Annotated in this window: 60 protein-coding genes and 2 tRNA genes (1 of these 62 only partly in view); 19 read left to right on the top strand and 43 right to left on the bottom strand. The window is 44.7% G+C overall.

Annotation, left to right across the window (positions count from 1 at the left end; all coding sequences use genetic code 11):
* Positions 1 to 79 precede the first annotated feature (79 nt).
* From thrC to ACSSU7_RS01545, 3 genes are read right to left on the bottom strand one after another with little or no spacing between them, the layout of a single operon-like run.
* Positions 80 to 1,507: a threonine synthase gene (thrC, locus tag ACSSU7_RS01555; protein ID WP_492516992.1), complete on the bottom strand. Its 1,428-nt coding sequence runs from the start codon at positions 1,505 to 1,507 to the stop codon at positions 80 to 82.
* A 54-nt stretch (positions 1,508 to 1,561) separates the two neighbouring features.
* On the bottom strand, positions 1,562 to 2,872 hold the full coding sequence (locus ACSSU7_RS01550; protein ID WP_492516991.1) for a homoserine dehydrogenase: 1,311 nt from the start codon (positions 2,870 to 2,872) through the stop codon (positions 1,562 to 1,564).
* Positions 2,869 to 4,116, bottom strand: coding sequence for a pyridoxal phosphate-dependent aminotransferase (locus ACSSU7_RS01545; RefSeq protein WP_492516990.1), 1,248 nt, complete (start codon positions 4,114 to 4,116; stop codon positions 2,869 to 2,871). The genes ACSSU7_RS01550 and ACSSU7_RS01545 overlap by 4 nt, the downstream gene beginning before the upstream one ends.
* Before the next feature lie 108 nt (positions 4,117 to 4,224).
* Between ACSSU7_RS01545 and ACSSU7_RS01540 the strand changes: the two genes are divergently transcribed.
* Positions 4,225 to 4,593, top strand: a complete 369-nt coding sequence (locus ACSSU7_RS01540; protein WP_492516989.1) for an Mth938-like domain-containing protein — start codon at positions 4,225 to 4,227, stop codon at positions 4,591 to 4,593.
* Positions 4,594 to 4,718: 125 nt separating this feature from the next.
* Here the strand turns inward: ACSSU7_RS01540 and ACSSU7_RS01535 are convergent, their stop codons facing one another.
* The 3 genes from ACSSU7_RS01535 to ACSSU7_RS01525 all read right to left on the bottom strand — a co-directional run bounded on the left by ACSSU7_RS01535 (position 4,719) and on the right by ACSSU7_RS01525 (position 8,445).
* A complete protein-coding gene (locus ACSSU7_RS01535) occupies positions 4,719 to 5,414 on the bottom strand; it encodes a PepSY-associated TM helix domain-containing protein (protein WP_492516988.1) in 696 nt (231 codons plus the stop codon).
* Between the two features lie 43 nt (positions 5,415 to 5,457).
* A complete protein-coding gene (locus ACSSU7_RS01530) occupies positions 5,458 to 7,605 on the bottom strand; it encodes a TonB-dependent receptor (protein WP_492516987.1) in 2,148 nt (715 codons plus the stop codon).
* Between the two features lie 528 nt (positions 7,606 to 8,133).
* Positions 8,134 to 8,445, bottom strand: a complete 312-nt coding sequence (locus ACSSU7_RS01525) for an ArsR/SmtB family transcription factor (protein WP_492516986.1) — start codon at positions 8,443 to 8,445, stop codon at positions 8,134 to 8,136.
* A 93-nt stretch (positions 8,446 to 8,538) separates the two neighbouring features.
* Between ACSSU7_RS01525 and ACSSU7_RS01520 the strand changes: the two genes are divergently transcribed.
* Positions 8,539 to 9,645: an NADH:flavin oxidoreductase/NADH oxidase gene (locus ACSSU7_RS01520; protein WP_492516985.1), complete on the top strand. Its 1,107-nt coding sequence runs from the start codon at positions 8,539 to 8,541 to the stop codon at positions 9,643 to 9,645.
* Between the two features lie 103 nt (positions 9,646 to 9,748).
* Here the strand turns inward: ACSSU7_RS01520 and ACSSU7_RS01515 are convergent, their stop codons facing one another.
* The 3 genes from ACSSU7_RS01515 to fabA form a co-directional block, all read right to left on the bottom strand.
* On the bottom strand, positions 9,749 to 10,297 hold the full coding sequence (locus ACSSU7_RS01515; protein WP_492516984.1) for a DUF1439 domain-containing protein: 549 nt from the start codon (positions 10,295 to 10,297) through the stop codon (positions 9,749 to 9,751).
* Between the two features lie 32 nt (positions 10,298 to 10,329).
* Complete coding sequence (fabB, locus tag ACSSU7_RS01510; RefSeq protein ID WP_492516983.1) at positions 10,330 to 11,562, bottom strand: beta-ketoacyl-ACP synthase I; 1,233 nt, start codon at positions 11,560 to 11,562, stop codon at positions 10,330 to 10,332.
* A 78-nt stretch (positions 11,563 to 11,640) separates the two neighbouring features.
* Positions 11,641 to 12,156 carry a 3-hydroxyacyl-[acyl-carrier-protein] dehydratase FabA gene (gene fabA, locus ACSSU7_RS01505; protein ID WP_015832479.1) on the bottom strand — a complete coding sequence of 172 codons (516 nt, stop codon included), beginning with the start codon at positions 12,154 to 12,156 and terminating at the stop codon, positions 11,641 to 11,643.
* Between the two features lie 285 nt (positions 12,157 to 12,441).
* Between fabA and ACSSU7_RS01500 the strand changes: the two genes are divergently transcribed.
* From ACSSU7_RS01500 to ACSSU7_RS01475, 6 genes are all read left to right on the top strand, one after another.
* Complete coding sequence (locus tag ACSSU7_RS01500) at positions 12,442 to 13,458, top strand: AAA family ATPase (protein ID WP_135278235.1); 1,017 nt, start codon at positions 12,442 to 12,444, stop codon at positions 13,456 to 13,458.
* A gap of 333 nt (positions 13,459 to 13,791) precedes the next feature.
* Entirely contained in the window at positions 13,792 to 14,652 is an 861-nt protein-coding gene (locus ACSSU7_RS01495) for a DUF58 domain-containing protein (protein WP_492516982.1), read from the top strand.
* A 17-nt stretch (positions 14,653 to 14,669) separates the two neighbouring features.
* Positions 14,670 to 15,662, top strand: a complete 993-nt coding sequence (locus ACSSU7_RS01490; RefSeq protein WP_492516981.1) for a hypothetical protein — start codon at positions 14,670 to 14,672, stop codon at positions 15,660 to 15,662.
* Positions 15,663 to 15,665: 3 nt separating this feature from the next.
* The gene (locus ACSSU7_RS01485) at positions 15,666 to 16,655 is read left to right on the top strand and encodes a vWA domain-containing protein (RefSeq protein ID WP_492516980.1); all 990 of its coding nucleotides are present in this window, start codon (positions 15,666 to 15,668) and stop codon (positions 16,653 to 16,655) included.
* Positions 16,646 to 17,239, top strand: a complete 594-nt coding sequence (locus ACSSU7_RS01480) for a hypothetical protein (protein ID WP_492516979.1) — start codon at positions 16,646 to 16,648, stop codon at positions 17,237 to 17,239. The genes ACSSU7_RS01485 and ACSSU7_RS01480 overlap by 10 nt, the downstream gene beginning before the upstream one ends.
* A 38-nt stretch (positions 17,240 to 17,277) precedes the next feature.
* Positions 17,278 to 18,276: a VWA domain-containing protein gene (locus ACSSU7_RS01475; RefSeq protein WP_492516978.1), complete on the top strand. Its 999-nt coding sequence runs from the start codon at positions 17,278 to 17,280 to the stop codon at positions 18,274 to 18,276.
* 31 nt (positions 18,277 to 18,307) lie between these two features.
* Here the strand turns inward: ACSSU7_RS01475 and ACSSU7_RS01470 are convergent, their stop codons facing one another.
* Complete coding sequence (locus ACSSU7_RS01470; RefSeq protein ID WP_492516977.1) at positions 18,308 to 18,829, bottom strand: hypothetical protein; 522 nt, start codon at positions 18,827 to 18,829, stop codon at positions 18,308 to 18,310.
* Between ACSSU7_RS01470 and ygfZ the strand changes: the two genes are divergently transcribed.
* Positions 18,828 to 19,832: a CAF17-like 4Fe-4S cluster assembly/insertion protein YgfZ gene (gene ygfZ, locus ACSSU7_RS01465; RefSeq protein WP_492516976.1), complete on the top strand. Its 1,005-nt coding sequence runs from the start codon at positions 18,828 to 18,830 to the stop codon at positions 19,830 to 19,832. The genes ACSSU7_RS01470 and ygfZ overlap by 2 nt on opposite strands.
* A gap of 180 nt (positions 19,833 to 20,012) precedes the next feature.
* Here ygfZ and ftsB read toward each other — a convergent pair whose 3' ends face one another.
* From ftsB to pyrG, 4 genes are all read right to left on the bottom strand, one after another.
* Positions 20,013 to 20,342: a cell division protein FtsB gene (gene ftsB, locus ACSSU7_RS01460; RefSeq protein WP_492516975.1), complete on the bottom strand. Its 330-nt coding sequence runs from the start codon at positions 20,340 to 20,342 to the stop codon at positions 20,013 to 20,015.
* A 27-nt stretch (positions 20,343 to 20,369) separates the two neighbouring features.
* Complete coding sequence (gene eno / locus ACSSU7_RS01455; RefSeq protein ID WP_492516974.1) at positions 20,370 to 21,656, bottom strand: phosphopyruvate hydratase; 1,287 nt, start codon at positions 21,654 to 21,656, stop codon at positions 20,370 to 20,372.
* Between the two features lie 113 nt (positions 21,657 to 21,769).
* On the bottom strand, positions 21,770 to 22,609 hold the full coding sequence (kdsA, locus tag ACSSU7_RS01450; RefSeq protein ID WP_492516973.1) for a 3-deoxy-8-phosphooctulonate synthase: 840 nt from the start codon (positions 22,607 to 22,609) through the stop codon (positions 21,770 to 21,772).
* Between the two features lie 116 nt (positions 22,610 to 22,725).
* A complete protein-coding gene (pyrG, locus tag ACSSU7_RS01445) occupies positions 22,726 to 24,351 on the bottom strand; it encodes a CTP synthase (protein ID WP_492516972.1) in 1,626 nt (541 codons plus the stop codon).
* A gap of 262 nt (positions 24,352 to 24,613) precedes the next feature.
* Between pyrG and ACSSU7_RS01440 the strand changes: the two genes are divergently transcribed.
* Positions 24,614 to 24,739, top strand: coding sequence for a DUF3149 domain-containing protein (locus tag ACSSU7_RS01440; protein ID WP_492516971.1), 126 nt, complete (start codon positions 24,614 to 24,616; stop codon positions 24,737 to 24,739).
* A gap of 40 nt (positions 24,740 to 24,779) precedes the next feature.
* Here the strand turns inward: ACSSU7_RS01440 and ACSSU7_RS01435 are convergent, their stop codons facing one another.
* The 6 genes from ACSSU7_RS01435 to glyA form a co-directional block, all read right to left on the bottom strand.
* Positions 24,780 to 25,448 (bottom strand): class II aldolase/adducin family protein, encoded by a 669-nt coding sequence (locus tag ACSSU7_RS01435; protein ID WP_492516970.1) that lies wholly within the window; start codon positions 25,446 to 25,448, stop codon positions 24,780 to 24,782.
* Between the two features lie 16 nt (positions 25,449 to 25,464).
* On the bottom strand, positions 25,465 to 26,559 hold the full coding sequence (gene mtnA / locus ACSSU7_RS01430; RefSeq protein WP_492516969.1) for an S-methyl-5-thioribose-1-phosphate isomerase: 1,095 nt from the start codon (positions 26,557 to 26,559) through the stop codon (positions 25,465 to 25,467).
* A gap of 254 nt (positions 26,560 to 26,813) precedes the next feature.
* Positions 26,814 to 27,626 (bottom strand): TatD family hydrolase, encoded by an 813-nt coding sequence (locus ACSSU7_RS01425; RefSeq protein WP_492516968.1) that lies wholly within the window; start codon positions 27,624 to 27,626, stop codon positions 26,814 to 26,816.
* Between the two features lie 129 nt (positions 27,627 to 27,755).
* Complete coding sequence (ribD, locus tag ACSSU7_RS01420; RefSeq protein WP_492516967.1) at positions 27,756 to 28,841, bottom strand: bifunctional diaminohydroxyphosphoribosylaminopyrimidine deaminase/5-amino-6-(5-phosphoribosylamino)uracil reductase RibD; 1,086 nt, start codon at positions 28,839 to 28,841, stop codon at positions 27,756 to 27,758.
* Between the two features lie 80 nt (positions 28,842 to 28,921).
* Positions 28,922 to 29,407 (bottom strand): transcriptional regulator NrdR, encoded by a 486-nt coding sequence (nrdR, locus tag ACSSU7_RS01415; protein WP_492516966.1) that lies wholly within the window; start codon positions 29,405 to 29,407, stop codon positions 28,922 to 28,924.
* 2 nt (positions 29,408 to 29,409) lie between these two features.
* Entirely contained in the window at positions 29,410 to 30,669 is a 1,260-nt protein-coding gene (gene glyA, locus ACSSU7_RS01410) for a serine hydroxymethyltransferase (protein WP_492516965.1), read from the bottom strand.
* A 382-nt stretch (positions 30,670 to 31,051) separates the two neighbouring features.
* Here glyA and iscX point away from each other — a divergent pair, with 382 nt between their 5' ends.
* The 3 genes from iscX to ACSSU7_RS01395 all read left to right on the top strand — a co-directional run bounded on the left by iscX (position 31,052) and on the right by ACSSU7_RS01395 (position 32,096).
* Positions 31,052 to 31,246: a Fe-S cluster assembly protein IscX gene (gene iscX / locus ACSSU7_RS01405; RefSeq protein WP_135278253.1), complete on the top strand. Its 195-nt coding sequence runs from the start codon at positions 31,052 to 31,054 to the stop codon at positions 31,244 to 31,246.
* Positions 31,247 to 31,323: 77 nt separating this feature from the next.
* Positions 31,324 to 31,617, top strand: a complete 294-nt coding sequence (locus ACSSU7_RS01400; protein ID WP_492516964.1) for a DUF3307 domain-containing protein — start codon at positions 31,324 to 31,326, stop codon at positions 31,615 to 31,617.
* A gap of 5 nt (positions 31,618 to 31,622) precedes the next feature.
* Entirely contained in the window at positions 31,623 to 32,096 is a 474-nt protein-coding gene (locus ACSSU7_RS01395) for a retropepsin-like aspartic protease family protein (protein ID WP_492516963.1), read from the top strand.
* Positions 32,097 to 32,157: 61 nt separating this feature from the next.
* Here ACSSU7_RS01395 and ACSSU7_RS01390 read toward each other — a convergent pair whose 3' ends face one another.
* Complete coding sequence (locus ACSSU7_RS01390; protein WP_492516962.1) at positions 32,158 to 33,810, bottom strand: alpha-D-glucose phosphate-specific phosphoglucomutase; 1,653 nt, start codon at positions 33,808 to 33,810, stop codon at positions 32,158 to 32,160.
* Between the two features lie 224 nt (positions 33,811 to 34,034).
* Here ACSSU7_RS01390 and ACSSU7_RS01385 point away from each other — a divergent pair, with 224 nt between their 5' ends.
* Positions 34,035 to 35,249 (top strand): EAL and HDOD domain-containing protein, encoded by a 1,215-nt coding sequence (locus ACSSU7_RS01385; protein WP_492516961.1) that lies wholly within the window; start codon positions 34,035 to 34,037, stop codon positions 35,247 to 35,249.
* Between the two features lie 134 nt (positions 35,250 to 35,383).
* Here ACSSU7_RS01385 and ACSSU7_RS01380 read toward each other — a convergent pair whose 3' ends face one another.
* On the bottom strand, positions 35,384 to 36,145 hold the full coding sequence (locus ACSSU7_RS01380; protein WP_492516960.1) for a flagellar brake protein: 762 nt from the start codon (positions 36,143 to 36,145) through the stop codon (positions 35,384 to 35,386).
* Positions 36,146 to 36,487: 342 nt separating this feature from the next.
* On the bottom strand, positions 36,488 to 37,300 hold the full coding sequence (locus tag ACSSU7_RS01375) for a TorF family putative porin (RefSeq protein WP_492516959.1): 813 nt from the start codon (positions 37,298 to 37,300) through the stop codon (positions 36,488 to 36,490).
* Between the two features lie 307 nt (positions 37,301 to 37,607).
* Here ACSSU7_RS01375 and ACSSU7_RS01370 point away from each other — a divergent pair, with 307 nt between their 5' ends.
* Entirely contained in the window at positions 37,608 to 37,991 is a 384-nt protein-coding gene (locus ACSSU7_RS01370) for a c-type cytochrome (protein WP_492516958.1), read from the top strand.
* A 201-nt stretch (positions 37,992 to 38,192) separates the two neighbouring features.
* Here ACSSU7_RS01370 and napH read toward each other — a convergent pair whose 3' ends face one another.
* The 9 genes from napH to ACSSU7_RS01325 form a co-directional block, all read right to left on the bottom strand.
* Entirely contained in the window at positions 38,193 to 39,056 is an 864-nt protein-coding gene (napH, locus tag ACSSU7_RS01365) for a quinol dehydrogenase ferredoxin subunit NapH (protein WP_492516957.1), read from the bottom strand.
* The gene (gene napG / locus ACSSU7_RS01360) at positions 39,056 to 39,754 is read right to left on the bottom strand and encodes a ferredoxin-type protein NapG (protein ID WP_492516956.1); all 699 of its coding nucleotides are present in this window, start codon (positions 39,752 to 39,754) and stop codon (positions 39,056 to 39,058) included. The genes napH and napG overlap by 1 nt, the downstream gene beginning before the upstream one ends.
* Before the next feature lie 64 nt (positions 39,755 to 39,818).
* Positions 39,819 to 40,388 carry a cupredoxin domain-containing protein gene (locus ACSSU7_RS01355; protein WP_492516955.1) on the bottom strand — a complete coding sequence of 190 codons (570 nt, stop codon included), beginning with the start codon at positions 40,386 to 40,388 and terminating at the stop codon, positions 39,819 to 39,821.
* A 2-nt stretch (positions 40,389 to 40,390) separates the two neighbouring features.
* Complete coding sequence (mauG, locus tag ACSSU7_RS01350) at positions 40,391 to 41,413, bottom strand: tryptophan tryptophylquinone biosynthesis enzyme MauG (protein ID WP_492516954.1); 1,023 nt, start codon at positions 41,411 to 41,413, stop codon at positions 40,391 to 40,393.
* Position 41,414: 1 nt separating this feature from the next.
* Positions 41,415 to 41,984: a methylamine dehydrogenase (amicyanin) small subunit gene (gene mauA / locus ACSSU7_RS01345; protein WP_135278263.1), complete on the bottom strand. Its 570-nt coding sequence runs from the start codon at positions 41,982 to 41,984 to the stop codon at positions 41,415 to 41,417.
* Between the two features lie 41 nt (positions 41,985 to 42,025).
* Positions 42,026 to 42,658: a methylamine dehydrogenase accessory protein MauD gene (gene mauD, locus ACSSU7_RS01340; protein WP_492516953.1), complete on the bottom strand. Its 633-nt coding sequence runs from the start codon at positions 42,656 to 42,658 to the stop codon at positions 42,026 to 42,028.
* Positions 42,659 to 42,679: 21 nt separating this feature from the next.
* Complete coding sequence (locus tag ACSSU7_RS01335; RefSeq protein ID WP_492516952.1) at positions 42,680 to 43,165, bottom strand: MauE/DoxX family redox-associated membrane protein; 486 nt, start codon at positions 43,163 to 43,165, stop codon at positions 42,680 to 42,682.
* Positions 43,166 to 43,235: 70 nt separating this feature from the next.
* Positions 43,236 to 44,462 (bottom strand): methylamine dehydrogenase (amicyanin) large subunit, encoded by a 1,227-nt coding sequence (gene mauB, locus ACSSU7_RS01330; protein ID WP_492516951.1) that lies wholly within the window; start codon positions 44,460 to 44,462, stop codon positions 43,236 to 43,238.
* Positions 44,463 to 44,520: 58 nt separating this feature from the next.
* Complete coding sequence (locus ACSSU7_RS01325; RefSeq protein ID WP_492516950.1) at positions 44,521 to 45,375, bottom strand: methylamine utilization protein MauF; 855 nt, start codon at positions 45,373 to 45,375, stop codon at positions 44,521 to 44,523.
* Positions 45,376 to 46,327: 952 nt separating this feature from the next.
* Between ACSSU7_RS01325 and ACSSU7_RS01320 the strand changes: the two genes are divergently transcribed.
* From ACSSU7_RS01320 to tatC, 4 genes are all read left to right on the top strand, one after another.
* Positions 46,328 to 47,344, top strand: coding sequence for a helix-turn-helix domain-containing protein (locus ACSSU7_RS01320; RefSeq protein WP_492516949.1), 1,017 nt, complete (start codon positions 46,328 to 46,330; stop codon positions 47,342 to 47,344).
* Positions 47,345 to 47,471: 127 nt separating this feature from the next.
* On the top strand, positions 47,472 to 47,693 hold the full coding sequence (tatA, locus tag ACSSU7_RS01315) for a Sec-independent protein translocase subunit TatA (protein WP_492516948.1): 222 nt from the start codon (positions 47,472 to 47,474) through the stop codon (positions 47,691 to 47,693).
* Between the two features lie 23 nt (positions 47,694 to 47,716).
* Positions 47,717 to 48,178, top strand: coding sequence for a Sec-independent protein translocase protein TatB (gene tatB, locus ACSSU7_RS01310; RefSeq protein WP_492516947.1), 462 nt, complete (start codon positions 47,717 to 47,719; stop codon positions 48,176 to 48,178).
* 5 nt (positions 48,179 to 48,183) lie between these two features.
* On the top strand, positions 48,184 to 48,948 hold the full coding sequence (tatC, locus tag ACSSU7_RS01305) for a twin-arginine translocase subunit TatC (RefSeq protein ID WP_492516946.1): 765 nt from the start codon (positions 48,184 to 48,186) through the stop codon (positions 48,946 to 48,948).
* 91 nt (positions 48,949 to 49,039) lie between these two features.
* Here the strand turns inward: tatC and ACSSU7_RS01300 are convergent.
* The 11 genes from ACSSU7_RS01300 to ACSSU7_RS01250 all read right to left on the bottom strand — a co-directional run.
* A tRNA-Pro gene (locus tag ACSSU7_RS01300) sits at positions 49,040 to 49,116 on the bottom strand.
* A gap of 82 nt (positions 49,117 to 49,198) precedes the next feature.
* Entirely contained in the window at positions 49,199 to 49,675 is a 477-nt protein-coding gene (locus ACSSU7_RS01295; RefSeq protein ID WP_492517804.1) for a MerR family transcriptional regulator, read from the bottom strand.
* A 129-nt stretch (positions 49,676 to 49,804) separates the two neighbouring features.
* The gene (locus ACSSU7_RS01290) at positions 49,805 to 50,098 is read right to left on the bottom strand and encodes an integration host factor subunit alpha (protein WP_492516945.1); all 294 of its coding nucleotides are present in this window, start codon (positions 50,096 to 50,098) and stop codon (positions 49,805 to 49,807) included.
* Between the two features lie 97 nt (positions 50,099 to 50,195).
* A complete protein-coding gene (gene pheT / locus ACSSU7_RS01285) occupies positions 50,196 to 52,565 on the bottom strand; it encodes a phenylalanine--tRNA ligase subunit beta (protein ID WP_492516944.1) in 2,370 nt (789 codons plus the stop codon).
* 70 nt (positions 52,566 to 52,635) lie between these two features.
* Entirely contained in the window at positions 52,636 to 53,634 is a 999-nt protein-coding gene (gene pheS / locus ACSSU7_RS01280) for a phenylalanine--tRNA ligase subunit alpha (RefSeq protein ID WP_135278275.1), read from the bottom strand.
* A 214-nt stretch (positions 53,635 to 53,848) separates the two neighbouring features.
* Complete coding sequence (gene rplT / locus ACSSU7_RS01275; RefSeq protein ID WP_015832524.1) at positions 53,849 to 54,208, bottom strand: 50S ribosomal protein L20; 360 nt, start codon at positions 54,206 to 54,208, stop codon at positions 53,849 to 53,851.
* Between the two features lie 9 nt (positions 54,209 to 54,217).
* Positions 54,218 to 54,415, bottom strand: coding sequence for a 50S ribosomal protein L35 (gene rpmI / locus ACSSU7_RS01270; RefSeq protein ID WP_019897898.1), 198 nt, complete (start codon positions 54,413 to 54,415; stop codon positions 54,218 to 54,220).
* A gap of 110 nt (positions 54,416 to 54,525) precedes the next feature.
* Positions 54,526 to 54,990: a translation initiation factor IF-3 gene (infC, locus tag ACSSU7_RS01265; protein WP_492516943.1), complete on the bottom strand. Its 465-nt coding sequence runs from the start codon at positions 54,988 to 54,990 to the stop codon at positions 54,526 to 54,528.
* Positions 54,991 to 55,089: 99 nt separating this feature from the next.
* Positions 55,090 to 56,997: a threonine--tRNA ligase gene (gene thrS, locus ACSSU7_RS01260; protein WP_492516942.1), complete on the bottom strand. Its 1,908-nt coding sequence runs from the start codon at positions 56,995 to 56,997 to the stop codon at positions 55,090 to 55,092.
* 201 nt (positions 56,998 to 57,198) lie between these two features.
* Positions 57,199 to 57,275, bottom strand: a tRNA-Val gene (locus ACSSU7_RS01255).
* Between the two features lie 211 nt (positions 57,276 to 57,486).
* On the bottom strand, positions 57,487 to 57,671 hold the final stretch of the coding sequence (locus tag ACSSU7_RS01250; protein WP_492516941.1) for a lytic murein transglycosylase. 1,135 nt of this gene lie beyond the right edge of the window; only the last 185 of its 1,320 coding nucleotides appear in the window; its start codon lies beyond the right edge, outside the window; its stop codon occupies positions 57,487 to 57,489.

The following is a 57,671-nucleotide window of genomic DNA, read 5'->3' as shown; positions in this document are numbered from 1 at the left end:
CCACAGCCGCACGGCGATTTAAGGCATTAGCCCATTAAACAAGCAGCCACATTCATACATGCTGAATGTGGCCATTTATTTAAGTGTTGTTAGCGATAAAGGTTTTGATGTCTGCTGCACTAGCATCCATTACAGTAAATTTTTGTGGTAAAGACTCAATACCATTCAACGCAGCTGGGCGCTGCGGCGCTTGGCCTAAAGCTTCCACGATAGCGTCTTCAAATTTGGCTGGCAATGCAGTCTCTAACACCACCATTGGTGTGTTTGTATCTAAATGCTCTAATGCAACTTTTAAGCCGTCTGCAGTGTGCGTATCAATTACCACATCGTATTTAGCTTTAGTTTCACGGATGGTTTGCATACGGTGCGCATGATTGCTACTGCCAGATACAAAACCATAATCCGCGATTTTTGCAAAATAGCCGTCCGCGTTCAAATCAAAGCTGTTACCAGCATCCACTTTAGCCCAAAGTGCGCGTGTTTTATCGCTGTCACGTCCAACTAAGTCAAACACAAAGCGCTCAAAGTTAGAGGCCTTGCTGATGTCCATAGACGGGCTGGAGGTATGGTAGGTGTTAGCTGAACCGCGTGGGCTATATACGCCAGTTTTGAAGAACTCGTCTAACACATCGTTCTCATTGGTTGCAACCACCAGCTTATCAACTGGCAAACCCATCATGCGTGCAATGTGGCCGGCACATACGTTACCAAAGTTACCTGACGGTACTGAGAAGCTAACCTTTTGGCTGTTATTTTGCGTCACGGCAAAGTAGCCTTTAAAGTAATAAACCACTTGCGCTACGATACGGCCCCAGTTAATGGAGTTTACTGCACCGATTTTATATTCAGACTTAAACGCAGCATCGTTAGATACAGCCTTCACCATATCCTGACAATCATCAAATACACCGTTCACTGCAATATTGTAGATATTGTCATCTTGTAGGCTAAACATCTGCGCAGTTTGGAAGCGGCTCATTTTCTTATGTGGTGATAGCATAAATACACGTATGCCTTTTTTACCGCGCATCGCGTATTCAGCCGCTGAGCCAGTGTCACCAGAGGTCGCACCTAAGATATTGGTAGTCTTACCTTCTTTGGTTAAAACGTACTCAAACAAGTTACCCAGCAACTGCATTGCCATGTCTTTAAACGCTAATGTAGGGCCATTAGAAAGGCTGAGCAAATATAGGTTATCTTGCAGCTTTAAGGTTGGCGTAATGTCAGCAGCATTCTGCCCAGTACGGGTAAATGCATACACATCAGCACGGTAAGTTTTATCAATAATCGCTTTTAAGTCAGCGGCAGGAATATCATCCACAAAGCGTGATAAGATGGCAAACGCCAAGTCTGCATAAGATAAACCACGCATCGCGGTTAAATCAGCATCAGTGAATTGCGGATAGGTTTCTGGCAGATACAAACCGCCGTCTGGCGCTAAACCACCCAATAAAATTTGGCTAAAACTTAAAGCAGGCGATTGCCCGCGTGTTGATATGTATTTCATTTAATCTCTCATACGTCCGTCATCCCAGTTTACGGTGAAACGACGGCTTAGTCATTATTTTGCAAGTTCTTCCATACGAATGCGGACGACTTTAGCTGTGATTGCCTCAAGGGCTTCGATAGCGACAATCGCTGCATTCATGTTTTTCTCAACGGTGATATGCGTCAAAATCACGATATCCGCTTCGGTTTCGTTCTCATCAGGCTCTTTTTGCAACATGGCATCGATAGAGATACTGCGGTCACCTAAGATTTTAGTCACATCAGCCAATACACCCGGTTTGTCGCTCGCGCGTAAACGTAGGTAATAAGCGCTTTGTACTTCATCAATAGGTAAAATTGCCAAGTCTTGCACTTGCTCTGGCTGGAACGCTAGGTAAGGCACACGTTGTGCACTCGTTGCATCGATTAAACGTGCAACATCCATCAAATCTGCCACCACAGCACTTGCTGTTGGCTCTGCACCCGCACCAGCACCGTAGTATAGCGTTGGACCAACTGCATCGCCCTTCACTACTACCGCGTTCATGGCGCCATTCACGTTAGCCACCAAGCGCTTCTCTGGGATTAAAGTCGGATGCACGCGTAACTCAACGCCATTATCCGTGCGCTTAGTAATACCAAGCAACTTCACGCGGTAGCCTAATTCTTCAGCGTACTTAATATCTACCTGCTCTAATTTGGTAATGCCTTCAGTGTAAGCTTGCTCAAACTTCATTGGCATGCCAAAAGCGATGGCAGACATAATGGTCAATTTGTGCGCGGCATCGATACCCTCTACGTCAAAAGTCGGGTCAGCTTCGGCATAACCTAAACGCTGTGCCTCACCCAATACATCGGCAAAGTTGAGGCCTTTTTCACGCATTTCTGTCAGAATAAAGTTAGTGGTGCCGTTAATAATACCAGCCACCCACTCAACACGATTAGCGCCTAAGCCTTCACGCAAGGCTTTAATAATAGGGATACCGCCAGCAACCGCCGCTTCAAAAGCTACAATCACATTATTTGCTTTTGCCGCTGCAAAAATTTCATTACCGTACAAGGCAATTAATGCCTTATTGGCTGTCACCACATGTTTTTTATTGGCAATTGCTTTTAACACGAGCTCACGGCTCAAGGTGTAGCCGCCAATCAGTTCAACAACCACATCCACCGCTGGGTTATTCACCACGGCAAATGCGTCATCAGTCACATCTACATCCGTAGCCAACGCTTTTGCATTGGCTAAATTTCTATCTGCTACCTGTACCACGTTAATTGCCACACCAGTACGGCGCGTAATTTCAGATGCATTGCGTTTTAATACTGTATACGTACCACCGCCTACTGTGCCTAAGCCCAATATCCCAACATTTAACTGTTTCAAGCTTTTGCTCCATCTAATTTTGATTCATGCTTTTTTCTGTAATTTTCTAAGAACCTAGCAATACGTTTAATCGCTTCAGTCAAATCATCTACATTCGGTAAGAACACAACGCGGAAATGATCTGGTGTTTTCCAATTAAAACCAGTGCCTTGCACTAACAGCACTTTTTCTTCCAACAATAAATCGAGGATGAATTTTTGATCATCTTCAATCGGGTAGACTTTTGGGTCTAACTTCGGAAACAGATACATCGCAGCCTGCGGCTTAGTACAGGTCACACCAGGAATTGCAGTGAGCAGCTCATAGGCAATATCACGCTGTTTACACAAACGCCCTTCTGGTGCGACTAAATCGTCAATACTTTGGTAACCACCTAAAGCAGTTTGAATCGCCAACTGACCAGGCACATTGGCGCACAAGCGCATAGAGGCCAACATATTCAAGCCTTCAATGTAGTCCTGTGCATGCTTTTTCTCACCACTCAAAATCATCCAACCTGCACGATAGCCGCAAGTACGATAGTTTTTTGACAAGCCATTAAACGTGACAAATAACACGTCATCAGCAAGTGATGCAATCGACGTATGTTCGTTACCGTCGTATAAAACTTTATCGTAAATTTCGTCTGCGAAAATCACCAAACCATGATGACGCGCAATTTCTACAATGCCTTCTAAAATCTCACGTGGGTACAGTGCGCCTGTAGGATTGTTCGGGTTAATCACCACAATACCGCGTGTATTTGCCGTGATTTTTGACTCGATATCTTTAAGATTCGGCATCCAGCCTGATTCTTCATCACACAGATAGTGACGTGCAGTACCGCCTGCCAATGTAACCGCAGCCGTCCATAAAGGATAATCTGGCATTGGTACCAAAACTTGGTCACCATTATTTAACAAGCCTTGCATCGACATCACTATCAGCTCAGACACACCGTTGCCGATAAAAATATCGTCTACTGTTACGCCTTTGATATGCTTACTTTGTGTGTAATGCATGATAGATTTACGCGGCTCGAACAGGCCTTTACTATCCGTATAGCCACCCGCTTTGGCCATGTTGCGAATCACATCCTGCTGAATCTCTTCAGGCACTTCAAACCCGAATGAGGCAGGATTACCAATATTAAGCTTGATGATATGATGGCCGTCTTCTTCCATCTCGCGGGCGCGCTGTAGCACAGGGCCGCGAATGTCATAACAGACATTGTTAAGTTTATTAGATTTATGTAAAGGCTGCATGATGCGTGAATTCGCGCTTAAAAAAGCTTATTAGTGAAAGGCATTAGTTTACATTAGAATGAGGCTTTGATTCAATTAAGCCTCAGAGAATAAAGGCAAAAATCGACAATGAAGTTACATTTAACTACCGCTGAAAATAACAACCTGATCACAGCATATGGCGAAAGCTATATAGAGATCAACAAACAACGTTATGCACAAAACTTAATTGTCATGCCGCAGACAATTCTGGTTGATTGGCATGCAGGCAATGTAAGCACTTTGAATAACGATCATTTCCAAGAAATAATCAAATTAAAGCCAGAAGTTGTACTGTTAGGCACAGGTGCAACGCACGTGTTCTTACATCCAAAAAATCATCAAACTCTTACCGAGCATGGGATTGCGCTTGAATGCATGACGACAGCGGCTGCCTGTCGCACCTATAACATCTTAATGAGTGAAGGCCGGCTTGTTGCCGCTGCGCTTATACTGTAAACAATATCCACACTCGTATACTGTGATTCATTGTGAATATTGCCTTAGCTAGTAAAGTTTACATCTCATTAATTGTGGAAGCGAGCTTCTAGAGTAAAAAATTAGCACTACCAGCAACACAAAAGCTAAATAGAGAAAGCCACACATATTGCAGTAATCAATGACGTAACACTGAATAATACAGTTATTAACTTTACAGTATGCATTTGAGACCATAACAACAACCCTGTGATGGACAGCAGGATAAAGCTAGCCGCTATCGAGTCTGCAATCAATACCCAGATTACATTTACACCGACAGCCATATGAAGCCGTGTAAGCGTGCCTACTATAGTGGAGTCAGCATTCTCTAAATTAATTACTTTACTCCCTGCAAAATATTCTGCATTAATTGCTCTATCTGGCCGGTGTAGGCTAATAACCCAACGTTCTGGTTGTTTGACTTTAACATCATTCCAGATCACTTCTTTGCTAGGTTCGACTTTAATGAACGCTGCTTGAGAAACTTTAAAGTTCATCTTTTGCGCAACCCATGCTGCCAATAACTCTGGAGTTTCAAAGCTTTCATTTGGTAATTGTATTTCAATTATTTTTTGTACTGATTTTTGTACTGGCAATTTCATCACCACGCGATGATTCATGATAATGCCAGTGACGCCAAATATCACCCCTAGCAACGCACCCCACAAACCTAGATAAATGTGAGTTTTCCTCAACCATATCAAGAAATTAGCACGCTTACTACGCCCACGTAGAGGACGGTGCGAACTTATTGAGTGAGTGGTTGTATTTAGAGTTTTTAATTTAATATCAGCTTGCATCAGTTACTCAGATCTGTTGAGATAATAGGTCTTAATTTGTACATTAGAAATCTACAGTTGCAGATAACATAAGAGTGCGGGGAGCCCCTATTGAAACTCCGCTATAAGAAGCAACCCCTGACCAGTAATCTCGGTCAAATACATTTAGTACATTTGCACGTAAAGTCGCCGCATGCCCTGTGACAGCCGTTGTATAGCGCGCGCCCAAATCAAATCGAGTCCAAGATGCTAGCTCCTGAGTATTCGCCTGATTAACATATTGTTTGTCAGTAAAAGTAATCGCCCCATTTACTGTTAATCCTGGCACCCAAGATGTATCCCACTCCAAACCTAGATTGGCCTGAGACGAGGGAACGCCAATAGGTGTTTTCCCCCGTGTTGCTACATTGTTGGTTTTTGTAAGTTCAGCATCAAAAAACGTTGCACCGCTCAACAGCCTCACTCCAGTAGTAACCTCACCGATAATATTGAACTCCAAACCTCGGTTACGTTGCTCCGCATCAACAGCAAACACACCGTTAGTTAACTGACCACTAGGTTTCTCGATTTGGAACACACTTAAAGTGCTGATAAAGCTTCCATGATCAATCTTGACACCTACTTCCCGTTGCTTAGTTTTATATGGGGCGAAACTCTGACCAGCGTTTGTAGCAGTTAATGGCGCGATATCGCCGCGACTAAGCCCTTCGATATAATTTCCATAAAAAGCCACGTGTTGCCAAGGCTTAATTACTATTCCAGCCAAAGGTGTTAGTGCATCGTCTTTATATGCGCTGGTAACAGCACCATTTGTACTGAAATTCTTGGACTCCACTTGTTGCTTTCTAACCCCCAAAGTGATTAGCAAACGTTCATTTAACAGCGACATTGCATCCGCAAGTGCTACTCCTTGAAGTTTAGATTCGGATAACTTAGGCGTTGATGGTGATGCAACATTTTGATCTGGTTGATTAATTGGCGAGTATAGATTCGATAAAACTGCGGTACCATTTCTTGAGCCACGGTCTATGCGGTCTTCATATAGACTTGTTTGTAATGTAACTGCATGGGTAATTGCAGCAGAATCGAATTGTGTTCTGATACCAGCGTCGTAAGATGTTCTGTGAATATTAAATATGAAATTCCCTGGTGTAGAGCTTGTATCGCCTCTTACATTGAGAATAGTTGGTGTACCAAAAGTTCTCTCAACATCAGTATGAGCTCCGCCAGCACTTGCAAAAACTGTAGTAGTGTTGGTTAAATCAAACTCAGTCTTTAATAATGTTGATCGGTCATGCACATTGGCATACTCCCATTTTTGTGTAACATTACGCTGCCCATCGGGCGCGGAAGGTAAACCCACGCCATTTGCCACCAGAAATGGGCGAGACGGTGCGTTGATATCTTCTTTTTGATTTAAAAAATCTAGAGATGCTCTGAAACGATCTCCAGAATAATCTAACGCTAAAGCACCAACGAAAGACTCTCTAGATTGATTATCGAGCGGAGTATCACCCTCATAAAAGCTCCCATTAAAACGCACTCCAAATTGACGGTCTTCACCTAAACGACGACTTATATCTACATGACCTCCCAGTTGAGATTTTGTAGCATAAGACGTAGTTAACCGAGTTAAATCCTTATTCGCTGCACGTTTAGGAACTATGTTAATTACACCACCCACAGCACTATTCGGTGACATGCCATATAGCAATGCTGCAGGCCCCTTTATAACCTCAATACGTTCTGCATAGTCAGTAAAAATTCGATAATTAGGGGCTACACCATATACGCCATCAAAAGCAATTTCACCTGCATTACCTTCTCCAATCGGAAAGCCGCGAATAAAAAAGGAATCGAATAACCCTCCTGTTTGTCCAGAAGACCTAACTCCTGCATCTTTGGAAAGCACCTCTGCTGCAGTCATAGCTTGCTGGTTTTCTATCATTTCGCTTGTGTAGCTAGATATGCTGAACGGAGCATTTAACAATGTAGTGTTTCCCAACAATCCAAGGCGGCCACCATTAGCAATCTGACCGCCAGCATAAGCTGGCGGCAGTGAATTAGGATCTACCTTAGCATTTACCTTGATCTCAGATAAAGTCTCTGTGTCTTCATTTTTTATTTCCAACTCAGCGGCAATTGACTGTAAAGGGTAATAAGACAATAAGGTAGAGATAACAGAAAAATGCAAAATATTTTTTTTATTCAATTTAGCAGCCCTATGATAATAAGATTTATTCTCACATTGTAAATGAGAATCATTATTATTACAAAGCAATGCTAAATATAAATTGGTTTACATTTAACTAGGTCACAATAATATTTAAGTGAAACAGGCGACCAGTTAAATTTTTTAATATCAACGATAACTTTCAGCAGATACGCTTTGGCCGAAAGAGAATGCGCAACACAAAAGTCAATTTAACAGATTGTTAGTAGCAGCCTATAGTCACACAAACAACTAAAGGCGACCAACGCTTGAGTTAAGCGGCGACCGTAGACATCACACTTTAATGAGAAATAAGGCAAAGAATACAATCAGCCTCATAAGCAGAAAATGCCTACTAAAGTAAAATATTGGAGGTAAAGTAACTGGGGGTACCGCTTTCTTGTTACAACTCTTATGCACCGTACTGTTTGATAGCTGAGCAGCTAACTGCGTCTCTTAAATATAAACGGTAAACTTGATGAGCTGCTAGCTAGCAACCTATGCAAAGAAGGTATCTTAGCGAAACAACTAGCCTTTTGTGGCCGCTTTCAAAACTGCGCTCAATACCCCTGGGTATTTGCTTTCCACTTCTTCAAGCCGCAAAGAGTTCATGTGCTCTGTCCCCTCAATCAAGGTCTCAACCAGACCTGCGCTTCGAAGAATTTTGAAGTGATGCGACATGCTGGATTTAGGGCGATTTAAATTAATCTCCCCGCACGTTAATTTCTTACCCGCTTGTGCAAGCATTACCACAATCTCCAGGCGAGTCGGGTCAGCAAGGGCATACATAATGTCCGTTAATTCGACTTGCTCTATTGTTGGATGTTTGATCTGTCGCATGTATTAAATTTAACACATCTCTTTACAAAATTCTATAGTTCCATTATATTCGAACAATAGTATTAAACATTTAATATCAACCTAAGGATCATCATGAAAGATTTGTTTTCGCCTTACCAACTGAAAGATGTCACGTTAAAAAACAGAATCGCTATTCCTCCTATGTGCCAATACATGGCAGATGATGGCTTAGCTAATGACTGGCATAAAGTGCACTACACTAGCCTAGCGCGTGGAGGAAGCGGCCTAGTGATAGTAGAAGCAACTGCAGTATCACCAGAGGGACGCATCACGCCAAACTGCCTAGGCATTTGGAATGATGAGCAAGCTGAACAATTGCGTGAAATTGCTACAGCAATCAAAGCAGCAGGTGCAGTCCCTGGCATTCAGATTGCACATGCAGGACGTAAAGCCAGCGCCAATATTCCATGGGAAGGCGACGACCACATCCCTGCTGACAACCCAAGCGCATGGCCAACCATCGCCCCATCTGCAATCGCATTCGGCGGCGATCTTGCACGCGTACCAACTGAAATGACGGTGGCTGATATCAAGCGTGTACAAAATGACTTTGTGTTAGCAGCGCAACGCGCACGTGATGCAGGATTTGAATGGTTAGAGCTGCACCTTGCCCATGGCTATATGGGCCAAAGCTTTTTCTCTCCACATTCAAATAAAAGAACAGATGAATATGGCGGTAGCTATGAGAACCGAGCTAGATTCAGCAATGAGATGCTTACAGCGGTGAGAAAAGTTTGGCCAGAGAATTTACCATTAACCGCTCGATTTGGCGTTTTAGAATATGATAATAAAGATGAAGAAACACTGAGCGAGTCTATTCGATTAGTGAATGAGTGGAAGCAAATCGGGCTGGATATGCTGAGTGTCAGTGTAGGGTTCACCATTCCAGAAACCAACATCCCATGGGGGCCTGCATTTCTGGCTCCAATTGCTGAGCGCGTGCGAAATGAAACGCAATTACCAGTTTCATCCGCATGGGGCTTTGGTGCACCTAAGCTTGCCGATCAAGCCGTGCGCAATGAACAGTTGGACTTAGTAATGATAGGACGCGCGCACTTGGAAAACCCAAACTGGTCATATCAAGCGGCTAAGGAGTTAGGGGTAGAGCAACCAGCTTGGGTACTGCCGCCACCATATGCGCATTGGTTATCAAGATACAGAAGCCCAACCGCAGAATAAGCTAATGTAGTAAATTGAGTTGGGTGTAATCAGCGCTTACACCCACTTAAGCATCTATTTAAGTTAGATTAAAACGTGTGTATACCCACGATGCAATATGCTGCTACTGATACGGACTTAAGGTAACTTCTAGGCCACGACTCGTTACCTTCATGTCTTTTGGATAATATTGCGTAGTGCCAACCTTTAGTGAATCAGCCTTAACCGTATAGAGATTAAGACCATTCAAAAGCTGACTGCCAAGCATCTTTGCTACACCGCCCATTGCATCGCTATATTTTGACTCTACGCCATCAATCATAAAGTCATCCACTGCCACATCGTTCAGTATCACCGAGTTTGTGGTGGAGTCTAATTGCAGATTACCGGATATCGCCAACTTCCCTGCCATTTTTTTGCCATTCAATTGATTCAATAACTGCGTATCAAATTTTGTATGCATCCGGCCTGTCTCATTGTCAAACTTCACATTGGCGTTGCTCAAACTAAGATCAAACACTTTAAGTAAAGAGATAGGAATCAACAGCTTTTCATTCAGCTTGGATTGAATTTGTTGCTCGGAGATATAGACGGTGTGATTGGAGAAACCCGCACAACCAAACAGGAAGAGGATGGGAAATATGAGACCTAACAATTTAGCTTTGATACTCATACTTCCTCACCTAAATAACAACTAAAAACGCATTACAGATTTTTTGTAGATAAAGTCAATGTAGCGTTAGTTCCGCCAAAACCAAAACTATTTGATAATGCAGTTTCAATTTTTACGTTTTCTATCGCAGTACGAACGATATTCAAACCCTCAGCAACTGGGTCTAGCGTTTCAATATTTGCAGAGGCCGCAATAAAGTTATTTTCCATCATCAGCAAGGTATAAATTGCCTCATTTACACCAGCAGCGCCTAAAGCATGGCCAGATAACGACTTAGTTGAAGCAATGGCAGGGTTTTGTTTTAAACCGTTATCACCGAACACTTCACGAATCGCTTCCAGCTCTTTTGTATCGCCAACCGGGGTACTTGTACCGTGGGTGTTGATATAGTCAACAGGACCCTCTACACCTTCGAGTGCAAGCTTCATGCAGCGCACAGCGCCTTCACCTGATGGGGCAACCATGTCGTAGCCATCAGAAGTTGCACCGTAACCTACGACTTCAGCATAGATTTTAGCGCCACGTGCTTTAGCGTGTTCATACTCTTCCAGCACCACGATACCGCCACCGCCAGAAATCACAAAACCATCACGGTCTGCATCGTAAGTTCTTGAGGCTTTTTCCGGAGTGTCATTGTATTTGCTAGACATCGCACCCATTGCATCAAACAGATAGGATAAGGTCCAATGCTCTTCTTCACCACCGCCTGCAAAAACGATATCTTGTTTGCCTAACTGAATTTGCTCTGCACCAGCGCCAATACAATGTGCACTGGTAGAACAGGCTGAACTTATACCGTAGTTTACGCCTTTGATTTTAGCGCCTGTAGCTAAGGTTGCCACAATGCCACTACACATAGCTTTAGTCACCATGTAAGGGCCTACGCGGCGGATGCCTTTTTCAGCTAAAACCGCATTACTTTGTTCGATACTATCAGTAGATGGGCCACCGCCACCGACGATAATGCCGGTACGTACATTAGAAACAAGATCTTCGCCCAAGCTAGCATCAGCAATCGCTTCTTGCAGCGCCAACCATGCATAAGCATGGCCTTTTGCCATAAAACGCAATAACTTGCGGTCAATCAATGACTCGATATCAAGATTTTTAATTGAGCCTGCAACATGCGAACGTAAACCACGCTCAGCATATTCAGGTTGATGGGTAATGCCAGATCTGCCATGACGCAGACTGTCTAAAACCTCAGCTTTATTGTTCCCTAGACTGGAAACAATGCCCATTCCAGTAATAACGACACGACGCATTATCGTGTACTCCTATCAATAAGAAATTAGTTACTTAATTTTTAAGTGAATATATTTTAACTGATTGTAACTAAAAGGTTAAAAGTTATCTGTACGCGTAAACAAGCCTACGCGTAAATCTGTTGCTACATAAATTTCACGGCCATCAATCTGCATGGTTGCATCGGCAATACCCATGACCAGCTTACGCATAATGACGCGTTTTAAATCAATAGTATAAGTTGCCTTTTTAGCAGTTGGCAGCACTTGACCGGTGAATTTAACCTCACCTGCGCCTAAAGCACGGCCACGACCAGGGCCACCCATCCAACCTAAATAAAAGCCAACCAGTTGCCACATGGCATCCAAACCTAAACAGCCTGGCATCACTGGATCACCGGTAAAGTGGCAATCAAAAAACCATAAATTAGGCGTGATATCCAGCTCAGCAATGATTTGACCATTGCCATACTTACCACCCTCTTCAGTAATTGAAACAATACGATCAAACATCAACATTGGCGGCAAAGGCAATTGCGCATTACCCTCACCAAACATTTCACCGCGACCACATTTGAGTAATTCTTCTTTTGTGAAACTATTTTGTCTTTGCATAATTTTGTCTTTGTAAATGAGTTTTTAAACAACTATTTGCACCCGACCAAGGAGCCATTCACTTGGCCACTTAATCCAACTTTCGCTATTTTCGCTGGAAAACCATTTTTACGAAAGCGATATTCACTTTTTATTGTTACTTTTATTCACTTTTTAACGTTTTCATTTCATATTTAGGATATATTTTAACAAAGGGGTATACAGATCTGTTTACCCCTTCAATAAAAACGTTTACCATGTGTTTAAGTTCTATTACAACCATTTCAAAAAATACAGGAATTCTCAATGAGTGATGTTCAACTAGCTGATTGGCGCAACCATGCGCTTACCTTAGAGTCTGAAGTCAATAAAGTTGTGGTTGGCCAACAAACGCCAATTAGACTAATTACCACTTCAATTTTTGCCCGTGGTCACGTATTGCTTGAAGGTGATGTAGGTGTAGGTAAGACCACGCTGTTGCGTGCTTTTACACGCGGCATTGGCGGCGGCTACCAACGGATTGAAGGCACAATTGACTTAATGCCTAACGACTTGGTTTACCACACTTACCTAGGTGAAGACGGCAAACCGCATGTGAGCCCTGGCCCATTGCTCATGTCTGGCGAAAACCTTTCTGTATTCTTCTTTAATGAAATCAACCGCGCACGTCCGCAAGTCCACTCACTGTTATTGCGCGTGATGGCTGAGCGCAGCCTGTCTGCCTTCAATACCGAACACTACTTCCCACACATGATTGTGTTTGCTGACCGTAACCAAGTAGAAAAAGAAGAGACATTTGAGATTCCATCCGCAGCACGTGACCGCTTCATGATGGAAATACCAATTGTGGTACCAAACGATGACGCCATCATGGAAGCGTTAGTGTTTGATACTAAATTCCATAACGTGGACGCACTGGTCGACACTGTAAAACCGGATGTACTGCAGTTTGATGAGCTTAATGCATTCTCCAGTGTGATTCAAAATAGTATTGAAGCTAGCGACACGCTTAAAAGATATGCCCTAAACCTGTGGAAAGCAACCAAAGCACCGCTGGATTACGGTGTAAAAGTTTCTGGTGTAGACATGAACCGCCTAGTGCTTTCAGGCGCCAGCCCGCGCGGTATGAGTATGATGCTACGTGCAGCACGTGTGAATGCATGGCTAAACAACCGTAATGCAGTATTGCCAGATGACATTCATGCGGTGTTTCACTCCACCATTGCGCATCGCTTGGTATTTAGCCCAGTGTATGAAATGCGCCGCACTGAAATTGCGCGTGAAATGCTCTCCGGTATTGTGAACGCAGTTGCTGCGCCATAACTACAATCTACGCTAGCAGGTGACAGTGCATTGACAACAAACCTGCTAGATTTTGAGACCGAGCATCAAATCACTAAAAGAAAGACGAAATTAAGTCTAGGGGCATAGGGGCAGTGTGAAGCACTGAGCGCACGGAACGCAAAAACCGAAATAGTACAAGTTGTACAGCGAGGCTGCGATGCGGTGCAGGCTAACTCGCCAAGCGATGTTAAGCCGCTAAAAGTGACCAAACCGCGCAGCAACAGGATTCGCCAGCGCAGACACTTAGTTCGTGTTTCTTTAATAAATGATGTTGGAAGTAACCCACCCATTGGATTGCTATGTTGGATTTTTATGATTGAAAATATTAAATCTTTTGACTATCACATTAGCTGGAGATCGCGCGGTCGTCATCCGGGCCGGCACGCCAGTACGCAACGCGGCATGGGCATGGAGTTTCGTGGACATACCACCCTACTGTCTTACCCTGATCCGCGCCGTATTGATATTCGTCAAACTATACGCGACCCACTGGAGCAAGTGTACGTTCGCCTGTTTAACCAGAAAAGCGCCACTCCGGTTTATGTCATCTGTGACTTATCGGGCAGTATGAACTTTGGTGCTAAAAAAAGAAAAATCAAATTAGCGGCAGAAATAGCAGAGTCGATTGCACAGTCTGCCAGTGAGCATCATGACCCGTTTGGCTTTATCGGCTTTGATGAAAAAGTACGTGAAGACTGGATTAGCACAACTTCTTTCAAATCTCACCATGCAATCACAATGGCAGAGTCATTAAAAGACTTTCACCCTGCCCAGGTCAATTGCAACGGCATTACCGAGGTTTACCGCTATCTACCACGCGAACGTTCTTTGGTGTTTTTGATTTCAGACTTCCATATGCCGAATAGCTTACTGGAAGGGGCATTATCTAACCTGTTACGCCATCATATTGTACCGATGGTGTTATGGGATTCAGCGGAATATAAAAACTTGCCAGAGTTTGGCTTAGTCAATGTTGATGACGCGGAAACTGGGGAAAAACGTACCTTATTTTTGCGCAAAGAATTACGCGAAAAAATCGTGCAGTCTTTTGAAAGTAGACGCAATGAAATATATGAGCTGTTCATGCGTTTCGACATGCCGCCTTTTTATGTAGAAGGTGAGTTTGATGCAGACTCGCTGACAGAATACTTTCACCAATTTGTAGCCGCCTAACAACGTAAAAAATAATCATGACAAAATATTTTAGAGACCTACTACTCGCCGTTATTCTGAGCATTGCTTCACATCAGGCCATGGCAATTGATAGTCAAAACCTCCCTGATGTAGATGAAGGTGTGGTGAGCATCAGCACCGTCGACCCATTTAAGCGGGTTGGATATACCGTTGGCGATGTGATTGAGAGAGAGGTAACACTCACCATTAAAGCGCCGTACAAACTGGTTGAAACCTCGCTACCAATTGTAGGCTATGAAAAGCGCTACAGAGGAAAGGTCATCGGTATTGAATTAAAAGAGATTAAGCACAGTAAGGTTGAGCACAAAGACTATGCAACGCATCAACTTAAACTTGCTTACCAAGTATTTACCAACAGTGTAGTGGCTAAAAATGCTGCGCTGGGGCCAGAATATTTGTATTTGGTTAACACTAAAAACAGCAATCAACTGGTCAAATATCGTGTGCCTAGCTTAGATATTGCGGTTTCACCCATCGCAATCTTTGGCCAAGTAAAAGTAGAAAATAATATGAGTACGTTTCTTGAACCCTTATTGTTAAAGAATGATCAAGAAAAAACCTGGCTGAAGCTATCAGTTGGTGTGCTGGCACTGAGCCTGCTTGCACTACTCTACATTTTTGGTAAGCACGCATGGCTGCCACGTATGGGAGGCAATTTTGCCAAAACTTACCGTGCCATTAAAAAACTGCCGCACAACAATGAAGGGCTAAAACAAGCTGTCTCTGCAGTGCATCATGCCTTTAACCAAACCGCACAGATCAGTGTGTTTAATGGCAATGTAGATGAGTTCCTTGCAAACAATCCCAACTTTTTACCTATCAAAACTGAAATCTCACAGTTTTTCGGGCTATCTCGCCAAGTGTACTTTGAACCCAGTGCAGTACACAGTGTAGGCAGCAATCCAACTAAATGGCTATTAATATTTACCAAGCAATGCCGTGACTGCGAACGTGGCTTGATTCCAACAACCAACAAGGCTGGAGTCTAAACCATGGCTTTTTCTCACCCATGGGTATTGTGGTTACTTCCAATAGCATTTTTACCCTTACTATTGCAGCGCGCACACGCTAAGCACTATTCTTGGGTAGACATGCTACCTGTGGACCCACTATCCAATCTCATTAGTCTAATTTTAAAAATATTAGCGGTATTAACCCTGATTTTTATTATCTTAGGCTTAGCCGCGCCACATACCACTGAGCAAAAAGTGGAACGTATTGGCATTGGCGCACAAATCGCACTGGTACTAGATCGCAGCGCCAGCATGGATGACCCATTTTCAGGCACCACCGACCATAACGGCAACACAACGGTAGGCGAAACCAAATCCGTTGCGGCTGCCAGGCTGATTACTGAGTTTGTAAAATCACGCCAGCAGGATATGTTTGGCATGATTACCTTTAGTAATTCTGCCATGTATGTGCTGCCACTCAGTGAAAATAAAAAAGCCGTGATAGCAGCCGTGCAGGCAACTGCGGGTAATGCGCTGTTTCAAACCAATATTGGTAGTGGCTTAACCAGCAGCGCCGGACTGTTTGATAAAGTCACCGATTCAGGCTCACGTGCTGTTATCTTGCTTTCGGACGGTGCCGGGCGTGTAGATGCCAACACTCAACAAAAAATTCGAGACTGGTTTGAACGCTTAAACATCAGCCTATATTGGATAGTGTTACGTCAGCCTGGCGGCCTGAGTATCTTTGACCCGAACTTTGTTCCGAAGGAAGACCAGCCCTTGCCTGCCCAAATTGAGCTGCACGAGTATTTTCAAACATTTAAAACCCCATTTAAGGCTTATGAGGCGGAAGACCCTAAATCACTGCAACTAGCCATGAATGATATTAATAATCGTGAAAAGAAACCCATTAAGTACGTTGAGAAAGTACCGGGGCGAGAGTACACAAACATTTGCTTTATGATTGCCACAATCATGATTGCACTATTACTGGGCGTTAAAAGAATAGAGGTAACGACATGGCATTAACCATTAAAACAACCACAGCCAACTTGATTTCATTAAAAAAATTAACACACTTTTTTAATGTAAAAATTTTATCATTGCTATTCATTGCCACTGCGCTACTGGCAGGCATTGCTAGCATCTATTACTTTAATCGCATTCAGCAGATTGATGCATTTAACACCGCAATCAGCACTGGCAAACAACCAAAAACTGACTTGCAAAGCTTTGAAGCTAAATTCTCAACCGCTTATTGGTTGGCAAAAAATGAACGCTACAAAGAGGCAACCCTGCTATTTAATAAAGCGCTGAATGGCGCAACAGTAGAGCAAAAAGCAGCGATTCAATATAACTTAGGCAATATCTTTTTCAGGCGCGGGCTTGCCATTGCCGGCACTAACATGACAGTGCGTGATGAAGCCGAATACCTGCTCAACCAAGCTAAAAAGGCTTACCAGCTCTCATTAAGGCAAGACAATAGCAACTGGAGAGCAAGGCATAATTTAGACCGCCTGCTAACTATGCTGCCAGAAAATCCAACGCCAGGGGCTGGCGAGGGCGAGTCTCCAGGCCTGATTATGGGCAACATCCCGGTTGGTTTACCTTAAAACTAAGACTGAATAACTTAGAGACTGATTGATTCACTATGCATCCAATTTATAATTATTTACGTCACCGCAAAGATGTAAGCCTATTGCTCGCAGCTTTCTTGCTGTTAGTCATCGCATTATTCAATCCGAAGATTCCAATCAAGCGCAACATCTACAGCTATATATTTGCCGTGGATATTTCACAAAGCATGAATGTGATCGATAAATCCATCAATGGCAAGCCGGTTTCACGGCTAGTCTATACGCAAGACACCTTGCATAAACTTGTCAGTGAGCTGCCATGTGGCACCAATATCAGCATTGGTTTATTTGCAGGCGTTAGTGTTGCTGCACTCTACACACCAATCGAAGTTTGCGAAAATTTTGACGCCATCAACGATACCATTGACCACTTTGACTGGCGTAATGGCTGGTCTGGCAATAGCCGAATTAGGGCCAGCATGCCGGTATTGGCTAAAACCATACGCTCGTTCCCTGCGCCAGCACAAGTGGTGTTTTTTACAGATGGTGAAGAAGCGCCTAAGCTACATATTTTCAATAGGCAGGATCTAACTTCCTTTCAAGGAGGTGATGATTGGCTCTTGGTTGGCGTAGGTTCAGACAAGGGTACCCCTATCCCCAAATATGATGAATTTAACCAACTCATCGGTTACTGGGCAAATGAGAGCTTTGCCATGCAGCCAGGTATTGCGCAGATCTCAGAATCCAATCTAGGCACTAGAAATGATAGCGTAGCAAATGGTGAAGGCGACCGCTACTTATCTAAACTAGATGAGGTATATTTAAAAGAGCTGGCAAAAGAAATTAATGGCATGTACGTGCGCGCTGACAGCGTCAACACTATCCTGAGCGCCATGAAAAAACAGAAGCCAGCGCGCCGCGATAACGCAAATTTTGAAATTCGCTGGATTCTAGCGAGCTTAGCTGGCGTGTTATTTATATTCGCTTACTTACCTAAACACCCGCTACATGAATTAAAAACACAGTGGCGCACTTTAGTGAGCCGTCGACGTCAGATTAAACAAGAAACATAGCAACAGTGCCAGCAATGCTGCATTAAAACCATTAACGCACTTTGTCGCGCTGGCCCCAACGCATCCACACCCTAAGCCGTCTTAAGTTCTGAGCATCAGTACTGTCAGGCAATATTAACAATGGACGGCTTAATAGGCGCTGCAAGTATGTAGCGCCTTTAGGCTTAAATTGTACGATGGTTAGCCAGGGAGTGACGATACTGTCACCACTTAATGACACATCAATTAAGCGCTGCCCATCTTTTGTAATGATATTGAGTTGGTTTTTCGTATTAACATGCAGAGCGACCGGTGACCACGGCAATAAAAGCAATGCGTCGCCAGCCATCACATAAATAGCCACCATCCAAATCAGTAGTAATGACAAGCACTGCATAGTGAATGAGAGCGGCACTATGCATACCAGCCAGCTACTCATCACACTCATCGACAGCAACAGTGCAGATAAAATAAATGAGGGCTTGAAATTTAGGTCTATCGGCTTCACGTTATAATCAGCAATCTGTTTTACAAGATTTAATTGATACTTAGCAATAATACAAAAGGTTAACATGAGCAATCAACAATGGCAGGAATTTATTCAAACCTCAACACCCACCAAAGACGTGGGTAGCACTCAACCATTGTTAGATAGCGCAACCGTGATGTGCGACTTGTCGCATTTAGGTCTGTTGCAGCTTAGCGGTGCAGATGCAATTAATTTTTTACAAGGTCAAGTCACCAACGACGTTAAGCTGTTAAAGGAGTCTGCACACTACACAGGCTACTGCACGCCTAAGGGCCGTATGCTTGCGTTGTTTCTGGCGTTTTCACAGCATGAGCGTATCCATTTGCAAATGCCAATAGAATTAATCGCAGCGACAGCAAAGCGACTAAAAATGTATGTGATGCGCAGCAAGGTAGAGGTACAGGATGTAAGTCATGACATCATCAAAATTGGCCTAAGTGGCCCAAATGCACAGACGCTACTCAGCACGCAGTTTGCAAAAGTCCCTCAACATGACTACGAGTTAGTATCTCTGGAAAATGGCTCACTACTGAAACTGCCTAGCAGCGCACACGCACGTTTTGAGATTCTGGCAACCATAGAACAAGCACAAGCGATTTGGAGCGCTCTATCATCACAGGCCACAGTGGCTGATGCCGCACATTGGGAATGGCTGGAAATTCAGGCAGGTATTCCGGATGTTAAGCCGGAGACTCAGGAAGAGTTTGTCCCTCAGATGTTAAACCTGGACTTACTAGGCGGTATCAACTTTAAAAAAGGTTGCTACACCGGCCAGGAAATTGTTGCTCGCACGCACTACCTTGGTAGCATCAAGCGCCGTACCTACCTAACACACTCAAATCATAGTGCACAGCCAGGTGAAAATATTCTAAATGCTGCAAATGAAGCAGTTGGTAAAGTCGTGCGTAGTGCGCCGTCACCTCAGGGTGGTTATGACTTGCTGGCCGAAATTAGATGTGTTGAAATCAACCTGGAAAATCCAGAAAATAACCAGCTATCGGCCAATGGACATGCATTAGCATTGCAAGCACTGCCATACGCACTTTAGCAGTTGCGTATAACACTGGCATCAGCGACAGATAGCTTCGCTGATTCAGTGGCTTGTTATAGGTATGGTGTTAAAGCTAATCTTTAAATCAAGTGTTTAAATTTAAGCGCTTTTAAATCTAAGCGTTTGACGCCTAAGCTACACTTAGCACAAACTTAGTTAGAATAAGCCAAAGATAGATTAGGGCTTAGTAGTTGCAGATGGGTTAACTGGAGGGGGTGGCAACGCTTGCGGTAACGCCTGATCTATCACCTGATAAAAAACTTCATCCTGCTTAATCATACCAAGCTCGCTACGCGCGCGCTCTTCAATTGCCGCCTGACCACTCTTAAGATCTCGCACTTCAGCCTCTAGCGTGCCATTACGTGCTTTTAAAGTGGTGTTTTTTTCTTGTTGCAGTGCAACCTGACGATTTAAGTCCCACACACGTAACCAGCTACCTTTGCCTAGCCACAGCGGGTACTGTAGCAAGGCAATCAAGGTCACAAAAATTAGTGTGAGGGCTTTCAATTTTAACTATTCAAACACGCTTTAGCGTTATTTAAATAATTGGTAAAAAGCTGACTTACCAGCGTAGCTAGTTGCGTCGCCCAACTCTTCTTCAATACGTAATAGTTGGTTGTACTTAGCAATACGCTCTGAACGGCACAGTGAGCCTGTTTTGATTTGTAATGCATTGGTTGCTACTGCAATATCAGCAATCGTACTGTCTTCTGTTTCACCTGAACGATGTGATACCACGGCTGTGTAACCAGCGCGTTTAGCCATTTCAATCGTTTGGAATGTTTCAGTCAATGTACCGATTTGGTTTACTTTAATCAATACAGAGTTGGCAACACCGCGCTGAATGCCTTCACGCAAAATTTTGGTGTTAGTGACAAATAGATCATCACCCACTAACTGTGTTGTTTTACCTAAACGCTTAGTCAGGATGTCCCAACCGTCCCAGTCAAACTCGCCCATACCATCTTCAATACTGATGATTGGATATTTATCACACCATGTTGCCAAGTAGTCAGTAAATTGACCTGAGGTTAGTGCCAAACCTTCTGACTCTAAGTGGTAACGGCCATCTTTATAGAACTCAGTACTTGCACAATCTAAACCCAAATAAACATCACGGCCAGGCTCGTAACCTGCATCTGATATCGCTTCCAAGATGTATTGAATTGCAGATTCGTTAGACGGTAAATTCGGCGCGAAACCACCTTCGTCACCAACAGTAGTCGCTAGGCCTTTTTTATGTAAAGTCTTTTTCAAGGCATGAAATACTTCAGCACCACAGCGAATCGCTTCACGGAATGATGGCAAACCTGCTGGAATAATCATGAATTCCTGCATATCCACACTGTTGTCAGCGTGCGCGCCACCGTTAATGATATTCATCATTGGGGTTGGTAATTGCATTGCACCTGAACCGCCAAGGTAGCGATAAAGTGGCAAACCTGATTCTTCAGCCGCAGCACGTGCACATGCCATCGATACAGCCAAGATTGCATTTGCACCTAAGCGGTCTTTGTTTTCAGTACCATCTAATTCAATCAAAGTTTTATCAATAAAACTTTGCTCTTCAGCGTCTAAACCGATAATCGCTTCAGTAATTTCTGTGTTTACATTTTCAACCGCTTGCAACACACCTTTACCTAAATAACGATTTTTATCGCCATCACGTAGTTCAACCGCTTCTTTAGCACCAGTAGATGCACCTGAAGGCACAGCCGCACGGCCGATCACACCACTTTCAAGTAATACATCTGCTTCAACAGTTGGGTTACCGCGTGAATCTAAAATTTCGCGGGCGATAATATCTACAATTGCGCTCATTACTTTCTCCTAAGTTCTAAATCGTTTGGCCACCAATAAATCAGACGCACACCTAATTAGCGCATAAACGCTTAACTCATCTACTAATATGCGTGCAGTAGCCTAATTATTTTTTACAACGTACGTTCAATAAAACCTGCTTTTTTTACCAATCTGTCTAAATCGACTAATACTTCTAACAAATCTCTCATTTTATGTAATGGCCATGCATTCGGGCCATCCGATAGCGCTTTTGCAGGATCAGGGTGGGTTTCCATAAATATACCGGCAATACCGCTGGCAACAGCCGCACGCGCCAACACAGGCACATGCTCACGCTGACCACCGCTCTTGTCACCTTGACCGCCAGGCTGCTGCACAGAATGCGTTGCATCGAATACCACTGGGCAATCTGTTTCACGCATAATGGCAAGGCCGCGCATATCTGAAACTAGCGTGTTGTAGCCAAACGATGCGCCACGTTCGCACACCATAATATTATCTGCACCGCCGTTTGCTTCTTTGGCTTTTTGCACCACATTACGCATATCGCCAGGCGCCATAAATTGGCCTTTTTTGATATTCACAGGTTTGCCTGAGCGTGCACAGGCAGTGATGAAATCTGTTTGACGGCATAAAAATGCCGGCGTCTGTAGCACATCTACCACAGCAGCCACATGCGGCACTTGCTCTTCTGTATGCACATCGGTCAAAATCGGCACACCGATTTGGCTACGTACGTGGTCTAAGATTTTTAAACCTTCGTCCATGCCAAAGCCGCGAAATGTTTTATTAGAACTACGGTTAGCTTTGTCGTAAGAAGACTTGTAAATAAATGGGATATTGAGCGCTGTCGCAATTTCTTTTAGCTGACCGGCGGTATCAATCGCCATCTGCTGTGATTCAATCACACATGGACCAGCAATTAAAAATAGTGGATGCTCAAGACCCACATCAAAATTACATAACTTCATACGATTAACACCTCAATATTAGTGACAAAACACAGCTATAGATAAACGCTAGTCTTAAACTGCATACACATTGCGTTTATCTATACCGGAATTGACTGCCAGCTTATTTTTCAAGATTACTTTTTATTGTCCAACGCCGCTTGCACGTAAGCTGTAAACAACGGATGGCCAGCACGCGGGTTAGAAGTAAACTCTGGATGGAATTGGCAAGCGACGAACCAAGGATGCACATCCTGTGGTAACTCAACCATCTCGCACAAGTCTTCAGTCGGCGTTCTCGCAGAAACCACTAGGCCAGCCGCTTTTAGCTGATCTACATAGTGATTATTTACCTCATAGCGATGACGATGACGCTCATTCACTGCGGCACCGTAAATGCTTGCCGCCAAAGTATTCGGCACGATTGGACAGCTTTGCGCACCTAAACGCATGGTGCCGCCTAAGTCTGAATTCTCATCACGTTTTTCAATATTGCCGGATGCATCTTGCCACTCATCAATCAGGCCAATCAATTTATGATGTGCCTGCGGATTAAATTCTGTACTGTTGGCATCGCTTAAACCTGCCACATGGCGTGCAAACTCAATCACTGCCAACTGCATACCTAAACAAATACCTAAGTAAGGCACTTTGTTTTCACGCGCATATTGAATCGCAGCAATCTTGCCTTCTGTACCACGCACACCAAAACCACCCGGCACTAAAATCGCATCCATTCCTTGCAACGCAGCGGTACCTTTTTGCTCGATGTCTTCAGAATCCATATAGTGGATTTTCACTTTTGATTCAGTGTGAATACCGGCGTGGATTAATGCTTCGGTCAGTGATTTATAAGACTCGGTTAAATCAACATATTTACCTACAAAAGCCACGTTCACTAGATATTTAGGGTTTGCCAAGGCTGTAGCAATACGCTCCCACTCTGATAAGTCTGCTGGTTTCACCTTAAGCTCTAACTTGTCACAAACGATGCCATCTAAGTTTTGCTCGTGCAATAAACCTGGGATTTTATAAATAGAATCTGCATCAATCGCACTGATTACAGCCTCAGAAGCCACATTGGTAAATAATGCGATTTTTCTGCGCTCATCTTCAGGAATATTACGGTCTGCACGGCATAGCAACACGTCTGGCTGAATACCGATTTCACGCAACTCTTTTACAGAGTGCTGTGTAGGTTTGGTTTTTAATTCACCCGCGGTTGGAATCCAAGGCAGTAGGGTTAAATGAATATAGCAGGTGTTGTTTCTGCCTTCTTCAAAGCCCATCTGACGGATTGCTTCTAGAAATGGTAGTGACTCAATATCACCTACTGTACCGCCGACTTCAACAATCGCCACGTCAGCACCTTCAGCACCACGTTTTACGTGTGCTTTGATTTCGTCGGTAATATGTGGAATCACCTGTACGGTTTTACCTAAATACTCGCCGCGACGCTCTTTTTTAATCACGGTCTCGTAAATTTGGCCAGTAGTAAAGTTATTGCGTTTACCCATGCGCTGGCTAATAAAGCGCTCATAGTGCCCTAAGTCCAAGTCGGTTTCAGCCCCGTCATCAGTGACAAACACTTCACCATGCTGGAATGGACTCATGGTACCTGGGTCAACGTTAATATAGGGATCTAGCTTGAGCATGGTCACTTTGATACCGCGTGACTCTAAAATTGCGCCTAAGCTGGCGGCAGCGATGCCTTTACCAAGAGAGGAAACAACACCGCCGGTTACGAATACATATTTGGTCATGGAGAAGGCACTTAAATTATTATTACAGACGGGAGTCTATTTTACTTTAAAGCCATAACACCTACAAATAAAAACTCTTAATTCTGTGTTTATTTTACTGGGTTGCATTTTGCGCCACATTTTGAAACTAATTATGAATTACGCCGATTGCGTACTGGGAAATTCACGCAATCTTGATATAAATCAATCGAGTAAATTCTGGTACGCATAGAATTAGCAACAAAATAATCAAGGTGATTATATTTGTTAAGGAGATTAGAGTATGTACGCAAATTTATTTGGCACATTTACAGGGTTATTAAGTTTAGGGGTGATCGTGTTTGTATTATTAATGGCGGCATTTTTCCTGCGCCTGTTCTTCTCAGGCAAACCACAAACTGATCAATAAGCCTGACAAGCCTTAAGCTCAGCGCTTCGGCATATGCACACTAAGGGTTATTGGCCCATGCGCCATAACCCTTAAACTTCTCATTCACTTCTAACATTTCTTGCTGCGTCAAGATATATGGCTCGCCCACTTGCAGCGCTCTTAAATACTGCTCACACAAAGTTTCTACCTCCAACGTAACGCTCAGCGCTTTTTCCGCTGTTGCACCCACAGCAATCATGCCGTGATTTGCCAGCAAACAGGCAGTTCTGTGCGTTAATGCAAGTAAGGCGTTATCTGATAATTGCTGACTTCCGAACAAGGCGTAATCTGCACACTTGATACTATCACCACCAGCCACCGCAATCATGTAGTGAAAGGCCGGGATATCGCGCCTCAAGGTACTGAGCGTGGTCGCAAACATACTATGCGTATGCACCACCACATGCACGGCTGGTTTTGCACGCAAAATATCAACGTGAAATCGCCACTCACTGGAGGGCGACAGCTCACCTTGTGCATGGCCAGAAAAATCCATCCATACCATATCGGCAGCACGCATATGCTCCACCGCCATACCCGAAGGGGTGATTAATAAACCAGCCAGCCCTTGTGCATTAGCGACACGGATACTTGCGTTACCAGAAGTACCGCGATTCAAACCCAAAGCACAAAGCTGCTGGCTCAACACCAACAGTTGCTCACGCGCACACTCCAATTGATCAATCATCACAATATCCTCAGCATTATCTTTGCATGGTGTGTAATTGCTGCGGTGTGAACACCCCTCGCTCGGTAATGATACCTGTCACCAACCTTGCTGGCGTTACATCAAAGGCTGGGTTTGCGACCTGAGTACCATGCGGCAATATATTAACTGACGCTATCGTACCGTCGGCCAGTTTTCCACTCATCCAAGACAGCTCCTCAGCGCCACGCTCTTCAATCTCAATCGACTTCACGCCGTCTTCTATCGTCCAATCAATGGTAGGTGACGGTACTGCCGCATAGAATGGCACATGATGCCCAAGTGCCACGCTATCAAACGCTGCCAATGCTTTTAAATAAGTGCCAATTTTATTACAGACATCGCCTGTAGCGGTAACGCGGTCAGCACCCACAATCACCATATCCACCTGCCCTTGCTGCATTAAATGCCCGCCTGCATTATCGCTAATCACCGTATGTGGCACACCATGCTGACCCAGCTCCCACGCCGTTAGACTTGCCCCCTGATTGCGCGGACGCGTCTCCCCCACCCATACATGCACATCAATACCAGCGTTATGCGCCGCATAAATCGGCGCTAACGCTGTACCAAAATCAACTGTGGCCAGCCAACCTGCATTGCAATGTGTGAGGATATTGATGGTGCGTGCTTTTTGCTGATACTGTGCGTAGATTAAAGTCAGACCATGCGCACCAATTGCCTGATTCAACCGCACATCTTCATCACAAATACGCGCAGCCTCAGCCCAAGCTGCAGATTGGCGCTGCGTATCTGGCAAGCTTAGCAAGACACTCAAAATGCGCTGCACCGCCCACCTTAAATTCACCGCCGTTGGGCGACTGGCAATCAATTGCTCAGCTGACTCCTGCAAGTGCAGATCAGAACAGCTATCTAAAGTTGAAAGTGCAATACCATAAGCTGCCGCCGCACCGATTAAAGGCGCACCACGCACCTGCATGGTTTTAATGGCAACTATCATTTGCGCCAAGGTTGTTAGGCTAGCCACTTCAAAAACGTGAGGCAGTTTAGTCTGGTCAATAATTTCCACACAAGGCTGCGCATGCTCAAAATTAGGCCAAATAGTTCGGTATTGCTGATGATTTACTAACATAAAAATCCCAGCGCTTTGCACGCTTTTTTATAAAACTAATTAAATATAAATGTTGACTTCTAAAAAGTTCCCGAGAACTTTAAATACTCTCCACAATATCTGTGGATAACTTTGTGAATTATTGTGACTTAAAAACGTAACATACCAATTTATAAGGTTTTTTTAAAATCGCTTATTTTTTAATCTATTATTTAATATATATAAATCAATAACTTACAAAACACCCATTGATTGTTAACGATTTTTTGGCTTTCTTAATGTAGTGCATTAACTGGTGTGCATAAGTCAGCTAATTTTGGCATGATTTTTATGGCGTTGGCACCAGTAATTTCAAGCACTTGAGCCACATCAGCCTGTCTTAAATCCGCTAAAACCTGTGCAATTTTTAGCAACTCCGCCGGGCTGTTTCTGCCTGCTGTTCCCAACCATTCTGGTGGAATATCTGGGGCATCAGTTTCCAGCACAATCGCCTCTAAGGGCAGCTGCGTCGCCAATGCGCGAATCCGCAATGCGCGGCTATAAGTCATAGCACCGCCAAACCCCAACTTAAAGCCCAATGCCATAAACTGCTCAGCCTGCTGTAGGCTGCCGTTAAACGCATGTGCTATCCCGCCTTTAACTTTATATTTGCGTAATTGCTTCAAGATGTCATCTATCGCGTGCCGCACATGCAGAATAACCGGCAAATCATAGGCTTGTGCAATTTTAAGCTGCTCAACAAAGAAATGCGTTTGCAGTTTAATATTTTCAGGATGACTGGTTGGATTAGTTAAGAAGTAATCCAAGCCAATTTCACCAATGGCAACAGGTTGGTAATTTTGTACATAGGTGCGCAGTAGGTCAAGGTCATCTAATGAAGAGCGCTCCACATACATGGGATGCACACCAAGCGCGTACACGCAGTTTTGATAGTGCTGACATAGGCTGATGACAGCATCAAAGTTAAAACTCGCCACAGCGGGCACCACGATGCCAGACACACCATTCTTAAATGCAGAACGAACGACATTGTCGCGGTCTGCATCAAACTCAGCTGCATCCAAATGGCAGTGGGTATCAATCAGCATGATGATTCCATTTCTATTTAAGCGCTAACATAATGCCAAATAAACAATACAAGCACACAATGGTTATGACCATACATCGATAGGGGTTAGTTCTGCGGCAATAAGAATTGGTGAGTTAGCACGACAGAACTAAATGGCATACACAATAGGCTTGGCCCGTACACGTATGTCATTACCCACCTGACGTACATCTAACACTTGCAAATCCGGCACTTGCTGCATGGCAGTGAATTCGGGCATAGCAAACATGCCATGCGCGGCCCCTCCCATCAGCTTGGGTGCGTAATAAAAAATAAACTCATCTATCAGGCCTGCATGCAACAATGCACCATTCAGCCCCTGCCCGGCCTCAACCAGCACCTCATTCACGCCGCGCTGCGCTAACACTTGCAATAGCTGCTGCAAATCTACCTGCTGTGTTTGATTTGCGATGCGAATAAGCTCAGCGCCTTTAGCCTCCAAGGCAGCAGCACGCTGCTGCGTATCCGCCGCATACGCCACCAGCACAGGACTGTGTGCCAACATCGATGGTTCTAAGATTTTACTGCCTAATGGTATTTGTAAACGACTATCAACAATCACGCGCATAGGTTGGCGCATAGCTGAGTCTAAACGTACCGTCATGCTTGGATCATCAGCCAACACCGTGCCTATCCCTGTCAGAATCACGCAAGACTGCGCGCGCCAGTGCTGCACATCCTGCCGCGCAGCCTCACCTGTAATCCACTGGCTTTTACCATTACTGAGTGCAGTACGGCCATCTAAACTCGCAGCGATTTTGCTGCGCACATAGGGTAAACCACGCGTCATGCGTGAAATAAAACCTGTGTTAAGCGCGGCGGCATCCTGCTCCAATAAGCCGACTACAACCTCTATGCCTTGCGCACGCAGGGCAGCTACCCCACGCCCAGCCACCAGCGGATTAGGATCCTGCATGGCAATAATGACGCGCTTAGGTTTTGCTGCAATCACTGCTTGTACGCATGGCGGTGTTTTACCAAAGTGACTACAAGGTTCCAATGTTACATAAACATCAGCGCCCTCAGCTAATACACCGGCTTGCCGCAAAGCAAACACTTCAGCATGCGGCTCCCCCGCTTTGAGATGCGCACCTTGCCCAACAACTTGATGATCTCGAACAATGACACAACCTACACGCGGGTTAGGTTGCGTAGTGTATAAACCTTGCGCGGCTAAACGCAGTGCAAGGTTCATATAGGTGTAATCAGATGTGGATAATATAGACAAAAACGTTGAAGAGTATCGATGGGTTAACGATAAATTTGGCAAGCACTTTAAGTATCGCTAGCGCGGCGCTTAGCCGAAACTGTTTGCTTGTCCAAATCGCGAATGACATCATTAAAGTCGTCCACATCAGAAAAGCTCCGGTATACAGAAGCAAAACGGATATAAGCCACTTTATCCATCATCTTAAGCTCGTGCATCACCATTTCGCCTAAGTCTCTGGCATGCACCTCGCGTTCGCCGCGTGCCAATATCTTTTGTGTCACGTGGTCTAGCGCTTTATCCACGTATTCAGTTGGGACTGGGCGCTTATGTAGCGCACGCGTGAATGACACCCTTAACTTTTCACGCTTAAATTCTTCACGTGTCCCATTTTGCTTCACAACCTGTGGTAAATGCAGTTCTGCCGTTTCATAGGTAGTAAAGCGCTTATCACATGCGCCGCACTTACGGCGACGGCGAATTGAATCCCCTTCGTCATTAACTCTAGAGTCAATGACTTGGGTATCATCAGTTCCACAAAAAGGACACTTCACAATTAGCCTTGATACACTGGGAATCGCGCAGTTAAAGCATGTACTTTCACTTTCGTTGCAGCAATCACAGCTTCATCTGTCGGGTTATCTAAAACGTCAGCAATTAAATTAGCCACTAATTTAGCTTCTTCTTCTTTAAAACCACGTGTGGTAATTGCCGGTGCGCCAATACGAATACCAGAAGTCACAAATGGGCTCTCTGGGTCGTTAGGAATCGCATTTTTGTTCACAGTAATATGTGCCAAACCTAATGCTGCATCAGCAGCTTTACCGGTTAACCCTTTTGGACGTAAGTCCACCATAAACATATGTGACTCTGTGCGGCCTGAAATAATGCGTAAACCACGTGCAGTCAATGTTTCAGCCATGACTTGTGCATTTTTAATCACTTGCGCTTGGTAAGTTTTAAATTCTGGTTGCGCAGCTTCCAAGAATGCTGTCGCTTTTGCTGCAATCACGTGCATCAATGGGCCGCCTTGCAAGCTTGGGAACACGCTAGAGTTCAATGACTTTTCAAACTCAGCTTTAGCCATAATGATACCGCCACGTGGGCCGCGCAGGGTTTTATGTGTGGTTGACGTCACAAAGTCTGCATGTGGCACAGGGTTAGGATACACACCGGCGGCAATCAAACCTGAGTAATGCGCCATGTCTACCATGAAATATGCACCTACTTTTTTAGCAATCTCAGCCATACGTGCCCAGTCAAAACGCAAGGCATAAGCTGATGCACCGCCAATTAAAAGCTTAGGTTTGCACTCAACGGCAATACGCTCCATCTCGTCGTAATCGATCTCTTCTTTATCGTTTAAGCCATAAGGCACGATATTAAATAACTTGCCTGACAGGTTTGCTGGTGAACCGTGTGTAAGGTGACCGCCATGACCTAGGTTCATGCCCATTACCGTATCACCCGGTTTCAAGATAGAGAAATACACCGCTTGGTTTGCTTGTGAGCCTGAGTGCGGCTGCACATTGGCATACTCTGCGCCATATAAAGCTTTTAAACGATCAATCGCAAGCTGTTCCACTTGGTCAACAAACTCACAGCCACCATAAAAGCGTTTGCCTGGGTAGCCCTCTGCATACTTATTGGTCAACTGAGAACCTTGAGCCTGCATTACCGCTGGGCTAGTGTAGTTTTCAGAAGCGATAAGCTCGATGTGTTCATGTTGGCGCACAACTTCTTGCTCAATCATGCCCCACAATGCAGGGTCAGCTTGATTTAAAGTATTGGCGTAGTTAAATGGTGCTTGCGACATGGTATTTTAGTTTTCCAAATATTTGAATAAAAGGGAGTTGTTTGCATTTTAACATGCCAAGCCATCATCGTTAAGATGAAGTAATAAAGTTATAAAATTTAGCCGCAAAAGCACGCTATGCAGCACAAGTGGTTGATATTAACCAATTTGGTTTATTTTGGTGCACAAACCAAGCACCACAAAATTCATAACACATTGAATCTTAAAAATATTTTTATTGGCATCTTACTTGCTTTTATAGATACAAGCGCATATCTCCAAAACGCCCCTTAACCCGTACACCTTATCAAGTGCTACGGGTTTTTTTTGCCTATATAAAATACCACGCATGATTTTTATAGGGGACAAAGCTATAATCCATCAACGATAAGGAGAAAAACGTATGAAATGGACGGACAGCCAAGCGATCGCAGAGGCGCTTTACGACAAACACCCTGACATTGACCCAAAAACTATCCGCTTTACAGACTTAATGGAGTGGGTACTAAACCTTGATGGATTTAATGACAGCGCCGATAAATGCGGCGAAAGAATCCTCGAGGCAATACAACTTGCCTGGATTGATGAAGCAGACTAAAGCTGATGTTTGAAGCTCTGCTTTGCTTGTTTATCAAGCACTTTATCTGCGACTTTCCCCTACAAGCATCGCCTTGGATGTACAAAAACAAAAGCATTTATGGCCATGCAGGGGGCATAGCACATGCAGCGGTACACGGCATAGGCACATTTATAATTTTAGCCTTCTGGCTAGGCGCATCCGCATGGATTTTTGCACTGGCTGACATGATTACCCATTACCATATCGACTGGGCTAAAATGAATGTCAGCAATAAGTTCGGCTTACAAGCCAACAATAGTGAATGGTTCTGGATACTACTCGGCTTCGACCAGCTACTGCATCATCTGACTTATTTTGCCATCGTGGCAATCGCCTTTAAGCTAACATAATCAACATGACTAGAAACACGCTGTTTTCCATCATCATCTGGTTAGCCCTGGCAGGCGTCATTTACTACCTGGCTGACAGCATTCAAAATCCTAATAAAATTTACAGACTAGGCAACGCCAGCTCTGTGGTACTCAAGCGCGGCTTGGATGGTCACTACCGCAGCGAAGCACTGATCAATGGTAAAAAAGTAAACGTACTCGTAGATACAGGCGCAACCGGTGTTGCCATCTCGCAAGCCACGGCAGATCTGCTTGATCTAAAAAGCATTGATGCAGTACGGACCAACACCGCCAATGGTGACAGTGTAGGCTACATGGTCAGGCTAGATTCAGTAAAAATAGGCGGCGTGCAAGCCCATAACGTTGCTGCCATGATTGCGCCTGGGCTGGATGGTGACGTGCTGCTAGGCATGTCATTTTTAGGGCGTATGGACATCCGCCTGTACAAAGGCGAAATGACCATTACGCAAGTGGAATAGCACCTGTTGTACACACCATGCGAGCTAGACTTAGCATCTAACTCGCATGGCTAACAACTCTCTATGTAATCACTGTGGGCGTAGTACGACCTGTTTTTTCTACCAACTGAGATATCTGCAACGCAATTTGTATCATTTCAGCTAATGCCACCTGTGCATCCAAGTGATGTTTGCTGCTATCCGGCTCATAGGCTTCTAAATAAATACGCAAGGTTGCGCCTTCTGTACCGGTGCCAGACAGCCTAAATACGATACGTGAACCGTCGGTAAATAAAATACGAATCCCTTGATTATTACTGACGGAACCATCAATCGGGTCATGGTAACTAAAATCATCACATAGCTGTACGCGATAGTTACCAAACACCTGATTTGGCAAGCTGGTAAACTGCGACTTAATATGCGCAATCACGCTGTTTGCTGCCTTAGTGGGGATAGACTCATAATCGTGCCGCGAGTAAACATTACGCCCATATTCCAGCCAATGCGCTTTTAAAATGGCTTCCACACTCATTTGCTTAACTGCAATCACATTCAGCCAGAACAGCACTGCCCATAGACCATCTTTCTCACGCACATGGCTAGAGCTAGTACCAAAGCTCTCTTCACCGCATAAAGTGACTTTACCGGCATCCATTAAATTACCGAAGAACTTCCATCCCGTTGGCGTCTCGAAGCTTGGCACATTCAACTTAGCAGCCACGCGATCTACCGCACCGCTAGTAGGCATGGAGCGCGCCACACCGGCAATGCCGCCCGCATATGCCGGCACCAAGGTTGCATTAGCAGCGAGCACTGCCAAGCTATCAGACGGCGTGACAAAAAAGTTTTGCCCTAAAATCATATTGCGGTCACCATCACCATCGGACGCTGCGCCAAAATCCAGCGCATTTTCACCGGCAAACATGATTTTTACTAAATCTTCTGCATAAGTTAAATTAGGGTCAGGGTGCCCACCGCCAAAGTCTTCAGAAGGCTCGCAGTTCATTAAGCTGTCACAGGAAGCACCTAACCGATTCACAAAAATCTCTTTAGCGTAAGGCCCTGTTACCGCATGCATTGCATCAAACTTCATTGCAAAGTCTGTCGCCAGCAGTTGCTTGATTGCTTTAAAGTCAAATAAGCTTTGCATTAAATCTGCATAATCTTGCACTGCATCAATCACCTGCACAGTAAAAGTTTGGCCAACAGTAATCCCCGCAAACTGCGTCTCACCTATGGTATCAATATCAACCTGCGGCAAGTCTGAAATTTTATACTCGGCAATCACCTTGCTTTTTGCAAACACTTCATCGGTTATTTTTTCTGGCGCAGGCCCACCATTGCCGATGTTGTACTTAATACCAAAATCACCATGAATGCCACCTTGGTTATGACTTGCAGATAACACCATACCGCCGAATGTCTTATATTTACGAATCACATGCGACGCAGCCGGCGTAGATAAAATACCGCCCTGCCCGATTAACACACGTGCAAACCCATTCGCTGCAGCCATGCTAATAATGGTCTGGATGGCTTGCCTATTATGGTAACGACCATCACCGCCTACCACTAATACCGCATCATTTGGCACAACTAAGGTATCAAAGAAACTTTGAACAAAATTTTCTAGATAATGCGCCTGCTGGAATATCTTCACCTTTTTACGCAGACCAGATGTTCCTGGTTTTTGGTCACTGTATGGCTGGGTTGGCGTTACGATTATTTTCATGAATTTTACTCTTTTCTTAGATCCACATCACACAATATAAGGTATGTTACTAATCTCAACAACGATTCTGCACACCTTACCAAATATTTCACAAATACAACACGCAGTAAGCTTTAGTCAGGTAAAATTTTATTACAATAATTAAAACGCAAAGCATTATCGTCATGCTTGCGTTATTACATAAAGTTTAGCATCAGGCTATCAGAACTCTTTAGGGCTAGAAAATGGAAGATCAAGTATTTATTGGGCGTCAGCCAATCATGGATGTGAAACAACACATCATCGGCTATGAACTGCTGTTCAGACATAGCGCTGATGCAGATACTGCCGTATTTGAAGATGAACTCAAAGCCTGCTCAAATGTGTTGGTCAACACCATGGGCGATATGGATGTGCAATGGCTGCTGGGCGACAAGTTAGCATTTATCAATGTGAATGAAGCCATGCTCATGAGCGAATTTATAGAGCTCATGCCACCGCAGCGTACCACACTAGAAATTCTGCGCACAGTTGTGGCCGGAGACGCAGTCATTGAACGTTGCAGAGAGTTACACAAACTTGGCTACAAAATCGCACTTGATAACCCGCAACTCAGCGCTCAATTAGAGCCACTCACCCAGTTTGCTAATTTCATTAAAATCGACTCACTGAGCGTTACCACGCAAGAGGCTCGTAAGCTATTTCAGCAATATGCAGCCCCTAACATACAAATGGTTGCAGAGAAGATTGAAACCCTAGAACAGTTTGAAGCTTACAAAGAAATTGGGTTTAGACGCTTCCAAGGTTTTTACTTTGCAAGACCTGAAACCTTTACGGCAAAAGTGATTAACCCATCATTTGACAGCGTATTAAACCTACTCAACCTAGTAACGCAAGATTCAGACAACAAAGACATTGAAAACGGTTTTAAACGTGATGCAGCACTTTCATTTAAGTTACTGCGTTACATTAACTCCGTAGGCTTTGGGCTTTCATGTGAGATTCAATCTATTCAGCATGCACTCACCATCTTGGGCAGAAAACAGCTTTACCGCTGGTTAACGCTGCTCATGGTTACGGCAGGAGAAAACTCCACACCGCCTGCTTTAATGAAAACATCCATCACGCGTGGGCGCTTAACGGAACTGCTAGGCGAAAGCTATTTTGAGAAACATGATCGAGATAATCTATTTATCGTTGGCGTATTTTCTTTATTAGATGCCATTCTGAAAATGCCGATGGATCAGGTGCTGGAAAAAATCCAATTACCGGAAAATGTTTCTGAAGCACTGCTTAGTCGCGGGGGAGTTTATGGACCGTTCTTGCAGCTCACTGAGGCATGTGAAGGCGCAGATAGTAAACGCATTTTAGAGCTAGCAGAGCTTTTGCAATATGATGCAAATAAGGTCAATGAGTGCCACATGGCGGCACTGTCATGGGCAGAGTCGCTAGGTATTTAATTATCTAGATATTTATTACCTAGGAATTTTAATTACAAAGTGCGCTAATGCACTTTGTAATTAAACAATTCATGAGTTGCGCCTAATTAAGCTGGACTAAGATTAAGCTGCACTTAAGATAAGCTACACCGCGATTAAGCTGCGCCGTGTGCCAAAGCAATAGCCTGGCGCTCCAATATGTAAACATACCGGTTAATCAGCCCTTCATTACCTCTTGAAGGCTCCACGTATTCAAACCCTACACGATACTTAGTCACTGCATCCTGAATATGTATTTCCGTGATATTTTTCACCATTAAAACAAGATTAGTTTCGCCAACATCAGGAAAGCCAATCTTACAGCCACTCAACGCCTGACCAATCACCAGCGCTGGGTTAAGAGGCGCTGTGACCAGCGCACCAATACCACCCAAACTTACATCAACTAAAGTAAGCTCTAATATAGCCTCTTCTTCAGGATTCAGCACATCTGGCACAGGAATCCGGCATATAACAGGATTAGCCACTGGCGTAGCAAAGCGATAAAAGTCACGTCGCTGCAACCGAACCATGTCTTTAGGTAGGCCAATCTTAATGGCTTTGCCATCTTTCAAATCAACCCCAGCTACATGGGTGCTGGTCCATTTAATTTTGACGCCATCTTCTTTGATAAAAACCACATGGTTACTTGCAAGCAACCTGCGGTTAAACTCTTCATCAACGCCTACATCCAAATAAACCATACCAGTTTTGGCATCAATGTTAATAATGCTGGTCAAATAAACATCAGCACCGTGATTAAATGACACTTTAATCATCGACTTATGCTTAACCAAGTCGTTTAGAATCTGTGTAACCTCTTTGGGGTTGTGCACAATATACTGCTCTTCATTATGTACAATTGCGGCGTGTTCCATTTCAATCCTATTAAGCTCTAATACTTATTAAACGCTAATGCTCAAACTTATCTGTCGACCACAGAAATTTGTAATCAACCTCAAATAATAGCACAGACTATGCATGCCAAATAACGACTTATCGCTATGATAATACGATCTAAGGCAAGCTAGAATAGTAGGCACAAAAAAGCCAGCGCATGGCTGGCTTAATGATGTAACTTAACCTTTGGTCAAAATAGTGCGACTTAAAATAGCGCCATATGTGTCACCTGCAACATTCAAGGAGATACCTTAGCTGTGATCAGGCTTGTTTACAGCAAATGACTTTACCCAATTCTCAGCATCAGGCTCTCCAAGTATCTAGAAAGTACGCTTAATGAAGCCAATCAATCTATCGTGCCCAGTTTCCCAGCCTTTCGCATCCACATACCAGCTATCACTCGCATTGGTTGTAGTGTAGTTCACACCAGCATTCCAGCCTTTGCTACCAGCAAGGGTAAAGTCCTTATTCAGCCCCAGCAGCCAATCCGTATAGTTTGCCTGCGAATAATTATGTACAGTCTGGCGACCAACATGCAGTAATAGATTCAGGTCAGCAACCGGTAGTTTACCGGTGAAATTAAGCTCAGTGTAGCCCGAGCCACGTGAGTTACCATTACCACTATAGTTATTGTTAATGCCAAAGAAATTAGTCAGCGCATAAGAATGCTTCAAGGTGAAATTCTTATAATAAAGCGCAGCATTCAACTCAGTTGTGTTAGCAGAATCCCCTCTATTGATAGTTCCGTGGCCAGCGTGCTTACCGTGAGGATAGAAGTATTGCATAAAACCCACACTCAGACTTAAGTCGTCAGTTAATGACTGCACATAGCCACCGTACAGGTCTTTTTCGACCGTATTTCCATACATTGCTCCATTATCTACATTAGTTGCCCAGATGCCGGCGTAAAAACCGCTACTGTGCGTGTAGTCAAATCCGCCCTGTATCGAACCGTGTTCTCTAGTGTAAGAAATGCCACGGTATGTGTAGTCGCTGAAAAATCCAATATTTGCCGTTAATGTATGGGGTGAATCTTTTTCTCCCACCTCGTCAGCAGCATAAGCCAGCGGCATCGCACAGAAAGCTGGAGCTAATATTGCTATTTGTATTGTCGATTTCAATAAGTGTTTCATAGTTCCCCTTGGTAACTTCAATAGAAAAAAACATAAGTAAAATGTGTTTAGAGATACAGCTTTACTAGCGGGGAAATGGATACAACTTACGACTCAATCATATGCAGACGACTTACCATATCCTCGCTACCATATTGATTTATATGGTGTAAGTATTATGGTCGGCCAAAAAAACGTACGTTATACAAAAACGGCAACACACACTTTTATCCACCAGGTTTAGCTACGGTTATGCCGATTTTTGTCATCCTGCTGTAACAGTCACGCCTACAATCAAGACTCAAAATAACCTTGGATGGAGTTTTTTATGCGTAGTCAATTACCGTTATCACTGGCTTCAAAGCCAACTGCTGCTAATACCAGCAAAAAATTTGTATCTAGTATTATTCTGGTGGCAGCTTTAGGTTTGTCAGCTCAGCTTGCGCTAGCTGACGATGCAGCACCTGCAGGCGAAGCTCTGGCTCAAAAAGGCGGCTGTCTGATGTGTCATACCATGACAAAACGGAATGTGGGCCCTGCATTTAAAGATGTAGCTGCTGTATATAAAGGTCAGGATGTAGAAGAAAAGTTAATCACCAAAATCAAAAATGGCGGTCGCGGCAGTTGGGGCGTGTTGCCTATGCCTCCTAACGAAGGCAAATTAACGGACGATGAATTCAGAGAGGTTGTACTCTGGATCAGATCTATGTAATTCAGGCAGAAGTTTCTTACTTTCTATCAGCGGGGCTTGCTCCGCTTTTTTTATGTCTTTAATTAGAAGTAAAGAACCGTAAACACTTTGCAAGCTATATACCAAAATTAAATACAATCCTGAGACAAACGCAGGAGTGGCCTGCAATGGGTAATGGTTAAATTGGCTTAACCCTGCCAGCACTGACTGCATCAAAGTACATTAATCAATTTTAACAATTGGTATGCCACGAAATGATTTTGCACCACGCAACTCTAGTTTCATGGCAAGCACACCGCCATCGCACTTATCTAGACAGGCACCGCAGCGCGTACAATCACTGTCAGTCACCGCCATCGCTTTCTGGGCAACAACAGGCGCAAGTACGTGAGGTTCGGGGCAGACCTTGATACAGTTAGTGCAGCCAGAGCACGCATCAGTTTTGAGCGCCGTAACACGCAGTCTGCCATAATGACCCAGCCATTTATAAAAGGCGCCTACAGGACAAAGATGACCGCACCAGCCACGACGTGTCACCAGAAAATCAAACAGGAACAATGCTGAGAGGAATGTGAGTCCAACAGCAGAGGTCCACATAATTTCACGCTGCAGCAGCGTAATCGGGTTAATAATCTCCCAGGCAAGTGTGCCTGTGATTACAGACAGCACTAACGCGATTACCAGCAGCACCGAGCGCAGATCTTGCGACATGGTCAGGTTGCCCTTGATTTTAAATTTCTGCCGCAGCCAATACGCAGCGTCGGTCAGCATATTGATCGGACACACCCAGCTGCAATAGATGCGACCGCCGAAAAATGCGTAAAAACCAGCCACAATGGCCGCCCCGATCAGCGCAGTCTGCGCCAGAGGAGCACCTGCAAGCCATGATTGCAGTAGCACGAATGGGTCGGTAAGCGGCAAATTCCAGAACCAGAGACTGGAAGACAGATTACCGTGAGCGATACGCCCGACTTCCGGGATATCAACGACGAAAGCAAGTACAATCAGAATTTGCAGTGTGCGGCGCACCAGCAGCCAGCGATGGCTTTTCAGGTAAGAAACAATACGCCGCAATAAACTCGCCATTATCTGCGTCCCATTGCATTCGTGCCGGATATACCCAGCCCGAGTTCACGCGGCAATACGCGTATTGTCGCTTCGGATAGTACGCAATGTTTCTCGCAAGTACCGCAACCTGTACATTTATCCGGATCAACCGTTGGAATCTGCAGCAGACCACGCTCGTTTTGAATCGGCTTCAGCGAAATTGCCTCGCCTTGAATCGGACATACGCGCACACAGATACTACAGGTCAGGCCTTTATAATTCAGGCAGTTTTCATGATCCACCAGCACTGCCACCCCCATATCTGCCTTGCGGATATCTGTCAGCAGAGGATCAAGCGCCCCGGTTGGACAGGCTTTCACACAAGGAATATCAGCGCACATGCGGCAAGGGTCCTGGCGTGCTACAAAAAAGGGGGTACCCAATGGCGCCGGATCAGCCCAAGTAGCTAGTTTGAGAATATCATAGGGGCAATCTTTGACACATAAGCCGCAGCGGATACAGGTCGAATCAAACTCTTTTTCTGGCAACGCGCCAGGCGGCCTGAGAATTTTGGCAGCACGGGCAGGTCGTGAGAAAATCGCTGCCTGTGCAACAACAGCGCCGAACACAGCTACACCGGCATGACGAAAGATACGTTTTATAGCTTTCCTGCGCTCAGGATTTTCTATTGCAGATTTGACAGCCACTGACACTTTTTCGGGTATATGCTTAGTCATATCTTGCTCCAATCTTCTCTATACTGAAGTCACCATGCGGGAGTCAGCAATCAGGCTGGCTCCATTACTCACTTATCGTCATATTTGCTCGTATCACCGGATGTATCCAGCAGCGGAACACATACTCGCCTTCGGCATCATCCGGCACTGTCCAGCTGACCACATCACCAGGAATCTGAATTTCCAGATTGACCACAGTGCCATCAGGATAAGTGACATACAGTGCATGTGTAATATTCGAACGGTTTTCAATCTCGATGCGGTCTTTGCGTTTTGGCACGAATGACCATGCTTCAAGCTCATGATGGGACAGCGTCATTTTGTGCAAGGTGGCGCCAGGGGCCAACGGTGTAACTACACCTTGTACTGCTCTGGACGGGTAAACCTTTTCTGAAGCCTCAAGTTTTGAATCATGATTTTTCGCATCATGCGCAACAGAATCATGAGCATCCGCACTGTGAGCAGCAGAGCATACGATCAGTAGCATGGCTGCCATCAAAGTCACAATCCAAAATTGAAACTGCAATAAGTTAGTGGCGTGCAAAGCATCCGTTTTATGTGTATTGACATCTACATGCCCTAATCTTGCTAATATCGGTTTCATCGCAATACCTTTTACTCCTGCTTTATGCATAATTACTCCGGCATCTTTGGATAATCCACACGCAATGGGCCACCATCCAGAGTCTTAACAAACTCGATCAAGGACAACCTTTCCGCATCGGTTAGTTCAAATGCTTTCATTTCCAACGAACGGCTCTTGCGGTCAATACCACCTTTTTCATAGTGCTTAATCGTTTCCTCCAGACTAGACATGGAGCCATCGTGCATATATGGACCGTTGATAGGTAGGTCACGCAATGATGGTGTCTTGAATGCATACTGCATGAGCGTTACCTGTGGTGGCACCTTTGCACCACGGCCCAAGTCATCGGTACGCAAGCCGATATCGTGAAAGCTGTCATCAGTAAATCGCCATGATTTATGGCAGGAGGCACATTGCGCCTTGCCTGTGAATAATTTAAAGCCATGTTTGGAGCGCTCACTAATCGCACTTTCATCCCCATCCACCCAACGGTCAAAAGGAGCGGGATTGGAAACCAGTGTTCTCTCGAAGCTAGCTAAGGCCTCAGTGATGCGTTTTTTGTTAACACTGGCATCACCAAATGCCTTTGTAAACAAAGGACGGTACCCTTGTATGCTTTCCAGACGCGCTATCACACTCGGAAGATCAAAATTCATTTCATGTGGGGTAGTAATCGGCAGCACTGCCTGTGCTTCTAAAGAGCCGGCACGGCCATCCCACATCAAGGCTGAAAGCCACGCACTATTGAGCACGGTTGGCGTGCGGCGTGCGTTTGTTACATGTTCTGAGCCCAGTGGGCGTAAACGGCCATCACTCCAGCGCTTATCAGGCGCATGACAGGTGGCACAAGACATATTATTGTCGCGAGAGAGACGCGCATCAAAAAACAAGGTCTTGCCTAGATTTGCTTTATCTTCCGTCAATGGATTAGATGATGGTGACGGAATTCCCTCCGGCCGACGATAATCGTTTTTTGAAACGGTTTCGCCAGCGTGTGAAATACCCGCCACCGCCATATTCATGACAAGAAGCAGGCCCATCAAGCATTTACCGGGCCTAGTTCTCATTTCCATTTTAGCTAGCCTTACCAACAACTGGTGAGATGGTGCAGTGATAGGTCATATCATCATTTTCAGCTCCGAAACACCAAACGATGTCGTTGTTGAACTCTGGACGATACACTGGTAATTCACCGTGTGTATTGAAGCAGCCGCAACGCGTAGCAGTTTGTTTACCACAACAGTCACGGTACGCAATCAGGTATGTCTGACCATCACCTGGGTTGAAGCAGCTGGCAACCCATGAGCTTGGTGACAAGCTTGAGCCTGGTGGGCAAGAAGTCAAGCTACCGCCATTACAATCACAAATTTGACCGTCGATAGAACAATGACGCCAGTAGTCACAAGATTGTGGATCTTTATCCTGAGGCACCCAGCCACGTTCACGGGTCATGCTGTTAACACTGGCTGCTTGTGCTTCACCAAGACCAAGGCGAGCGCGACGGTCAACTGGCAGCAAAGGTAACAGTGCTGAACCTGCTAATAACATACCTACTTTGCCGATAAAGCTACGGCGGCCAGTGTAATTGGCAGTGGTACGCGCCAATTTCTCAATGGTAGAATCAAATCGTTTGTTTTCTTTCATTTTGTTTTCCTTATCCTAAATATTTGAACTTTTAGACTAAATTAATGAACACCTTTGTTTTCGTCTGCGTGCAGTAACGGAGTCGTGCTGTGCTTCATGAAGTCCTGTAAAGTTGAATGGCCTTCACGAACTGTTTCAAACAAGCTTTCAACATGCTCACGTGTATTGCACAGGCCTTTGCCAAGAATCACGCCATCTGCATCAAGCAACACGCCATAAGGAACTTTAGAAATCTGATAACGGATACCAATTTCAGCTGAAACAACATAGCGCTCATTTTGCAGCGGATGGTTACGCAGGAACTCAAGGTGTTCAGCGCGTGTACCATCACTGATCAGCACTACATCAGCACCTTCTGCAGCAGCTACTGAACGAATAATCGGCAGTAACTTAGCGCAGATAGGGCAGCTTGGACCAGTAAACATCAACAGGCTTGGACGCCCCGGTGTAACCGCACGACCCACTGTAATCGGCGCACCGTCAAACGTCGTCTGACTGAACACTGGTGAGCGTTCACCGACTTCAGGGCCGTTGTCGAGCAACATTGCGCCCAGCGGAGCAGAACGCTCGTGTAACAGACCAATTTGTCGTATAACGCCAAGCATCAATGCTGCCAGGCTTAAGAATGCGCACCACAACAACACATTTGATGCAATAATAAATCCAGTATTCATTTCTATTCTCCTATATATAAACTAACTTTTTTTGGCACGTGAGTCGTGTAACCCTACGATTAGATCCGCAGCAAGATAAAGCATCGTAAACATCGCAGCAGCCGCTACACCGATCGCTACTGATTCAAATGTCATTGCTGACAAACTAACCGATACATTAGCGGTGAAAAGACTCACTGCGGCGAGTGCAAGGGCACGCATTACGTGAAACATGCCGATGCGACTCACACTGGTCGGGCGACGTACGCAACCACAGTCAATGTGGGTGCGGCCACGTCCGACATTAATCGCTAGCGCCATTGCAAACATCATAAACAGGCCTGCCGCTACCCACGCAGCCACCTCGCGCGCTGGCGGCACCAGCAATGCTATGGCGCTGCCAAGCTCCAACCAAGGTAGAAGCTTCGCGAAAGGGGCGACCATGAAGGAAGGAAGCAGCCGGTAATTGGCAACCACACCCTGAAACTCATCTGTGTTGCGGATTTTTGGAATTGCAGCCGCAGCCAAAACAAGTGCCAGGAAAAGTGAAGCAAATACCGGAACAATCGGGTCATTAATCAGCCAGTTCATGATTTACTCACTTATCCATCGTAACGATAATTTGAGGAGCTTTGCCCATCTCGTCCATTGATGCCAACTGCTTACCGCCCACCGCGTCAAATGTATAGATGATTTTGTGCTCAATTGAAGCCGCGATCAGCGTAGGATTTTTGTCCTGAGTCACAGCAATAGAATCAATCGCATGTTTCAGGTCAATACGGCGCAAACGTTTACCGGTTGTACCATCAGCCACCACTACAAAACGGCTTGGTAATTTATGCGTCCATTTAGCGCGTTGGTCTGCAAGCAGATAGATTTCGTTACGCTCTTTATGGAAAGCAATTGGCTGCCAACCACCTGGGCCCCACTTATCTTTCTTCTCTTTATCGGTGAAAATCTCGATTGGTTTCAAGAATTCAGCACCAGAGTCAGTCAACTTAGCCTGGAAGATCTTACCTTCGTAAGTTGGCCATACTAAACGGCCAGCTGAGTTTGAGTAGTACGGGTTATTGTGTAGATACTCGTTCTCGGCATGGAATACTTTAGTATTTTTCTGCTTGGCATTACCTTGGTTATCATAAGAAACCTGCAGCAATGAGCCGTCACGACAGTGCATGAAGAAGTTTTGTTTGGCCGCTGGGAAAATGTGATAACAGTCTGGAACAGCAATCGTCTTCACAAATTTTTTCTGTTCCAGATCAACCAAACCCACGCCAGATGTTGGTGAGAACTGCTGAATCAGCATGTGTTTGTCATCAACACTCAAAGATGCCGTACGTTCCATTAAACCGGTTAAAAAGCGGATTTCAGGAATATCAATATCTGCAACTGGCTCAAGTGTTTGCGTATCATGCAACCTAACGTAGTCATCTCGCTTACCATGAGCAATACGATCGTAAGTTGTATTAGCCATACCTACAAACTTAGCGCTTGACATCACATGCGGCAGTTTGCCACCATCAATCAAACCATGTAGTTGCAGTTTGTTGTCATTGGCGCCCATTACATACGTTTGAGAAGTCATATTGAAGTGACCAGGATCAATCACGTAAAAACGCTTAGCATCAACTGGCGGCGCTTTTGCAACTGACAAATTGTCAATTTTGAGGCTACCAACTGCGGCAAGCTGTTTTGGCACAGCTTTTTGATCTTCAGCAAACGCAGGTTGCGCTGCCACCAACAAAGCGGCGATTGCAAACTTACCTGCAAGACTAGCTGTTAGCCCGCGCTTCGCATTGGTTGATTGATTATTTAAAGTAATCATGTTTTCTCCACATTATTAATAATTTATAAATGCACTTCTGAATCAAAACCACCTGCTATCAAATGAATAGCAGCGTGAGTGCTGCAGACCCAATAGAAAGCAAGAGGAACCCATCTACTTCAACTGCACGTTCTTGCCAACGAGCAAGCCAAGCCTGAGCAGCCTGATTGCTAACTGGTAAAAAGTTGATAGCGACTGGCAAGCAGCGGCCAATGTTGAAGATAGCGAATATCGTGATAGCCGTTTGCACGTCACCACTGAACAGCGCTACACCAGTAACGATGTAAAGCATTGGTGTTTGCACATAGGTTAGGTAGTTCATGCCTAATGCAAATCCATACAACAAGCCAATCACCCAAGAACTGAAGCGGTAACGTGCGTCATGCGGCACTTGTGCGCGACGTTGTGGATATGGCATCTTCAGGAAACCGAACTGATGTACACCGTAACCAATCGCCAACACAGACATGCCTGCTACCATATAAGTGAAAGGAAGTTGCTCAAACAGCATCCAGCCTGCAATGCCTAGTGCGCCACCTAACACCAATGCACCAACTGCATAACCTAGTACATGGGTTAAAAAGGTAGGCGTCCAACGTGCTACTGACCCGAACGAATAACGTCCAGCTGGGCGCAATAGACTCAAACTAGAATAGCCGCATGGCGACCAGGTTGATAAAAAGCCACCTACCAGTGCAAGCACGACAAACATCGCCGTTAATGCATCAGTAGTTGCCACTCTTGAATCTAGCATGCTGCCACCAGCGACACCTGCGGCAATAGCTAGCGCCATTGTTGCAAAACGTACCGTACCTGAACGCGGCTCAGCAAAGCTGATCGCATCAGGAACACATGCAACGGCAGCGTTGCCTTGGGATGTCTGATACATTCCAGACCCTATACCCATTTTCATGTTCTCCTCCTATGGCCATGTGGCCACTTGTTGATTGAAATAAAAACTACGCAACGCCAATATAGTTACAATTGTGTTACTTCCGTAGCAAGAATCGGCAACCCCTGCCGCCACTTATCTAGCTCTTGCCGATTTTTACTACTGCTTTCGTTTCGCCCCCCCAAAAAAAATCACTAAGCCTTGCGCTTTTTTCCAGCAGCTGAATAAAAAAAAGCCGCACCCGAAGGCGCGGCTAAAGCTAGGCGTTGTTAACGTTGGAGATGCCTAAATGAAATGCTCTTAACAATCTGATCAGTAGCAACAAACTGATAAACACTTGGTCTTCTTGATCAAAAAAACGCTGCATTTAACTGCCCCCAGCATTGCTAAAAACTGACAGGGCGAACTATAGCAACGCAACTGCAATGGCCGTAGCAATAATCGGCAAAGGCTGATGGCGTGTGTCATGCTCTTGCCGATTATTGCTATAAGCCATTATTTGGAATACTGGCTACTCAATGCCATCCTCCACCGCCCCTCCAAAGATAAGCACCCGCATCTAGACACTGAAACTGTGGTTCTTTATAAGTAGTTCTAGCAGATATACCGAAGATGATTCCTTATAAATACAATAGCTATCCGCCTATTTATCCATGCCAATTACATATCAAAATAATTGGGTGTAATATATTAAAATTAGATGATGTAAACAGGAAAATTCATCTATATTTCATCAAGTTATCATCACGCTGTCACTATTGCCGTTTTTTACTATCAATACAGATTTTTTGGAGTAAAGTAAGTCTTGCTAACCTAACAGTGAGTGCATTTGGGTAACACATAAACTATTAAACGCTTTAAGATTAATTACAACGATAAGAATAATAATTAAGAGCAGACTTTTCGCTAAGGCATAACAATAAGAAGCGCCGGATCCAGCATCCACGAAAAGTTAGACTAGAGGAGAAGTATCGTGAATTTACAAGAAGAGTTTCTGGGCATATCCGCCGCGGGTGGCCCTAAAATACATTTAGTCGAACGTAAAACCACCGATGTTCTGGAACAGGCGGACGCGCTGCCGTTTTGGTCACAGGACTACACCCAGCTAAGCAAAGGCACATTTGCCGGCGCACTAACCAGCGTCACAAATCAGGGTGTGCAAGTGTTTCGCGAGACCATGAACCGTGCGGTAGACCAAATTGCGCATGCGCCGTCTGATGCCTATGTCATCGGTCTTGCTACTATCATTGAGGGCGATGCCTCATGGGGATTGTTGCCAGTCAAAGCCAATACCATGATTACGCTGGATAAGAATACTGAACTAGTATTCCGCACCTCGAAACTATCTGAAATAACAGCGGCTGTTATTTCAGCACAGCGCTTAGAAGAATATGCAGCACAGGTGGAATGGATAGACCTGCGCAAAACCATGGAAAGTGTAAAACCAGTGGAGCTTATCTCTCCCGAAATCACAGCCCGTCTGCAGGCATCACTCACTGATGGCATGCACTATGCCTCCCAGTTTCGCGATACAGCAGATGCACAACAGATATGGCGCCTCTTCGAAAACGATCTGATGGCGACCTGTCTGCAAGGGCTATTGCAAGCCAGTAATAGTCCCAACCATAACCATGACCACCGTATCCATCGTTACATTGTCAACCGCGTACGCGACCTTACACTATCAAGCTCAGGTTACCCGCTCACGATAGAAGAGCTCTGTATTAGCCTGCGCATCAGCAGGCGAACCCTAAATCATGCGTTTATCCGAGTATTAGGCATTACACCAGTGGCCTATATGCGTAATGTACGGCTGCACCGCATACGCGCGGAGCTGCAATCTGCACCGCATCAGGTGCGGTACATTGCCAGCGTAGCCGCCAAGTGGGGATTCTGGCATATGAGCCTGTTTTCACGCTATTACCGCGAACTGTTTGGGGAAACTCCTATCGAGACGCTATCGCGTTCGCGCGTCGGTGAAAGACATTGAACAGATCGCTTACTTGCCGGTAGCGTGAAGTAAGCGCAACAGGATTAGCAATTATTTTATATTTATTCATATACAGCCTTTGGCCACAGCAAAAACGGACAGAGCGCTAATTAGGAGGTCGTCGCACATGGGTTCTTTTAGTATTTGGCACTGGTTGATTGTACTGCTGATTGTGGCATTGGTATTTGGCACTAAAAAATTGCGCAATATCGGCGGCGACGTGGGTGGTGCAGTCAAAAGTTTCAAAGAGGCAGTGAATGAAGGAAAAGCCAACCCCACTATAGAAAACAACAATACCACTAGCAGGCAGACAATAGAGCATGACGCCACCGCTAAAACCAGACAATAAGTCATTCAGGACATCACTGCATCATGTTTGATATCGCATTCTCAGAGATTATTGTAATTGGCGTAGTGGCGCTCATCGCCATCGGGCCAGACAAACTACCAAAAGTGGCACGCACCGCAGGCCACCTATTTGGCAGGGCGCAACGGTATGTCAATGATGTCAGGTCCGAAATGGACAATGAACTGCGCTTAGAAGAGCTGAAAAAGCTACAGGATGAGATACTGGAAAATACGCAATCCGCCCCTAAATACCAAGTAGGTCAGGTAATCCGCCATGGTCAGATTGTCCGCGATGACCTTATTGCCAAGAATGCCCAGATACTCAATGATATAGACGTAAACGAAGATTTAGCAGCTAGAACTGTACATCCCACCACGATGACAGAGGGTGACTACATCCCAACGCCGCTCAGGGCACAAGCTCTAAATCAAGCCCAGATAAATAAAACCATGTCTAACCAACAAACCGCATCAAACCAAGGCTAATCAAATTGGGCATCACGGATAATCTAGTCTCACACCTGATTGAATTGCGCAATCGCCTGCTACGCATAGCAATAGGCTTATTGCTCATCATTATTGCGCTATTTCCGTTTGCGAATGACATTTACCATTTCTTAGCAATGCCGCTACTTGCAAGCCTGCCTGCGGGCGGGCAAATGATAGCTACCGACGTAACCACGCCTTTCTTCGTACCCATGAAGTCTGTGCTACTGACTGCTTTCGTCATCTCCCTACCCCATACCTTGTATCAGATATGGGCTTTTGTCGCCCCAGGGCTATACACGCATGAGCGTCGCCTAATCTGGCCGCTAATCTCTGCTAGCACGCTGCTTTTTTTATGCGGTATGGCGTTTGCCTATTTTCTTGTGTTCCCAGTAGTGTTTGGCTTTATAAGCAACACTGCACCAGAAGGCGTAGCGGTGATGACTGACATCGGCAATTACCTAGATTTTGCTATGTCGCTTTTTATCGCGTTTGGCCTTGCATTTGAGGTACCTGTTGCCGTGGTGCTAATCGTAAAGACTGGAATAGTAAGCGTTGCAAGTTTGCGTGAGGCTCGTTCTTACGTGGTAGTAGGCGCTTTTGTAGTAGGGGCGATTGTCACGCCGCCTGATGTGATATCTCAGTTCATGCTGGCCATGCCGCTATGGCTCTTATATGAGGCCGGCATTCTGGTAGCTAACCTCACACAACAATCCCACAGCACAGGCACCTCAAGTGCCAGTACTCAACTAGCTGCGCTTGACGAATAAACCCAAGCTATTTTTATAAAGCATATCGATAGCACAAAATAAAAAAGCCAGCTAAACGCCGGCTTTAATATTAAACAACTCATTGATTGATTGGTCGGGACGGTGTGATTCGAACACACGACCCCTTGCACCCCATGCAAGTACGCTACCAGGCTGCGCTACGCCCCGAACCGTTGTTACCTATTACTCGTAACAAGGTGTGCATTATATCGCAAAAGCCATGCCGCCATAAAAGCGGCACCATAAATAATTAATGCGCAGTCTTTGCTAAAGAAAAATCAGTACGTAATAAATTTAGAATTTCACGTAGCTCGGCTTTAACCGCTTGGTAATCAAAAGCATTGCTCTTATCTTCACCAGCAACCACAATTGCAGACTCTATCTCAGACTGGGTGGTGCCTACAGCAGTCCCCCTAGCACTGGCTTGCTTTTCACTGTGTCCTGTCTTCGCGCTGAACTCAATATCATCCAGCCGATTACGCGCACCACTAATCGTAAATCCTTGCTCATACAATAACTCACGAATGCGTCTGATAAGCAATACTTCATGATGCTGATAATAACGGCGATTACCGCGACGTTTAACTGGTTTAAGCTGCGTGAACTCCTGCTCCCAGTACCTTAATACGTGCGGTTTAACGCCACAAAGCTCGCTAACCTCACCAATTGTAAAGTAGCGTTTTGCTGGAATCGGTGGCAATTGCACCTTGGCGACCTGTTCAGTCATACTTTCGGCTTTCTCACTCATATAACCACTACACTAAGAAAACTAACACACCACTAGAAAACTAAACTATTACTACCATACAACATCGGCTGTGCCTTATACCGTACGATGGTCAATCATAGACCCGCACTAAGATGCAAAGTTTGCGTCAACCTTGCTTTTTAACTTCTGGCTAGCATGAAAAGTAACCACACGGCGCGCAGTAATTGGTATTTCCTCACCAGTTTTAGGATTGCGGCCTGGGCGCTCTGATTTTTGACGCAATTCAAAATTACCAAAACCAGACAACTTAACACTATCACCAGTCTCTAGTGCAGTACGCACTTCTTCAAAAAATGCTTCCACCATATCTTTGGCTTCACGCTTATTCAACCCAACTTGCTCATACAGTAAATCAGCAAGCTCAGCTTTTGTTAAAGTCATAAACACTCCCGTTTTTTAATGCTTTGTATCGCTATTTAATATTATTGGTTGATGCTGAATGCAAAAAAATAAATCCCCTTACCAAAGCATGGAGGACTTAGTTTCGTAACACTGCATCAAATTTTATTTGCAACAATTGTAGCAGATTTGCGATTGCTGTATCAGCATCACTATCTGTTAATGTTTTTTGAGTATCGTGCATAAGTACTGATAATGCAAGGCTTTTTTTGTTTTCTGGCACACCTTTTCCTTGATACAAATCGAACAATCCCACATCTGCAATCAAGGCAATATTCTCTTCATGAATTACATTTAATACAGTTTGCACCGCAATATTTTCATCTAACACAATCGCCAAATCACGACGCACAGGCAGCAACTTTGAAACTTCCTGATATTTCGGTAATGGACGAGCCACAATTGCATCTACATCAAGCTCAAACAGATAAGTGCTTTTCGCCAGGTCATAATGCTGCTGCCACTTAGGATGCAACTTACCCAACCAGCCAATCGCTTTGCCATTCAATAACACTTTTGCAGTTTGGCCAGGGTGCAAAGCGCAATGCTCTGCTTTTTCATAAGTCACTTGCTTGTGTGAACCTTCAGCACCAATCAGGCTATTCACATGTGCTTTAACGTCAAAGAAATCAATGTCAGTATTGGATGCAGCCCATTGCTCAGGCTTAGCGCTACCATATGCAAGGCCTGATACGCGCGTAGTCTCTTGGTAAGCGCCGACCTGTTGCTGATAAATCGCACCAATCTCAAACAAGTATGCACGCTCTTGTTTTCGGTTGAGATTATAAGTGAGCACATCCAGTAAACCACCCCACAAGCTGGTACGCATCACGCTTAAGTTACTGGCAATTGGGTTCTTGAGTTTAATCGGTGCTGGGTTGCCCATTAAATCACGTTCCCAGCTTTCATCCACAAAGCTATACGTCACTACTTCTTGATAACCTGCTGATACTAGGCTATCACGCAACTGGTTCAAATTTAGGCGCTGCTCAGGTGCTGCTAGCATGTTTAAACTGGCAACCGGCGCTATTGCAGGAATGTGGTCATAGCCATGTAAGCGTGCGACCTCTTCAATCAAATCTTCTTCGATTGTGATATCAAAACGATAACTAGGCGGCACCACGGTGAATACGTCGTTAACACAGTCAAATTCAAAACCCAGCTGCGTCAATAGTTGGGCAACTTTTTGCTGTGTTAGGCTAATGCCTAATACAGACACCAAACGTGACATTCTTAACTTCACCGCGTTACGCGCTGGCAAGGTAGCCATCACCTCGGTCACAGGGCCAACTTGGCCGCCACACAAGGTTTTAATTAATGAGGTCGCATACTCAATCGCGTTACGCGTATTGCCAAAATCAACACCGCGCTCAAAACGATAAGATGAATCCGTACTAAAGCCCAATCTGCGCGCTTTACCTGCAATCACAGCTGGCGTGAAGAATGCACTTTCCAGGAAAATATCAGTAGTGGTATCACCAACCGCGCTAGGCTTACCACCCATGACACCAGCTAGTGCAAGTGCGCCATTTGCATCGGCAATCACTAAATCATCTGCCTTCAACTCTATTGTTTGGTCATTCAGTAAAGCAATAGACTCACCTGCATTAGCAAAACGCACGCTGATATCGCCATGTAATTTAGCTGCATCAAACGCATGCATAGGTTGACCTAGCTCTAGCAATACATAGTTGGTAATATCAACTACTACGCTAATACTGCGTAAGCCGCTACGCTCCAAACGCTCCACCATCCATGCAGGCGTTGTCACTGCAGTGTTAATGCCGCTGATTAAGCGTCCGCAGTAACGTGGGCAAACTGCAGACTCATTCACCAGCACACTTTTAGTCTGCGCATATTCAGCCGCCACAGGTGTAATTGCGTTAAAGCGTGTTTGCGCGCCAGTAATGGCGGCAACATCACGTGCAATACCGGTAATGCTCAAGCAATCACTACGGTTTGGTGTAAGTTTTAAGGTAAACAGATGGTCATTTAAATCCAAGTGTTCACGAATATCCTGACCCACTACTGCATCACTATCCAATTCCAGCAAACCAGTGGCTTCAGCACTAATGCCTAGCTCTTTAGATGAACACATCATGCCAAAAGACTCTACGCCGCGCACTTTAGCTTGTTTAATCGAAATACCAGGTAACTCAGCACCTACCAAAGCACACGGTGCAATTAGGCCCGCACGTGCATTAGCTGCACCGCATACAATCTGCAAAGGCTCGGCCAAACCTACATCCACCTTACACACTTGTAGACGATCTGCGTCTGGGTGTTTCTCGGCAGAAAGAATTTTAGCGACAACCACTTTGTTAAACGTTGCAGCAACCGGCTGCATCTCTTCAACTTCAAGCCCAGCCATTGTTAGGGCGTGACTTAGTGACTGACTATCTAAATCTGTATCGACTAAACTGCGTAACCAATTTTCTGAAAATTGCATAATGCTTTACAACCTTGAATTAAGGATTAAATTTGTAAGTACTCAATTTGAGCTTGTGCAAACTATTGCGTTATTTGAATTGACTTAAAAAACGCAAATCGTTGTTAAAGAAATGACGTAAATCGTTAACGCCATAACGTAGCATGGTCAAACGCTCAATACCTAGACCAAAGGCAAAGCCGCGGTATTTCTCACTATCAATATTCACGTGTTTGAACACCTCAGGGTGCACCATGCCACAACCACCAATCTCTAACCAACCGCCATTCCAACTCATATCCATTTCAGCAGATGGCTCGGTAAACGGGAAGAATGATGGTCTAAAGCGCACAGTTAAGTCATCACGCTCGAAGAATTTCTGTAAGAAATCCTGAACTACACCTTTTAGATTGGCAAAACTAATATCTTCATCTACCCACAAACCTTCCACCTGATGGAACATAGGTGAGTGCGTTGCATCAGAATCCACACGGTACACACGGCCAGGTGCAATGATTTTGAATGGCGGCGTTTGGTTGTTTTTTAACGCATTTTCCATGTAGCGCGCTTGTACTGGTGAGGTATGCGTTCTCAACACATTAGCCTCATCAATATAGAACGTATCATGCATAGCACGTGCAGGATGGTCTTCTGGTATATTTAATGCGGTGAAGTTATAAAAATCCGTTTCTATCTCGGGGCCAGTCGCCACCTCAAAACCAATCGAATGAAACAATTGCTCTACACGCTTCAAGGTAAGGGTGACTGGATGCAAACCGCCTTGCGATTGTGCTCTTGCCGGCAAAGTCACATCAATAGACTCTTGTGCCAGTTGCTTTGCCTGCTCGGCATTAAGCAGTGACTCTCTACGCGCAGTCAGTGCAGCTTCAATGGCTTGTTTTACTACGTTAATTGCTGCGCCGGCAGCAGGACGCTCTTCCGCGCTTAACTTGCCCAAACCTTTTAACGCATCTGTCAATGAACCTGATTTTCCTAAGTACTTTGCCTTAGCAATTTCCAAATCATTCATTGAAGCACTATTAATAAAATCTGCTTCTGCTTCAGCAATTAAATGCGTTAAGTCTGCCATGTCGTTTCAATCTTTTAATTATGATTAATGCTATAGAATTTAAAATCGAATTTAAAATCAAAGCAGCGCCAACAATAGCGCCCAATAGATTTTTGTAATACATTGATTTGCATGTAAAAATTGCAAAGCTGGATTTTACAGCAAAAAAAAGAGGCCGAAGCCTCTTTTTTTCATCAAACTTATAATTAAGTTTGAAAAGTACTTACCTACCTACTTATGCTGCTAAACCAGCTTTTGCTAATTCTACGAATTTTGCAAATGCAGCTTTATCAAACACAGCCAAGTCAGCTAATACTTTACGATCCACTTCGATCGCAGCTTTTTTCAAGCCATTCATGAAACGGCTATATGTCAAACCGAACTCACGTGAGCCGGCATTGATACGTGCAATCCACAATGTGCGGAATTGACGTTTCTTTTGACGACGGTCACGATAAGCGTATTGACCCGCTTTCATTACCGCCTGTTTAGCTACGCGGTAAACGTTTTTACGACGACCACGGTAGCCTTTAGCTGCTTTTAATACTTTTTTGTGTCTAGCGCGAGCGATGACACCACGTTTTACTCTAGGCATGTTCTACTCCTATTGTGTTGGCATCATAGCGCGAACGCGCTTGACATCAGTTGAAGAAATGATCGCCGTGCCGCGTAATTTACGCTTTTGCTTGGTGGTCTTTTTCGTTAGGATATGGCGCAAGTGAGAGTGTGTACGCTTCACTTTACCATTACCCAAGAATTTAAAGCGCTTTTTGGCGCCGCTCTTGGTTTTCATCTTTGGCATTTTGTTCTCCTTAGAGTGGTTAAGAGTGCCTAGGCATGCCGTTTAGCCGTATCACTCAGGGTTACTACTTACTACTTCTTTAGCGTAATCACTGCAATATCAAACAGTAATTACTTAACTTTCTTAATCGGACCCAATACCATCACCATTTGGCGACCTTCCATTTTCGGGTATTGTTCAACGATTGCGTATTCTTTCAAATCTGCTTCAACACGTTTTAATAAAGCCATACCAAACTCTTGGTGCGTGATTTCACGGCCTCTAAAGCGCAAAGTAATTTTTGCCTTATCACCATCTTGAATGAATCGAATGATATTGCGCACTTTAATGTTGTAATCGCCATCATCAGTCCCTGGACGGAACTTGATTTCTTTTACAACTACTTGCTTTTGTTTAAGCTTAACTTCGTGCTGTCTTTTACTTTCGGCATATTTAAACTTGCCGTAGTCCATCAATCTACAAACAGGCGGCGCCGCATTTGGCGCTATCTCTACAAGATCAATGTCAGCTTCTTCCGCTTTTGCAAAAGCTTCAGCTAAACTCACAATACCTAAGGGCTCACCCTCAACACCCACCAAACGAACCTGTTGCGCTGTAATATCGCCATTGATTCGGGTTTCTTTTTCCTGTGCTATATCAAATTCTCCAAATAGTTAAGCCGTGCACCTGTTGGTTTAAACCTTAGCTTCAATCTCTGCTTTTAGGCGCTCAATTAACGCGTCAATCGGCATAGAACCTAGGTCTTCACCTTTTCTGGTACGCACGGCCAAATGTCCTGCTTGCATTTCGCGCTCACCTGCAACGAGCAGATAAGGCATTTTCTGCATGCTATGTTCGCGTATTTTATAGGTAATCTTCTCATTTCTCAAGTCAAATTCGCATCGAATGCCATTTTGCCTTAAAGTTTCAACTACTTGGCGTACATAATCGGCCTGACTTTCCGAAATATTCAACACCATGACTTGCACTGGCGCCAACCACAACGGCATTGCACCTGCATAGTTTTCAATCAAGATACCAATGAAGCGCTCCATTGAACCTACAATCGCACGGTGCAACATCACTGGGCGCTGGCGTGAGTTATCTTCCGCCACATACTCTGCGCCTAAACGCTCTGGTAAGTTGAAATCTAACTGAATAGTGCCACACTGCCAGAGGCGACCCAAACTATCTTTCAATGTAAATTCAATTTTAGGACCATAAAAAGCCCCTTCACCCGGCTGCAAATCAAAAGCTAGGTTATTTTTATTTAAAGCGTTCGCCAATGCAGCTTCTGCTTTGTCCCAAGTTTCATCCGCACCCACACGCTTTTCAGGGCGTGTTGATAACTTAACCAACACATCATTAAAGCCGAAATCACCATAAGCCTTATAAAGCATCTGGATAAAGTCAGCCACTTCCGCTTCGATCTGGTCTTCGGTACAGAAAATATGCGCATCATCTTGCGTAAAGCCACGCACACGCATCAAACCATGTAATGAACCTGATGGCTCGTTGCGGTGGCAAGAGCCAAACTCTGCCAAACGCAAAGGCAAATCACGATAGCTATGCAGTTGGTTATTAAAAATCTGCACATGGCCAGGACAGTTCATCGGCTTCACCGCATACTCGCGGTTTTCAGATGAAGTCACAAACATATTGTCACGGTAATTTTGCCAGTGGCCGGATTTCTCCCATAGGGTTTTATCCATCACGGTTGGGGTACGCACTTCCTGATAGCCAAAGTCTTTAAACATTTGGCGCATGTATTGCTCAACCTCTTGCCACATGCTCCAGCCACGTGGATGCCAGAACACCATGCCGGGCGCATCGTCCTGCATATGGAAGTAATCCAGCTGCTTGCCCAATTTGCGATGGTCACGCTTTTCTGCCTCTTCAAGCTGGAACAAATAAGCCTCTAGCTCTTCCTTATTGCGCCATGCAGTACCGTATACGCGCTGCAGCATCTCATTATTGCTGTCGCCGCGCCAATACGCGCCTGCCAGCTTCATCAGCTTGAATGATTTAATCTTACCGGTACTTGGTACGTGTGGGCCACGGCACAGGTCAGTAAAGTTGCCCTCTGTGTACAGAGAAACGTCTTCACCAGCTGGGATAGATTCGATAATTTCAGCTTTATATTGTTCGCCGATGCTTTTGAAATATGCCACAGCTTCGTCACGTGGTAATACTTTTCTCGTAACGGGCTCCTCTTTTTTCGCGAGCTCGGCCATTTTTTTCTCTATGGCAATTAAATCTTCTGGCGTAAATGGGCGTTTATATGAGAAATCATAGTAGAAACCATTGTCAATCACAGGACCGATGGTCACTTGTGCATCTGGGAACAACTCTTTCACAGCATACGCTAACAAATGTGCGGCTGAGTGACGAATCACTTCCAAACCTTCTGGATTTTTGTCAGTGATAATGGCTAAGTCGCTATCAGTCTCAATTAAATAACTAGTATCCACTAATTTATCATTCACCTTACCTGCTAGCGCTGCTTTGGCTAAGCCAGCACCGATATTCATGGCGACCTCAGCCACGGTTACTGGCTGATCAAAACTACGTTGCGACCCATCGGGCAGGCGAATGACTGGCATACAATTTCTCTCTAAAACATAAAAGCCGCAAGCGGCTTTTGAATAACGTAAGGGATAAAGCAAGAATTATCGCACAGCAAGATAAAAGACTGCAATTTATCGCGTGCAATTATCGCCATACCAACAATTAATAATAAACTCCTGCAAACTGCATAAATCCTGAGCATTAAAAAACCACTTCAAATTGAAGTGGTTTAAATTTGGTAGGCAGTAGCAGATTCGAACTGCTGACCTCTTGGATGTCGACCAAGCGCTCTAACCAACTGAGCTAACCGCCTATATTTGACATTGCCCTTCACACAAAAAGCATTCATTGCTTTTATTTACTAGGCAATTCTAAACAGGGCACGATTTTAGCCGATTGTGACATCAGGCGCAAACGGAAATAACAGCAGCTAGGCAAAAACAATCACAATAATCGTAGTATTTGCTGAGAAACTTGGAATGCCAAGTTTAACAATAGCAACTATAGATACACCTCTGGATTACTTAGTGCAATAGCAAATTTTGATACAAACTGGGGCTCGCGTAGCCGTCTGCCGGCATCTGTTGCTGAATTTGATAGGCGCGCACAGCAGCCTGTGTCTGCAAACCAGGCAGGCCATCTGCCACGCCTGCATCAAAACCGCGGGCATTTAATTGGCTCTGCAGGTCTAGCATTTGTTGATAAGTAA

The organism is Methylotenera sp. E1MeOHC1 (genome assembly GCF_058745595.1).
Note: the sequence above shows the minus strand (reverse complement) of the source record. Positions and strands in the feature narration are given on the sequence as shown.

Bases quoted from the DNA above. Each gene is read 5' to 3' on its own strand.
- thrC (WP_492516992.1), bottom strand. From the start codon at position 1,507: ATGAAATACATATCAACACGCGGGCAATCGCCTGCTTTAAGTTTTAGC.
- ACSSU7_RS01545 (WP_492516990.1), bottom strand. From the start codon at position 4,116: ATGCAGCCTTTACATAAATCTAATAAACTTAACAATGTCTGTTATGAC.
- ACSSU7_RS01540 (WP_492516989.1), top strand. From the start codon at position 4,225: ATGAAGTTACATTTAACTACCGCTGAAAATAACAACCTGATCACAGCA.
- ACSSU7_RS01535 (WP_492516988.1), bottom strand. From the start codon at position 5,414: ATGCAAGCTGATATTAAATTAAAAACTCTAAATACAACCACTCACTCA.
- ACSSU7_RS01525 (WP_492516986.1), bottom strand. From the start codon at position 8,445: ATGCGACAGATCAAACATCCAACAATAGAGCAAGTCGAATTAACGGAC.
- ACSSU7_RS01520 (WP_492516985.1), top strand. From the start codon at position 8,539: ATGAAAGATTTGTTTTCGCCTTACCAACTGAAAGATGTCACGTTAAAA.
- ACSSU7_RS01515 (WP_492516984.1), bottom strand. From the start codon at position 10,297: ATGAGTATCAAAGCTAAATTGTTAGGTCTCATATTTCCCATCCTCTTC.
- fabB (WP_492516983.1), bottom strand. From the start codon at position 11,562: ATGCGTCGTGTCGTTATTACTGGAATGGGCATTGTTTCCAGTCTAGGG.
- fabA (WP_015832479.1), bottom strand. From the start codon at position 12,156: ATGCAAAGACAAAATAGTTTCACAAAAGAAGAATTACTCAAATGTGGT.
- ACSSU7_RS01500 (WP_135278235.1), top strand. From the start codon at position 12,442: ATGAGTGATGTTCAACTAGCTGATTGGCGCAACCATGCGCTTACCTTA.
- ACSSU7_RS01495 (WP_492516982.1), top strand. From the start codon at position 13,792: ATGATTGAAAATATTAAATCTTTTGACTATCACATTAGCTGGAGATCG.
- ACSSU7_RS01490 (WP_492516981.1), top strand. From the start codon at position 14,670: ATGACAAAATATTTTAGAGACCTACTACTCGCCGTTATTCTGAGCATT.
- ACSSU7_RS01485 (WP_492516980.1), top strand. From the start codon at position 15,666: ATGGCTTTTTCTCACCCATGGGTATTGTGGTTACTTCCAATAGCATTT.
- ACSSU7_RS01480 (WP_492516979.1), top strand. From the start codon at position 16,646: ATGGCATTAACCATTAAAACAACCACAGCCAACTTGATTTCATTAAAA.
- ACSSU7_RS01475 (WP_492516978.1), top strand. From the start codon at position 17,278: ATGCATCCAATTTATAATTATTTACGTCACCGCAAAGATGTAAGCCTA.
- ygfZ (WP_492516976.1), top strand. From the start codon at position 18,828: ATGAGCAATCAACAATGGCAGGAATTTATTCAAACCTCAACACCCACC.
- ACSSU7_RS01470 (WP_492516977.1), bottom strand. From the start codon at position 18,829: ATGTTAACCTTTTGTATTATTGCTAAGTATCAATTAAATCTTGTAAAA.
- eno (WP_492516974.1), bottom strand. From the start codon at position 21,656: ATGAGCGCAATTGTAGATATTATCGCCCGCGAAATTTTAGATTCACGC.
- kdsA (WP_492516973.1), bottom strand. From the start codon at position 22,609: ATGAAGTTATGTAATTTTGATGTGGGTCTTGAGCATCCACTATTTTTA.
- pyrG (WP_492516972.1), bottom strand. From the start codon at position 24,351: ATGACCAAATATGTATTCGTAACCGGCGGTGTTGTTTCCTCTCTTGGT.
- ACSSU7_RS01440 (WP_492516971.1), top strand. From the start codon at position 24,614: ATGTACGCAAATTTATTTGGCACATTTACAGGGTTATTAAGTTTAGGG.
- ACSSU7_RS01435 (WP_492516970.1), bottom strand. From the start codon at position 25,448: ATGATTGATCAATTGGAGTGTGCGCGTGAGCAACTGTTGGTGTTGAGC.
- mtnA (WP_492516969.1), bottom strand. From the start codon at position 26,559: ATGTTAGTAAATCATCAGCAATACCGAACTATTTGGCCTAATTTTGAG.
- ACSSU7_RS01425 (WP_492516968.1), bottom strand. From the start codon at position 27,626: ATGCTGATTGATACCCACTGCCATTTGGATGCAGCTGAGTTTGATGCA.
- ribD (WP_492516967.1), bottom strand. From the start codon at position 28,841: ATGAACCTTGCACTGCGTTTAGCCGCGCAAGGTTTATACACTACGCAA.
- glyA (WP_492516965.1), bottom strand. From the start codon at position 30,669: ATGTCGCAAGCACCATTTAACTACGCCAATACTTTAAATCAAGCTGAC.
- iscX (WP_135278253.1), top strand. From the start codon at position 31,052: ATGAAATGGACGGACAGCCAAGCGATCGCAGAGGCGCTTTACGACAAA.
- ACSSU7_RS01400 (WP_492516964.1), top strand. From the start codon at position 31,324: ATGTACAAAAACAAAAGCATTTATGGCCATGCAGGGGGCATAGCACAT.
- ACSSU7_RS01395 (WP_492516963.1), top strand. From the start codon at position 31,623: ATGACTAGAAACACGCTGTTTTCCATCATCATCTGGTTAGCCCTGGCA.
- ACSSU7_RS01390 (WP_492516962.1), bottom strand. From the start codon at position 33,810: ATGAAAATAATCGTAACGCCAACCCAGCCATACAGTGACCAAAAACCA.
- ACSSU7_RS01385 (WP_492516961.1), top strand. From the start codon at position 34,035: ATGGAAGATCAAGTATTTATTGGGCGTCAGCCAATCATGGATGTGAAA.
- ACSSU7_RS01380 (WP_492516960.1), bottom strand. From the start codon at position 36,145: ATGGAACACGCCGCAATTGTACATAATGAAGAGCAGTATATTGTGCAC.
- ACSSU7_RS01375 (WP_492516959.1), bottom strand. From the start codon at position 37,300: ATGAAACACTTATTGAAATCGACAATACAAATAGCAATATTAGCTCCA.
- ACSSU7_RS01370 (WP_492516958.1), top strand. From the start codon at position 37,608: ATGCGTAGTCAATTACCGTTATCACTGGCTTCAAAGCCAACTGCTGCT.
- napH (WP_492516957.1), bottom strand. From the start codon at position 39,056: ATGGCGAGTTTATTGCGGCGTATTGTTTCTTACCTGAAAAGCCATCGC.
- napG (WP_492516956.1), bottom strand. From the start codon at position 39,754: ATGACTAAGCATATACCCGAAAAAGTGTCAGTGGCTGTCAAATCTGCA.
- ACSSU7_RS01355 (WP_492516955.1), bottom strand. From the start codon at position 40,388: ATGCATAAAGCAGGAGTAAAAGGTATTGCGATGAAACCGATATTAGCA.
- mauG (WP_492516954.1), bottom strand. From the start codon at position 41,413: ATGGAAATGAGAACTAGGCCCGGTAAATGCTTGATGGGCCTGCTTCTT.
- mauA (WP_135278263.1), bottom strand. From the start codon at position 41,984: ATGAAAGAAAACAAACGATTTGATTCTACCATTGAGAAATTGGCGCGT.
- mauD (WP_492516953.1), bottom strand. From the start codon at position 42,658: ATGAATACTGGATTTATTATTGCATCAAATGTGTTGTTGTGGTGCGCA.
- mauB (WP_492516951.1), bottom strand. From the start codon at position 44,462: ATGATTACTTTAAATAATCAATCAACCAATGCGAAGCGCGGGCTAACA.
- ACSSU7_RS01325 (WP_492516950.1), bottom strand. From the start codon at position 45,375: ATGAAAATGGGTATAGGGTCTGGAATGTATCAGACATCCCAAGGCAAC.
- tatA (WP_492516948.1), top strand. From the start codon at position 47,472: ATGGGTTCTTTTAGTATTTGGCACTGGTTGATTGTACTGCTGATTGTG.
- tatB (WP_492516947.1), top strand. From the start codon at position 47,717: ATGTTTGATATCGCATTCTCAGAGATTATTGTAATTGGCGTAGTGGCG.
- ACSSU7_RS01295 (WP_492517804.1), bottom strand. From the start codon at position 49,675: ATGACTGAACAGGTCGCCAAGGTGCAATTGCCACCGATTCCAGCAAAA.
- ACSSU7_RS01290 (WP_492516945.1), bottom strand. From the start codon at position 50,098: ATGACTTTAACAAAAGCTGAGCTTGCTGATTTACTGTATGAGCAAGTT.
- pheT (WP_492516944.1), bottom strand. From the start codon at position 52,565: ATGCAATTTTCAGAAAATTGGTTACGCAGTTTAGTCGATACAGATTTA.
- pheS (WP_135278275.1), bottom strand. From the start codon at position 53,634: ATGGCAGACTTAACGCATTTAATTGCTGAAGCAGAAGCAGATTTTATT.
- rplT (WP_015832524.1), bottom strand. From the start codon at position 54,208: ATGCCTAGAGTAAAACGTGGTGTCATCGCTCGCGCTAGACACAAAAAA.
- rpmI (WP_019897898.1), bottom strand. From the start codon at position 54,415: ATGCCAAAGATGAAAACCAAGAGCGGCGCCAAAAAGCGCTTTAAATTC.
- thrS (WP_492516942.1), bottom strand. From the start codon at position 56,997: ATGCCAGTCATTCGCCTGCCCGATGGGTCGCAACGTAGTTTTGATCAG.